Annotated in this window: 49 protein-coding genes and 4 tRNA genes (1 of these 53 cut by a window edge); 16 read left to right on the top strand and 37 right to left on the bottom strand. The window is 44.1% G+C overall.

Annotated features, from left to right (window positions below; all coding sequences use genetic code 11):
- Nucleotides 1–90: 90 nt before the first annotated feature.
- The 7 genes from ACED28_RS02135 to ACED28_RS02105 form a co-directional block, all read right to left on the bottom strand.
- Nucleotides 91–1689, bottom strand: coding sequence for a BCCT family transporter (locus tag ACED28_RS02135; protein ID WP_012604297.1), 1599 nt, complete (start codon nt 1687–1689; stop codon nt 91–93).
- A 169-nt stretch (nt 1690–1858) separates the two neighbouring features.
- Nucleotides 1859–2497, bottom strand: a complete 639-nt coding sequence (locus tag ACED28_RS02130; RefSeq protein WP_009847134.1) for a response regulator transcription factor — start codon at nt 2495–2497, stop codon at nt 1859–1861.
- A complete protein-coding gene (locus ACED28_RS02125; protein WP_371707881.1) occupies nt 2490–3845 on the bottom strand; it encodes a cache domain-containing protein in 1356 nt (451 codons plus the stop codon). Before ACED28_RS02125 ends, ACED28_RS02130 begins: the two co-directional genes overlap by 8 nt.
- 104 nt (nt 3846–3949) lie before the next feature.
- The gene (locus ACED28_RS02120; RefSeq protein WP_371709180.1) at nt 3950–5233 is read right to left on the bottom strand and encodes a TRAP transporter large permease subunit; all 1284 of its coding nucleotides are present in this window, start codon (nt 5231–5233) and stop codon (nt 3950–3952) included.
- A gap of 9 nt (nt 5234–5242) precedes the next feature.
- Nucleotides 5243–5815: a TRAP transporter small permease subunit gene (locus tag ACED28_RS02115; protein WP_371709188.1), complete on the bottom strand. Its 573-nt coding sequence runs from the start codon at nt 5813–5815 to the stop codon at nt 5243–5245.
- Nucleotides 5816–6012: 197 nt separating this feature from the next.
- Nucleotides 6013–7107 carry a TRAP transporter substrate-binding protein gene (locus ACED28_RS02110; protein ID WP_017060957.1) on the bottom strand — a complete coding sequence of 365 codons (1095 nt, stop codon included), beginning with the start codon at nt 7105–7107 and terminating at the stop codon, nt 6013–6015.
- A 606-nt stretch (nt 7108–7713) separates the two neighbouring features.
- Entirely contained in the window at nt 7714–8106 is a 393-nt protein-coding gene (locus ACED28_RS02105; RefSeq protein ID WP_012604302.1) for a hypothetical protein, read from the bottom strand.
- A 220-nt stretch (nt 8107–8326) separates the two neighbouring features.
- Between ACED28_RS02105 and ACED28_RS02100 the strand changes: the two genes are divergently transcribed.
- On the top strand, nt 8327–9127 hold the full coding sequence (locus ACED28_RS02100; protein ID WP_371709179.1) for a DUF2982 domain-containing protein: 801 nt from the start codon (nt 8327–8329) through the stop codon (nt 9125–9127).
- A gap of 106 nt (nt 9128–9233) precedes the next feature.
- On the opposite strand, the gene ACED28_RS02095 is transcribed toward ACED28_RS02100, so the two are convergent.
- The 15 genes from ACED28_RS02095 to nrfB all read right to left on the bottom strand — a co-directional run bounded on the left by ACED28_RS02095 (nt 9234) and on the right by nrfB (nt 24008).
- On the bottom strand, nt 9234–9887 hold the full coding sequence (locus tag ACED28_RS02095; RefSeq protein WP_029223976.1) for an MBL fold metallo-hydrolase: 654 nt from the start codon (nt 9885–9887) through the stop codon (nt 9234–9236).
- 99 nt (nt 9888–9986) lie between these two features.
- The gene (locus ACED28_RS02090) at nt 9987–10535 is read right to left on the bottom strand and encodes a DUF882 domain-containing protein (protein WP_371709178.1); all 549 of its coding nucleotides are present in this window, start codon (nt 10533–10535) and stop codon (nt 9987–9989) included.
- A gap of 198 nt (nt 10536–10733) precedes the next feature.
- Nucleotides 10734–12272: a murein L,D-transpeptidase gene (locus ACED28_RS02085; RefSeq protein WP_371709177.1), complete on the bottom strand. Its 1539-nt coding sequence runs from the start codon at nt 12270–12272 to the stop codon at nt 10734–10736.
- Nucleotides 12273–12353: 81 nt separating this feature from the next.
- Nucleotides 12354–13442 (bottom strand): DUF1513 domain-containing protein, encoded by a 1089-nt coding sequence (locus ACED28_RS02080; protein WP_371709176.1) that lies wholly within the window; start codon nt 13440–13442, stop codon nt 12354–12356.
- Complete coding sequence (locus ACED28_RS02075; RefSeq protein ID WP_269337391.1) at nt 13432–14493, bottom strand: imelysin family protein; 1062 nt, start codon at nt 14491–14493, stop codon at nt 13432–13434. The genes ACED28_RS02080 and ACED28_RS02075 overlap by 11 nt, the downstream gene beginning before the upstream one ends.
- A gap of 157 nt (nt 14494–14650) precedes the next feature.
- Nucleotides 14651–16039 (bottom strand): di-heme oxidoredictase family protein, encoded by a 1389-nt coding sequence (locus tag ACED28_RS02070; RefSeq protein ID WP_371709175.1) that lies wholly within the window; start codon nt 16037–16039, stop codon nt 14651–14653.
- Between the two features lie 112 nt (nt 16040–16151).
- Nucleotides 16152–17411, bottom strand: coding sequence for an imelysin family protein (locus tag ACED28_RS02065; protein ID WP_371709174.1), 1260 nt, complete (start codon nt 17409–17411; stop codon nt 16152–16154).
- A 177-nt stretch (nt 17412–17588) separates the two neighbouring features.
- On the bottom strand, nt 17589–18185 hold the full coding sequence (ribA, locus tag ACED28_RS02060) for a GTP cyclohydrolase II (RefSeq protein WP_009848836.1): 597 nt from the start codon (nt 18183–18185) through the stop codon (nt 17589–17591).
- Between the two features lie 249 nt (nt 18186–18434).
- Nucleotides 18435–18611: a hypothetical protein gene (locus ACED28_RS02055; protein ID WP_009848837.1), complete on the bottom strand. Its 177-nt coding sequence runs from the start codon at nt 18609–18611 to the stop codon at nt 18435–18437.
- An 89-nt stretch (nt 18612–18700) separates the two neighbouring features.
- Complete coding sequence (locus ACED28_RS02050) at nt 18701–19141, bottom strand: cytochrome c-type biogenesis protein CcmH (protein WP_065680452.1); 441 nt, start codon at nt 19139–19141, stop codon at nt 18701–18703.
- On the bottom strand, nt 19138–19725 hold the full coding sequence (locus tag ACED28_RS02045) for a DsbE family thiol:disulfide interchange protein (protein WP_371709173.1): 588 nt from the start codon (nt 19723–19725) through the stop codon (nt 19138–19140). Before ACED28_RS02045 ends, ACED28_RS02050 begins: the two co-directional genes overlap by 4 nt.
- Nucleotides 19706–21628, bottom strand: a complete 1923-nt coding sequence (locus ACED28_RS02040; RefSeq protein ID WP_371709172.1) for a heme lyase CcmF/NrfE family subunit — start codon at nt 21626–21628, stop codon at nt 19706–19708. Before ACED28_RS02040 ends, ACED28_RS02045 begins: the two co-directional genes overlap by 20 nt.
- Nucleotides 21629–21756: 128 nt before the next feature.
- On the bottom strand, nt 21757–22731 hold the full coding sequence (nrfD, locus tag ACED28_RS02035) for a cytochrome c nitrite reductase subunit NrfD (RefSeq protein ID WP_371709171.1): 975 nt from the start codon (nt 22729–22731) through the stop codon (nt 21757–21759).
- Between the two features lie 2 nt (nt 22732–22733).
- Nucleotides 22734–23420 (bottom strand): cytochrome c nitrite reductase Fe-S protein, encoded by a 687-nt coding sequence (nrfC, locus tag ACED28_RS02030; protein WP_012604317.1) that lies wholly within the window; start codon nt 23418–23420, stop codon nt 22734–22736.
- Between the two features lie 3 nt (nt 23421–23423).
- Nucleotides 23424–24008, bottom strand: a complete 585-nt coding sequence (nrfB, locus tag ACED28_RS02025; protein WP_009848843.1) for a cytochrome c nitrite reductase pentaheme subunit — start codon at nt 24006–24008, stop codon at nt 23424–23426.
- 481 nt (nt 24009–24489) lie between these two features.
- On the opposite strand from nrfB, the gene nrfA reads away from it, so the two are divergent.
- Together nrfA and ACED28_RS02015 are read left to right on the top strand one after the other, a co-directional pair.
- The gene (nrfA, locus tag ACED28_RS02020) at nt 24490–25920 is read left to right on the top strand and encodes an ammonia-forming nitrite reductase cytochrome c552 subunit (protein ID WP_371709170.1); all 1431 of its coding nucleotides are present in this window, start codon (nt 24490–24492) and stop codon (nt 25918–25920) included.
- Between the two features lie 126 nt (nt 25921–26046).
- Nucleotides 26047–26391 carry a rhodanese-like domain-containing protein gene (locus tag ACED28_RS02015; RefSeq protein ID WP_009848845.1) on the top strand — a complete coding sequence of 115 codons (345 nt, stop codon included), beginning with the start codon at nt 26047–26049 and terminating at the stop codon, nt 26389–26391.
- Between the two features lie 51 nt (nt 26392–26442).
- Here the strand turns inward: ACED28_RS02015 and ACED28_RS02010 are convergent, their stop codons facing one another.
- Complete coding sequence (locus tag ACED28_RS02010; RefSeq protein WP_371709169.1) at nt 26443–27072, bottom strand: hypothetical protein; 630 nt, start codon at nt 27070–27072, stop codon at nt 26443–26445.
- Between the two features lie 262 nt (nt 27073–27334).
- Nucleotides 27335–30007, bottom strand: coding sequence for a DNA topoisomerase (ATP-hydrolyzing) subunit A (gyrA, locus tag ACED28_RS02005; RefSeq protein ID WP_017106649.1), 2673 nt, complete (start codon nt 30005–30007; stop codon nt 27335–27337).
- Between the two features lie 258 nt (nt 30008–30265).
- Here gyrA and ubiG point away from each other — a divergent pair, with 258 nt between their 5' ends.
- From ubiG to yfaE, 4 genes are all read left to right on the top strand, one after another.
- Nucleotides 30266–31012: a bifunctional 2-polyprenyl-6-hydroxyphenol methylase/3-demethylubiquinol 3-O-methyltransferase UbiG gene (gene ubiG, locus ACED28_RS02000; RefSeq protein ID WP_371709168.1), complete on the top strand. Its 747-nt coding sequence runs from the start codon at nt 30266–30268 to the stop codon at nt 31010–31012.
- Between the two features lie 504 nt (nt 31013–31516).
- Entirely contained in the window at nt 31517–33799 is a 2283-nt protein-coding gene (nrdA, locus tag ACED28_RS01995; RefSeq protein ID WP_009848849.1) for a class 1a ribonucleoside-diphosphate reductase subunit alpha, read from the top strand.
- Nucleotides 33800–33902: 103 nt separating this feature from the next.
- Entirely contained in the window at nt 33903–35036 is a 1134-nt protein-coding gene (nrdB, locus tag ACED28_RS01990) for a class Ia ribonucleoside-diphosphate reductase subunit beta (protein ID WP_371709167.1), read from the top strand.
- Nucleotides 35036–35314: a class I ribonucleotide reductase maintenance protein YfaE gene (gene yfaE / locus ACED28_RS01985; protein WP_009848850.1), complete on the top strand. Its 279-nt coding sequence runs from the start codon at nt 35036–35038 to the stop codon at nt 35312–35314. The genes nrdB and yfaE overlap by 1 nt, the downstream gene beginning before the upstream one ends.
- Nucleotides 35315–35553: 239 nt before the next feature.
- Here yfaE and ACED28_RS01980 read toward each other — a convergent pair whose 3' ends face one another.
- Nucleotides 35554–36789, bottom strand: a complete 1236-nt coding sequence (locus tag ACED28_RS01980) for a CinA family nicotinamide mononucleotide deamidase-related protein (RefSeq protein ID WP_102250188.1) — start codon at nt 36787–36789, stop codon at nt 35554–35556.
- A 208-nt stretch (nt 36790–36997) separates the two neighbouring features.
- Here ACED28_RS01980 and ACED28_RS01975 point away from each other — a divergent pair, with 208 nt between their 5' ends.
- The 5 genes from ACED28_RS01975 to ACED28_RS01955 all read left to right on the top strand — a co-directional run bounded on the left by ACED28_RS01975 (nt 36998) and on the right by ACED28_RS01955 (nt 41030).
- A complete protein-coding gene (locus ACED28_RS01975; protein WP_009848852.1) occupies nt 36998–37909 on the top strand; it encodes a DUF3943 domain-containing protein in 912 nt (303 codons plus the stop codon).
- Nucleotides 37910–38161: 252 nt separating this feature from the next.
- Complete coding sequence (locus tag ACED28_RS01970; protein WP_009848853.1) at nt 38162–38674, top strand: glycine cleavage system protein R; 513 nt, start codon at nt 38162–38164, stop codon at nt 38672–38674.
- Nucleotides 38675–38866: 192 nt separating this feature from the next.
- A complete protein-coding gene (locus tag ACED28_RS01965; RefSeq protein WP_371709166.1) occupies nt 38867–40024 on the top strand; it encodes a DUF1566 domain-containing protein in 1158 nt (385 codons plus the stop codon).
- Nucleotides 39973–40488, top strand: a complete 516-nt coding sequence (locus ACED28_RS01960) for a DUF1566 domain-containing protein (RefSeq protein ID WP_371709165.1) — start codon at nt 39973–39975, stop codon at nt 40486–40488. The genes ACED28_RS01965 and ACED28_RS01960 overlap by 52 nt, the downstream gene beginning before the upstream one ends.
- Entirely contained in the window at nt 40488–41030 is a 543-nt protein-coding gene (locus ACED28_RS01955) for a DUF1566 domain-containing protein (RefSeq protein ID WP_371709164.1), read from the top strand. The genes ACED28_RS01960 and ACED28_RS01955 overlap by 1 nt, the downstream gene beginning before the upstream one ends.
- Nucleotides 41031–41104: 74 nt before the next feature.
- Here the strand turns inward: ACED28_RS01955 and nspC are convergent, their stop codons facing one another.
- The 10 genes from nspC to uvrY form a co-directional block, all read right to left on the bottom strand.
- Nucleotides 41105–42244, bottom strand: coding sequence for a carboxynorspermidine decarboxylase (nspC, locus tag ACED28_RS01950; protein WP_371709163.1), 1140 nt, complete (start codon nt 42242–42244; stop codon nt 41105–41107).
- A 199-nt stretch (nt 42245–42443) separates the two neighbouring features.
- Entirely contained in the window at nt 42444–43697 is a 1254-nt protein-coding gene (locus tag ACED28_RS01945) for a carboxynorspermidine synthase (protein ID WP_009848867.1), read from the bottom strand.
- A gap of 8 nt (nt 43698–43705) precedes the next feature.
- Nucleotides 43706–46645: a pyridoxal phosphate-dependent class III aminotransferase gene (locus tag ACED28_RS01940; RefSeq protein ID WP_371709162.1), complete on the bottom strand. Its 2940-nt coding sequence runs from the start codon at nt 46643–46645 to the stop codon at nt 43706–43708.
- Between the two features lie 870 nt (nt 46646–47515).
- A tRNA-Gly gene (locus ACED28_RS01935) sits at nt 47516–47591 on the bottom strand.
- A gap of 36 nt (nt 47592–47627) precedes the next feature.
- Nucleotides 47628–47714: transfer RNA gene (locus ACED28_RS01930), tRNA-Leu, on the bottom strand.
- A gap of 80 nt (nt 47715–47794) precedes the next feature.
- Nucleotides 47795–47870 (bottom strand) — tRNA-Gly (locus ACED28_RS01925).
- Between the two features lie 27 nt (nt 47871–47897).
- Nucleotides 47898–47971: transfer RNA gene (locus tag ACED28_RS01920), tRNA-Cys, on the bottom strand.
- A gap of 266 nt (nt 47972–48237) precedes the next feature.
- On the bottom strand, nt 48238–48795 hold the full coding sequence (gene pgsA, locus ACED28_RS01915; RefSeq protein ID WP_371709161.1) for a CDP-diacylglycerol--glycerol-3-phosphate 3-phosphatidyltransferase: 558 nt from the start codon (nt 48793–48795) through the stop codon (nt 48238–48240).
- 46 nt (nt 48796–48841) lie between these two features.
- A complete protein-coding gene (gene uvrC / locus ACED28_RS01910) occupies nt 48842–50674 on the bottom strand; it encodes an excinuclease ABC subunit UvrC (protein WP_371709160.1) in 1833 nt (610 codons plus the stop codon).
- A 15-nt stretch (nt 50675–50689) separates the two neighbouring features.
- Complete coding sequence (gene uvrY, locus ACED28_RS01905; RefSeq protein WP_004729778.1) at nt 50690–51334, bottom strand: UvrY/SirA/GacA family response regulator transcription factor; 645 nt, start codon at nt 51332–51334, stop codon at nt 50690–50692.
- 426 nt (nt 51335–51760) lie between these two features.
- On the opposite strand from uvrY, the gene ACED28_RS01900 reads away from it, so the two are divergent.
- On the top strand, nt 51761–54124 hold the full coding sequence (locus tag ACED28_RS01900) for a DNA polymerase II (RefSeq protein ID WP_371709159.1): 2364 nt from the start codon (nt 51761–51763) through the stop codon (nt 54122–54124).
- 132 nt (nt 54125–54256) lie between these two features.
- On the opposite strand, the gene ACED28_RS01895 is transcribed toward ACED28_RS01900, so the two are convergent.
- Complete coding sequence (locus ACED28_RS01895) at nt 54257–55024, bottom strand: nucleotidyltransferase domain-containing protein (protein WP_371709158.1); 768 nt, start codon at nt 55022–55024, stop codon at nt 54257–54259.
- A gap of 137 nt (nt 55025–55161) precedes the next feature.
- On the opposite strand from ACED28_RS01895, the gene yeiP reads away from it, so the two are divergent.
- The 3 genes from yeiP to ACED28_RS01880 all read left to right on the top strand — a co-directional run bounded on the left by yeiP (nt 55162) and on the right by ACED28_RS01880 (nt 56701).
- A complete protein-coding gene (gene yeiP / locus ACED28_RS01890) occupies nt 55162–55731 on the top strand; it encodes an elongation factor P-like protein YeiP (RefSeq protein ID WP_009848748.1) in 570 nt (189 codons plus the stop codon).
- A 10-nt stretch (nt 55732–55741) separates the two neighbouring features.
- On the top strand, nt 55742–56071 hold the full coding sequence (locus tag ACED28_RS01885) for an HI1450 family dsDNA-mimic protein (protein WP_012604336.1): 330 nt from the start codon (nt 55742–55744) through the stop codon (nt 56069–56071).
- Nucleotides 56072–56218: 147 nt separating this feature from the next.
- A complete protein-coding gene (locus ACED28_RS01880; RefSeq protein ID WP_017061495.1) occupies nt 56219–56701 on the top strand; it encodes an RNA methyltransferase in 483 nt (160 codons plus the stop codon).
- Nucleotides 56702–56921: 220 nt separating this feature from the next.
- Here ACED28_RS01880 and rluB read toward each other — a convergent pair whose 3' ends face one another.
- Nucleotides 56922–57671, bottom strand: the 3' portion of a protein-coding gene (rluB, locus tag ACED28_RS01875; protein ID WP_371709157.1) for a 23S rRNA pseudouridine(2605) synthase RluB. It continues 279 nt past the right edge of the window; the window shows 750 of its 1029 coding nt (coding positions 280–1029); its start codon lies beyond the right edge, outside the window — the gene reads right to left on this strand; the stop codon is at nt 56922–56924.

The following is a 57671-nucleotide window of genomic DNA, read 5'->3' as shown; positions in this document are numbered from 1 at the left end:
CGATGGATTTTCAAACAAAATATAGATAATCACTTATGTTTACGGCGAAAAAAAGGCCGACTAAGTCGGCCTCTATTTGAAAAAATACTTTTAGCTCAAAGCACTTTGCTGCTTAACCAATTGATTCTCTGTACGTAAACCAAGAAACAAACTTAGGCACATAAGCAATAATATGAAGGCAAATGGTAGTGCCATTGAGACTGTTCCAGCTTGTAATGCCTGAATAGATTCAGTACCACCAACCCACAGTAGAACCGCCGCAATCGCGCCGCCCATCAATGCCCAAAATACACGCTGTGGAACAGGTGCATCGACTTTTCCGCCAGAAGTAATGCTATCAATAACCAATGAACCTGAGTCTGATGAAGTGATGAAGAACACCATAATCAAACCAATCGATACCACTGAAAGCACTGAGCTCATTGGTAACGCATCATAAGTGTGGAATAGAGAAAGTGTAATATCTTGCAGACCATTTATACCAATCTCACCCACTTTATTCGCCACCTGGTCAATCGCAATACCACCGAAAATAGCCATCCAAATGATAATGACAGACGTCGGGATAAATAAGACTGCAACGATAAATTCACGAATTGTACGACCTTTAGAGATACGAGCGATGAACATGCCTACGAATGGTGACCATGAAATCCACCAAGCCCAGTAAAATACCGTCCAACCTTGCATCCATGTTTCATCATCACGACCATGAGGGTTGCTAAGAGGAATAAAGTTCTCAATGTAGCCCATTAGCGCGGTTGGTATCGCCTTAATACCCGCCATGCCACCCGCGATAGTTACGAAGATCAGCAAGCCTAATGCAACAACCATGTTGACGTTGCTGAGAACCTTAACACCACCGTTAATACCGCGAATCACCGACATTGTTGCCAACAGTGTTACCACTGCAATAACAATAAGCTGCATACCAATACCGCCATCGGTACCAAATACATGGTTAATACCGCTTGCGGCTTGCTGTGCACCTAGGCCAAGTGATGTTGCAAGGCCAAACAATGTTGCAAGTACTGCGACAATGTCAACGATATGACCAAACCACCCCCAAGTTCTGTCACCGAGTAGCGGGTAAAAGATTGAGCGAATAGAAAGCGGTAAGCCTTTATTGAAAGTAAAGAAGGCAAGAGACAAAGCAACAACGGCGTAGATTGCCCAACCGTGCAAGCCCCAGTTGTAGATGGTTGCACCGAGTGCCAACTTAGCCGCTTCGGGAGAATACGCTTCAACACCGAGCGGTGTTTCATACCAACCGGTAAAGTAAGCAACGGGCTCTGCCACACCCCAGAACATGAGGCCAATACCCATACCTGCGGCGAATAACATCGACATCCATGATAGATTAGAGTGCTCTGCTTTAGCATCATCGCCACCTATACGTATCTTGCCATACGGGGAGATAATGAGGACAAAACAGAAAAATACGAAAAGGTTCGCAGCCCACATAAAGAAACCATCAAAGTTACCGATGACTTTCCACTTAACGCCATCAAGTGCCGCTTTAGCTGTTTCAGGTTCTGCAACCAAAAGCGCAATCAGGAAAGCAATTATTGCCCCAGCGCTGATTCCAAATACAGGGTTATGAACATCAAAACCCCATTTCTGAACATTATCTTGTCCTACGGTATAATCAGTATTATCAATACTATACCTATCCTTTACAGGCTCCATGCATCCTCTCTAATTAGTAGCGCACAATTTGCAACATTGCATTTGGCACTTAAATTTCGAAAGGAAGAATAACAACTCGTCGCAAAAATACTAAAAAAACCATCAAAAAACGGGTGTAAACGGCACATTTGGTAATTAAATTACACATTCACTGTAATTTAGCGTAACATCACTCAACAAGCCCAGAGCTAACAGCATACTTGGCAAGCTCTGCCGTAGAGTGAATGTCGAGCTTATGCTTGATATTTTGTCTATGGGTTTCAACCGTTCGGTAACTGATATTTAATCCCTTCGCGATCTCTTTACTGCTCTCCCCTTTAGCCACTAATTTCAACACAGCTTCCTCACGCCTACTCAATGGGTTCTTCACAGATTGTGTGGGAGTAATAGGCTGAGTAAACAAGTTCTGAGTCACTTTTTCACAGAAATAGGTTGAGCCTTGATTGACCGTCTTGATTGCCTGCACCATTTTTTCAGCCGAAATTTCTTTCAACATATAGCCGACAGCACCCGATTGCATCACCTTCATGATGTATTCACGGTTGTTATGCATGGTCAGCATCAGCACCTTAGCTTGAGGATCTTCCTCTTTAATCAGGTGAGTGGCATCAATACCATTCATGATAGGCATGCTGATATCCATCAACACTACATCAGGGCGCAGGTCTTTAACCATTTCAACGGCTTCTAATCCATTGCTGGCTGTACCTATCACGCTAATATCAGGCTCGAGTTCTAATCTCGCCATAAAGCCATCCAGTACCACTTGGTGATCATCTGCAATCACAACTCGAATAACTTCACTCATTCACTAATCCCTCTAGTGTCAGTAACACTGTAATTTCCGTTCCAAAGCCAACCTCACTCATCAATTCAAAGTCACCACCGATGAACTCCACCCGTTCTCTCATGTTACGTAACCCAATACCTCGCTTTTCCATTGCTTTATAGGTATTGAAACCGACTCCATCGTCTTGGATGAGCAACTGCAACACATTTCCAATTTGCTGTGCGATAACCGTTACTTTGGTCGCTTGTGCGTGTTTCTCTATATTATTCAGTGACTCTTGCACCACTCGATATAAAGTCGTCGCAGCTTCTGATTTCAACTTTCCCGGCTGCGTATTAAACAAGGTTTCCACTTCAATGCTCGAGTGCGCCTGAAAGTCTAATAACAGCGAAGACAACGCCGCTTCTAAGCCGATATCATCCAATGAACTTGGTCGAAGTTGATGCGAAATATGCCTCACCTCTTCGATTGCCCGCATCAGTGAATGCTGAGACTTATTCAAATGCGCTTTAAGGTCTTCGCTTTGTAGCTTATTACCGAGCAGTTCTAAGTGACAGCGACTCGACACTAATAACTGGTTAATACCATCATGCAACTCACGCGCTAGATGCTTCTTTTCGTCCTCTTGAAACATCACCGTCTTATGAGCTAGTTCCTTCAAGTTGTTATCCGCTATCCGATGTTCATGCATGTTAATGGCCAACGTCAGTACAATGATGACCGCGACCGTCACACTCAGAATCACCACAATCGAAAAGAACGTGGTTTCAATATTCTTGTTAATTGCGGCCTGCATCGAGGCCACTTCTTGATGCACATCCTCAATATACAAGCCGGTGCCAATCATCCAGTCCCAGCGCTCTAACCAAGCGGCGTAACTCAGCTTCGATACCACCTCACCTGTCGAAGGTTTTTGCCACAAATATTGGTGAAATCCTCCGCCTGATTGTGCTTCTCTTAACAAGGCTTCTATCAGAAAGTCGCCATCTTCATCTTGCAGTTGAAGTAAGTTTTGCCCTATCAACTCTGGCTGGATTGGATGAACCAAATTGGTTCCGTGGCGATCATACGCAAAGAAGTAACCGTCAGAGCCATACCTTAGTTTAGACAATATGGTTCGAACTTCTCTTTTGGCTTGTGCTTCTTGGATATCGGGATCATTGTAGATATGTTCGATGGCATCAAATGCGAGATCAACAGTGTCTTTGAGGGCGTTTTCACGCGACTTAATTAAGCTGTCTCGGAAGATTTCGACCTCTTTCTCACCCAACGTCTTAGTTTGGTGTAACGAGATCCAACTAATGCTCGCCGTTACAATCAGCAACGGGAGTAGCGTCAGCAAAATCAGCTTAACTTTTAGAGGCATTCCTTTTCCTCACAAAAAACGGCTTATTGAACATCAATAAGCCGTTTTACTTTATCAATTTATGGATAGTCGTTGAAACATATCATTCACATTCTAGGCTTCACTCACATTCCATAGAAAGATGGGAAAGCGAGAAGTGATCCAAGTACGAGGATTTGAATCAAAATGAAAGGCATCACGCCTCGGTAGATATCCTTGGTAGTCACACCTTTTGGTGCCACCCCTTTTAGATAGAACAAACTGAAGCCAAACGGTGGCGTCAAGAATGAGGTTTGAAGGTTCATCGCGATAAGGATTGCGAACCAAGTCATGTTGATTCCCATCAGTTCAGCAACAGGCGCAATAATCGGCACAATGATGAAACAGATTTCTACGAAGTCGATGAAAAAACCCAGAATCAAAATCACCAACATGGTAATGATCAAGAAACCCCACTTCTCACCCGGCAACTGCAGCATCCACTCTTCAACCAGATCATCACCGCCAGTATAAGTAAACGCCATTGAGAATGCCGTTGCACCCAACAAGATAGCAAATACCATTGCCGTTACTTTGACCGTCTCTTTAGAGGCGTCATACACCATCGACCAACTAAACTGACCGTAGAGCAAAGCGAGTACCATCGCACCCGCACCACCCAGAGCAGCAGACTCTGTCGGCGTAGCAACACCCGCAAAGATAGAGCCCAATACGACAATAATCAGCGCGAGTGGCGGTATGATTGCTTTCAAAGCGTTGATGACTTCTTGTTTACGGCTGATGGAATCATCACGCTCAATTGGTTGAGCGGCTTCAGGGTTAAGCTTCGCGTATATTAAGATATAAACGATATAAGCCCCCACTAACATCACGCCCGGCCAAATCGCGGCTTGGAACAAGTCCCCTACCGGAACACCCAATACGTCCCCCAATAGAATCAAGACGATGGATGGCGGAATGATTTGCCCTAACGTACCAGACGCACAGATGGTGCCGCAGGCTAAGCCTTTGTCGTAGTTGTACTTGAGCATGACGGGCAACGAGATAAGCCCCATTGCAACCACAGAAGCGCCTACCACACCGGTTGAAGCGGCAAGCAGTGAACCTACGAGAACTGTCGAGATTGCGATACCACCTCGTACACCACCAAACAGTCGTCCCATAGACTCAAGTAACTGCTCAGCAAGCTTAGTCTTTTGTAGAACAAGTCCCATGAAAACAAACAATGGCACGGCCATCAGCACCGTATTTTCCATGATTGATTGAATTCGATATGGCATGAAGGCAAACATTTCGATGCCTTCCGCCCAAACACCAAAGATTAGCGCGATACCACCAAAGGTAAACGCCACCGGGAAGCCTAGTAAAAGTGCAAACAAGGCTACGAAAAACATTACTATTCCAATCATGTTCAGCCTCTACTTATTCTTTGTATGAATATTGTTTGCATGCGTGTTATTTGCATGGATGAGATGGGGATTAAAAATTTTGTTCAACGAGTGCAGGATCAAACCGACTCCGCTGAGTGCCATTAAGAAGAATGACAGCGGGATCATAGCTTTGATGATCCAGCGATATGGCAAGCCACCCGGGTCACCTGAGGTTTCGCCGAGGTTATAGCTCTCTTTGGCCACATCAATACCAAACCAAGCAACCAGCAAACAAAAAGGCATCAGAAAGATCAGTGTGCCGAGCAGGTCAATAATCGCTTGTGCCTTGAAGCTCAGTTGCTCATAGAACACATCCACTCGCACATGACCACCAGCCTTGATGGCATAAGGAACACCTAATAGGAAAACGGCTGAGAAGAGGTGCCACTCCATCTCTTGGAAAGCGATAGAGACATCGTTGAAGGCATATCTCATGACAACGTCATACACAACGTTCGCAACAAGAAGGATAAACAACATACTGGAAAGCCATCCCAGTGCATCACCGATACGATTAAATAGGCGTTCAATATAAATTAGACTTCGCATTCCCGACTCCATGGAATTTGAAAAGACATCGCGCAGCACAGCTAACCCAACTAAAAACAATTCAGTCTATAGATAGCAATAGGCACGACGTAGAAAGGGTTCTTGGGCATTTAATTATTATGTTTTAAATGAACCCTCAGCTTATTCACTCTTAAATACTCAATAAGAAAAGCTTTGGGTTCATTTAGCTTCAGTTCAAAAACTGTCGATTATTTCGCTTGGCTATTTAAATAAGCTCTGTGTGAAATATCCGTCCATGAGCGCACTTGCTCTAGGTAGCTTGCTTGTGAAGCTTGGATCTCTTTCGCCAGCTCATCTTTCTCAGCATGTGCAGCAAGTAGGCGATCGTTCGCTTCTTTCAGCGCCGACATTACTTCTGGCGGGAAATCTTTAACTTGTACGTCTGGGTATTCTGTTTTCATTGAAACCCAGTTCTTGCCACTTTCGTGCGTTGCTTGTGTGTACATGTCGTAAGCCGCTGTACGCATTGCAACACGCAAGATTTCTTGTAGGTCTTCAGGAAGCTTGTTCCATGTACGCTTGTTCACTAGAAATTGAAGCTCTGAACCCGGCTCATGCCAACCTGTGTAGTAGTAAGGCGCGATCTTGTGGAAGCCCATACGCAGATCAAGTGATGGGCCTACCCACTCTAGTGCATCGATTGTGCGACGCTCTAGAGACGTGTAAAGCTCACCTGGGGCAATATTGGTAGGTTTAGCGCCTAGCTCCGCTAGAATCTCACCAGCAAAGCCAGGGATACGCATTTTCAGACCTTGTAGGTCTTCCACACTGTTGATCTCTTTTTGAAACCAACCGCCCATCTGGATATCCGTATTACCACCTGGGAACGACATCAAATTATGTGGAGAGTAAACCTGCTCCATCAACTCCATACCACCACCGTGATAGAACCACGCATATTGTTCAGCAGGCGTCATACCGAAAGGCATAGAAGTGAAGTAAAGCGTGTTTGGAACTTTACCTTTCCAGTAGTAAGAGCCTGAGTGCCCCATGTCGTATTGACCAGACTTAACCATGTCAAAAACGCCAAGCGGTGCTTTGTGTTTGTTCGCAGAATCGATTCTGATTTGCAGTCGACCGTTCGACATTTTCTCAGCCATCGCAGCCATGTTCTTCGTCGCGTCACCGAATACAGGGAAGTTTGGTCCCCATGTTTCAGCAAGCTTCAAGCGATAAACCTTATCAGCAGCAGTTGCACCAGTAGCGACCAAAGCTAAACAAGCCGCTGCAGTAACTGCAACGTTTTTAAAAACTCGTGTGAGGGAGTTAGAAATGAGACTCATATTCACGTCCTTTGTTGGGTTAACACTCTTTCTATGAGCATTTTTTATGATTCAACATAAGAGTGCACCGTGATGTAGCAACAAGATATCAGGGAGAGCACGCACGACGGACTCACATAAACTGCGTATTAGACCAAAGGATTACGTAGAACTACGTAGGAGATAATTTAGCGATATCGATTTTAAAGGTTCTGGGAGATTCACTAGGGCAATTAGTATTGATAAATACCTAAGTAGTTATAGTGAAACTGCATTAACAATTGATTTCCATTTCGTGAGGAAGCTCTATTCTCGCCACACATCGAATACGCACTTAAATGCACTCATCCATATAAATCAAAGTTTCAGAGAATTAGACGTCCTACTTTGGTGCCTACTGATTCGAAACATGGGACACGCGAAAGACAGGTGAATAACGGAAGGGGCCAGCCGATTGGGAAAAGGCTTCTGGGGCTAGGTTTGAATATGCGTATGGGGCTAGGATTAGGGTTAGGGTTAGGGTTAGGGTTAGGGTTAGGGTTAGGGTTAGCATGATCCGCCAGATACAAAAAAGCCTCGATAATCGAGGCTTAAAAACTTTAACGAAGCGAATGTCATCCCGCGGGATTACATAGCTTTGTAGATAACCTTGTTACCTGCAAGTTGCTCTTTCGCTACTAGGTTTTCTTCAAGAAGTTTTTTCAATGCGCCTGTTGCCCATGAAGCTGCTTTCGCGTCTTCTTGACCAGCTGCTAGGCCGATACCTTTAGGGTTAATGCCTTCAGCATTGCTAACAACGATGTCTAGAACTTGTTGTTGCTTAGGAGTCAGTGCTACTGCAACTTCTTTAGTTGCTGCTACTGCTTTCTCTACCGCTGGTTTTGCTGCTACAGTTTTTTCTGCTACAACTTTCTCTGCGACAGGCTTCGCTTTTTTCGGCGTTGCCACTGCTTTAACTACAGCCGCTTTAGTGCGTTTCTGCAGTTTAGCCTGCACCTTACGCTTATGAGCAAGTCTCATTGAATATTTCTCCAGTTCACTGCTCTTTTCGCAGTGGTGAAAATTTGAAGCGCGATTTATACCAAAAAACCGGAGCTATTTGTAGAGTGAAGCGTCGAAAGTCGACGAAAAATACCGATATTGTCTACTAGCGTCTATTATTTAATCATCGACTTATCAATTCAGGGTCATATACACTGGTTATCCATCCAGACAAAAATATGAAAATTTGGTGTTGCCTATGGACACTCGTCACCTTACAAATTTCTCTTTGCCTTCATTCAAACGTTCGTATCGTATTCTCGCCATCATTTTAGGCTTCGTTTGCTTGATCGTTGCGCTCTACAGTGACAACCCAAAGTTACTGATCGTGGGTGCTTTTTGCATTATTGCCCTACTAGGAACTGGCTATTATTTAATGTTGCGCAGCAGAGTGATCTTCACCCTCACACCGACTCATTTTCAGCAGCATTTTTATAAAGGCGGGTGGGTTTTAAAATGGAATAACATCCAAAAGATTGGGCTTTGTACCTATGAGCAAGAGGGATGGCACCAACCTCTTCCTTGGATTGGTATCAAGGTTAAAGATTACTCGCCCTACCTCGATTCGATTTGCCCTAAAATCACTTGTGAATTACTGCTCAGCCAACGAGCACTTTTGTACTTGGGAGCGAAGCAAGCGGGTAAAGAATCGAACTTTGAAGATATGGTTTTAGACTCATCGCACTACCACACTCGTTGTACCGAAAACGGGTGTGTGGAATTAAGCCAATATAAAGAATCAAAGAATACCGACGAAGTGAGTTTCAGCACTCAACAAACGCAAATGGATGCGGATTCATCCGATAAAGCAAATAATCACAACGCGGTGATTAAAGATTATTCAGGATTACAGGCGATGCTTGCGAACAGGATGAAATATCAAAGAGGCTTCCACGGGTATGACATTTTCATATCAACCCATGATCTGAATATCAGTGGGGAGGAGTTTGTTGGACTGGCTCGACGCTACTTGGCGGCAGCCGAACGTCTTTCTGATTAAAATTAACTGGTTTAAAAGTAAAACCGCACGCAATAAAAAAGCTTAGCTTCCATAACAAAAGCTAAGCTTCATTTTCAATCGTTCTTATATTAAATCAAAGATTTAATTAATAAATAGGCATCTCGTCGGCAACGAATGGATTTGATGCGCGCTCACGGCCAAACGTTGACTCAGGACCATGACCCGGTACGAATGTTACATCACTGCCTAGCGGCCAAAGCTTAGTCTTGATTGAAGCAATTAGCGTGTTGAAATCGCCTTGCGGGAAATCCGTGCGACCAATAGCACCGTTAAATAAAACATCACCAACAAACGCCATACGCGCTTGCTCACTGAATAGCACGACGTGACCCGGAGTATGACCCGGCGTGTGAATCACATCGATAACTTGGTTACCAAAAGTCACTTTGTCGCCCTCTTCTAACCAAGTGTTTGGTTCAAAGGCTTTACACAGTGGGAAGCCGAACATCTGGCTTTGATTCTCTAGGCCTTGAAGCCAAAAGTTATCGGCTTTATGTGGGCCAACAATGTTCACGTTCAAGATTTCAGCAAGCGGTACTGTTCCGCCCACATGGTCTAGGTGACCGTGAGTCAATACCAAATTCACCACTTTAACACCTAACTCTTCGATGATAGCAGCCAGTTGCTGAACATCACCGCCCGGATCGACAACGATGCCTTCCATTGTCTCATCACACCACACAATTGAGCAGTTTTGAGAGAACGAGGTAACAGGGACAACTTGATACTTAAGAGACATATACAAACCTTAGAGGGCAAACTGAAATTTGGGCAAACTATGACATTGGATGTCTACTTTGACAAGTACCTAGCATTCGCTCGTAAATTCAGCTTAACGCTACCAACTGCGTGCTGGACCTGTATCAATATGGATAAAGTTGCTACGTGCATAATAACCGACACCACCCGCATTCAAGCTTTTAGCAACGTCTCTTAATTCTTTTAGGTTAACGCCATCAATACGGAAATCGATCGCTTTACCTAACATGTGGTAGCTCTTCTTGGCTACGCCACTCGACTTTGAGCGCAATGCTTCATTGGTCGCTGGAGAACGGTAACCAGAGATGATTTGAACTTCTTTTTGAATACCCAGTACATTTTGAATCTGAGTGATCTGATCAAACAGGTTCTTATCCATTGGATGAATCTCATTGCGGCGGAAGTCACGGCACAGTTTGCTAAGGCGTGCCATCTCGTCACCAACATAGTTAGTGCCATCGAAATAACAAGTCTCTAATCGTTCACCAGTGTGAAGATTGTTCATGCTAATCGTTCTTGGTTGATCCGGGTATGAAGCGAAAGCGATAGAAGGAGTAAGAGAGGCGACTACAGCAGTACCACCAGCGTAAGTCAGAAACTGACGGCGTGAAAATAAACTTTGAGACATACAGCAAAAAAACCAATTAGATCGAACGAAAAATGCACGATACATAATGGAATTTGCTGCGTCAACGTACAAAAACCGTGCAAAACGTTAGTATTTGTAACCTTTGCACGGTTAGTTATTGATACTCATTATAATTTTATCAATAGAAGCTTGGTTGTCATTTTTCAGTCAAGATCACCTTTCTTGACCATATTTCAATCAACCGCCCTCTTTATCATATTGGTAGATATCACCGCGGTATTGTATGCCTCCTTCTTCAAACAACACGGTTTGATAGATGATATGCACTGGAATTCGCTTCTTGAGACGAACCTTGGTATTCGGAGCAAGGTTGCTATTTTGGTTCGGTACCTTCCTTACCTTGGTCGCAAACAACAACTCAGCCAATTCCTCTGCATGTTCGACACGTATACAACCTGAACTGTAAGCACGGAAGTCATCATTAAACAGGCCTTTACTTGGCGTATCGTGCAGATAGATCGCTCGCTTGTTGGGCGTGTTGAACTTGTACAAACCTAATGCATTACGTGAGCCCGCCTGTTGACGCATTCGATATGGGAACGAATTGAAATTGATGGTCTGCCAATCAATATCTGTGGTGTCGACGGTTTCCATGGTGCGCCAACCATCAATCACTTGAAAGTTGTGTGTCTCTAGGTAGCTTTCGTCCGCTTTTACTTTAGGCAAGATGTCTTTGACCATGATTTTCCATGGCACGTTCCAAGTAGGATTTAAGATAACCGAATCTAGGTTTATCTCTAAAAGCGGTGTTTTTCGCGACTTTCTGCCCACGACCACTTTGGACTCAAAGACCTCTTCACCATCTTCCCAATACTTCATATCAAAACTAGGGACATTGACGACGATGAGAGAGTCTCTGTCTCTTGGCCACAAACGAACGCGTTCTGCATTCAGAGCCAAAGAACTCAACCGATCATCAAAGCCCATATTGATCCATTTGATCGTGTCTGGCCCGATGATCCCATCGTCTGTAAGGCCGTGCATTCGCTGAAAAGACTTAATCGCTGTTTGCAGATCTTGGTCAAATACAGGGAAATCGACCGCGATCATCGAGGTATCAACACCAACCAAAGCAATGCGCTCAATAAGAATAGTTTTGTCTGAAAGCTCATCACCTAAGCGTTTCAACCCTTTCTGTCTGTATCGCTCTATATTGAGTTCAGACGCAGTTTCTAGCACGGAGTAGGTCGCCTTGAATTGGTCAAAATCCCCAACAGGCGGCGCATAGGACAATACCATTTCTAATAAGTAATCGTTGGTGACACTGCTTTTCAATCTCATCAGGATATGTGGAGAAGGCGCAGGCAACTTGGAATGCAGCTTGCCCGAGAAATACCACTCTTTACCGGCAAGTGGCGCATTCTCAACGTAGCTTAGGTAATAAATAAAGGTATCGGTTAATAAGATGTCCAACTCTTGCCATTGCCCACGAGTTTGATAGTGGCGGATTTGCTTAAGTTGTCGTTCAAAAAGCGGGGCCATTTGCGCTTGTTCGAGAAGCGACAACTGGAATTCAAACGCCTTAACAAGTTCAGACGAATCCCACAAAATTGGAAGAGATGAGTCTTGATAAATACTTTGGGTAAGCTCTGGATAAATCAGCATAAAAGAGAGCTCTGAATCAGCCGGAATAAATCGGCTCTCGTCAGAACTCGTATAGCTCCATGCATGCACAGAAACTAACACCAATAATCCACAGAAGTATTTTGCTAACATGCTTAACCCCATCACCAATCATTTCGTAAGTATGGCAAAGAAATAGGAGTAAGCATGTTATTTTTTAAGGAGTTTTATGAACTAGATTGCACTCCAGTGGTTATCCCACTGGACCGATGATTGCTGGGTTGATTTCTCATAAGGCTTGTGTTGGCTCACCACACTGCCCGCTCCAGAGCTGAGTCGAAACTCACCATCAAGTAGCACTGCGCCAGAAGCATCAGACAACGCAGAGAGTTCCACTAACTCTTTAGTCTCTTTAGACCAAATACCATAACAGTTGCCTCTTGGCGAAGTCGCAATAATCCAATCATCTGACGCCGCAATACTGGCGATATAGTGATTGAACCTTGCCCACTGCTCTGGTTCCGCGTTCAGTGATTCAAACTGCCCGCCTTTAGTGTGCATCGCCAAAAGTGAAGGGTACTCATCTGGTTCACCTCGATATTGCTGACCACATAGTACGGTTTCAGCACCATCATGCGCTAAGTGTCGAATGCTCAGCTTCTTGTCTAGCAATTCAACCTGATCAAGCAGCGCACCTTCAGGTGAAACATAACTTAAACTCGGTTGCATTGAATTCAAGTTTTTCGGTGTTCTACCGTCAGTATGAACGCCGCCAACGCCAATCGCGAGATTACCATCCGGCATGATGATCACTTCATGAGGGCCAATACCAAAGCCAGTGAACTCCTCGACCTTACGATAGCCTTGTGCGACATCGTAAACACCTATCACACCTTGGCTGCTGTCCGTTTTCCCTTCCGTGGCATACAGTAACTTGCCATCTAATGAGTAAACGCCATGACCATAGAAGTGGCGATTGTTACCTTTCACGACCATCTTGATCTGCTGACCATTTTTATAGTCAAACACCATAAAATAGTCACCAGGACGACGAGCAAAAACCACCGCATGTGATGATGTTGGGCAAATCGCGACGCCATGCCCACGATCTGGGATCGGCAGCTGACTCAGCGGCATACCATATTCGTCAGCCACAACCGCTGAATATTGGCCACGACCATTCAGCGCACAACCGATCAGTTGAGGATCATTAGATGTGCTTGCGGCGCCAGAGCGACTAGCGCAGCCAAACGGAAGTACAGGTACAGCTGCACAACCCAGTGCAGCCTTGAGTAGCGTTCTTCGTGTAGTATCAGTCACCATCGGTAGCATTAAATCCTATTACCACGCCAAGCTCTATCGCCACTTCTTCATGAATCAAGTACTTCAAACGTTCTAGTTTGTTGTATTGAGTCAGCACATTTCGGTAGCCCTCTTTGCTCTGCAGCAACTCGAACAAACTTGAGTCTGTAGGCCAAGTATCTAACGTTAGCGTGAACTGGTCAGCAACACGGTCAGCAAGGTCATTTAAGCCCTTCTCTCTCAACAAGCCGTCTAAGCCATTGCCATCGGCAAGGTACAAATTCTGAAGTGCTGCTACATTCGCTTTTAGTTGAGTCATCGAAGTTTGTGCACGCCATGATTCTGAGAAGTAAGGACGCGGATGACCGATTTTAGCCATTGGGCGACTCAGCTTTTTCATGCTGTAATCAAGTTGGTTGGTCAATAAAGCGATGTATTCAGACTCCCAACGAGTCTCGTCTAACGCTAACCAAGGGTTAACCTGCCATGCCTGTGCAATCGAAGATGACTTAATCGCTAAGTTTTCAGTAATCGCTTGTGATGATTGGCAGCCTAGTGCTTTGTCTTGAAGCAGTGGCGATTGCTCGTCATAAAGCGACCATTCCAACGCGCCTAGCCCTTGAACGGTAACACTCTGCTGCGCGATTTCGTCTTGAGACCATGCTTTATCCTGCTGAGTCAATTGACGCATTTTAAGGCCGGTGGTGTTCTTCTTATCAGGCCAAAATTGAATATTCCAGCTCTCTTCAAGTGCCGCTGTTGGGCCCCTTTCTTGTCCTTGCAGTGCCATCCAACTGTTCATGGTGAGCTGCCACTGACTTTTCAAAGCATCTAACTCAACATCATTAGTTTGGCAGTAACCCTGCATCAAGACTTCTAGCTCGTTGGCTTGCTTGGCGAATAGGACGGCTGAATCAAACTCTTGTTGATAGACACTGCGACTGATGTGATCGGTCGTATCTGCTTGATAAGACACACCATTAACCTCAGATAAAGCAGCTTGTTCACCCGATGATTGGCAGCCTGCCATGATTAATACCGACAAAGGCATTAACAAAAATTTATGCGTCATGCTGTTACCTTACTTCCTAATTTTTCTTTTAATTATATGAGTTCATTAAATACCAAACGACCGCAGAACTCGTATTCCTACAAGTTCAGCGGTGCTAAGTGCTTTGATAGCGGCTTTCTAAGTCACTAGCCGTTAACTAAACTGAATTCAACTCAGCCTATAGCGAGTTTAAGAACGCCAATAGCGCTTCACGTTCGCTGCTACTAAGAGCTAAAACGTTTTGTTTCGCCATTTCTGCTTCACCACCATGCCAAAGTACCGCTTCCATAACGTTTCTTGCGCGACCGTCATGAAGCAGGAACGTATGACCATTCACTTCTTTGGTATAGCCTAATCCCCATAATGGCGTCGTACGCCACTCTTGGCCGTTGGCAAGATATTCAGGGCGATTGTCGGCTAAGCCTTCCCCCATATCGTGCAACAACATATCGGTATACGGGCTGATTAATTGCTTAGACAACGCAGGTAACCCTTCACGCTCTGCTGTGCGAATTTCGGCTTGGTGGCAACTCTGACAACCAACGTCTTTGAATAATTTTTTGCCTTGCACTACAGCAGGCTTATCGACGTTGCGACGAATAGGGACCGCTAAATGCTGCGAATAAAACTCAACGAAGTCTAATATATTATCACTGACTTCTGGCTCGCCACCATTTGGGAAATCATCACAGATTGATTGCGCTGATGTGCAGTTTTCATTCGGGAATAGGCGACTCGTTAAGCCCAAATCACCGTTAAACGCAGCCGCATTTTGCTGCATTAGGTTTGGCTGGCCAGCTTTCCAACCGAATCGACCCAACGCCATATCGTTAGTTTGAACATCAAGAACGTAGTTCGCTTTGCCTGAAACACCTTGCTTGTCGGCCAACTGCTGTTTAGCAAATCCGAGAATCGTTTCTTGCGGGATGCTTTCAAGTAAACCAAGGCCAATCATTGGCGGCGCAACACGAGCTGAAAACTCAGTTTTAGGATGCATCTCGCCAAAGGCAAGATCAGTAATCTTTAAAATTGGTTTACGCAAAGTAACGACTGTACCGTCTTTGAATTCAACAGGAACATCGGTGTAGCTGATGTTCACTTTGCCCTCGGGTTTTACACCTTGAAGCGCGAAATCTTGTAACTGGCCACCGTAAGTTGGTTCAGGAATACCACCATCACGAATGAAGGCTTGTCTCTGCTCTGGCGTTTCAGCAGGGATACTTAAGCGGACCAACAATGAAACCGCGTTCTGGTCATCTTTTTCAGGCGCATGACCACGACCATCTTTGATATGGCAGTTTTGACAACCGTTGGTATTGAACAATGGACCTAATCCATCACGCGCATCGGTTGATGACGGCGCAGGAACCCAAGGGTTTCTAAAGAAGCTGTTACCTACGCTGAAATCCAAACGTTTGCTCATTGGAAGGTTGGCTGCAGGAAGAGAAAAAGCGTTCGCGCCCTCTTTCTTTACTGTGGTTTTGCCACCAGAGTAGGTTTCATGGGCGTGCAATGGAGATAAGAAAAACAGTGCGGTTAATAGTGAGGCTGAGAGATACGACTTCATACATTGCCTTGCTGTGTTTTTGATTTTAGTTTTTATTAGGGAGTAACTTTTTTGAATAACAAACAATTAAGGGCTCAATGAGAGCCCTTATATTTGTGTTCGGCTCGGGTTCTTAGAACTCGTGATCCGCTGTGTCTGGGTTTAGGCTATCAATGCCAATAACACCAGCAGCACGCTCGATTGCAGCGGTTTGAGACACTAGCGCAACAATAGTTTTGTTTACTAATGCGTTACCCGCAGCATTATCAGCAGCAATTAGCTGATCGAAGTGCTGGTTATTTTTCTCTGCTGACACAACAAGTTGACCAACTTGTGCACGTGCTAGGTCAAACTGCTTTTGAATCTCTTTCGCCGCTTGCTCGTCTTTTTGCTCAACGAGGTCAAACAGGCTAGGACCAGAAAGTAGAGAACCATCTTCACGCTTGTACAAGCCAGTGTATACGTTGTAGATACCTTGCTCGTTGTAGTAGTGAGAGTTATGCGTGTTATCAGAGAAACAATCATGCTCGTCTTCAGTAGAGTTTGCTTCTAGTGCAACTTTCATACGCTCACCCGCTAGTTCACCTAGAGATAGTGAGCCCATACCAAATAGCATTTTACGTAGACCGTTCTCGCTAGATTCAGAAAGAAGCTCTTGACGGTAGTTGCCTTTCTCGCCTTCAGCCCACTGCTTTTCCATCCACTCTAGGTCTTGGATAAGTAGTTCAGCTGATGCTTTTAGGTATGCGCCACGACGGTCACAGTTACCATTAGTACACTCAGCACCAACAACGAAATCAGTGTAAGCACGCTCACCTGCACCGCTGTTAGTACCGTTTAAATCTTGGCCCCAAAGTAGGAATTCAATCGCGTGGTAGCCAGACGCTACGTTCGCTTCAGAACCACCGATCTCGTTCAGGCCTGCAATTAGCTCTGGAGTAATGTTAGTTGCGTCTACTGTTGTCTGACCAATTTGGAAAGTCTTATTTGCAACGATGTTTGCGCTAGCGCCTTCGTTACCAAGTTCATATTGGTAATCAGTCGAAACGTAATCGATAAGGCCTTCATCTAGCGGCCATGCATTTAATTGGCCTTCCCAATCATCTACAACAACGTTACCAAAGCGAAATACTTCAGACTGTTGGTAAGGTACACGAGAGTCTAGCCAAGCTTGCTTTACTTGTTCGAAATTGCCAGCAGAAGGAGAAGCTAAGAAGGTATCAATAGAAGAGTTCAACGCTTTTGCTGTAATTACTGAATCTGCAAACACTGCATGAGCAATATCGGCGTAATGTTCTACAACTTGATCTTGAGTTACTGCTGCAAAAGAAGAAGCAGAGGCAAAAATGAGTGACGAAGTTACGGCTTTTGTCACTAAAGATTTAATGGTCATGAAGCATCCTTGTTGAGCTTTGAATTATTATTCGTAGTAATAGTGCAAACCATTATCATTTACACTACAGATTTGAATAATACAAACTTACAATTTTATTGCAAGATAAATACAAAAAAACCTCACATTTGTGAGGTCTTTAAATACTTTTGTGCTATAGCAATAAAAGGAAGCTTATCAAATATCCAGATTATGCTTACCGTGTGAGACTTTCGCCTTCAGGTAACTCTCATTTCCCGACTTGATATGTGCAGAAGTATTCACCACTTCTTCAATCTCAATACCGAAAGATTTCAGCTCATTGATCTTCTTAGGGTTGTTAGTAACCAAGCGGATTTTTGTGGTTCCTAAAGCGCGAAGCATTTCTGCCGCTTCGGTAAAGTCGCGTAAATCATCACCAAAACCTAGGTGGTTATTCGCTTCATAGGTGTTCATGCCTTCGCTTTGCAGACGGTACGCATCGATTTTGTTATACAAACCAATACCACGACCTTCTTGGCGTAAGTAAAGAATCACTCCCCCCGTCTCACCCATAATTCTGATGGTTTCATCTAACTGCTCACCACAGTCACAGCGAGAAGAATGAAAAACATCACCAGTCAGGCACTCAGAGTGCATACGAACAAGAGGTATGTCTTGTGTCTTATCCGCTGATTTAAATATCACAGCAACATGCTCTTTATCTGTTTTCAATCCATGAAAAGACAGAAGTTCAGCATCAATACTGCTTGTTACCCCTACTTTGAAATCTATTCTGGCACGCACTTCCGCCATAGCTATACTCACTTGAAAATTCGATGTATTTAACAACACTACACTATATGTCTAGGCAATATTTTGTAGCTAACTATCTAATGATAGACACTATGAGGCTGTTAACAATTTTTTTCAAGGTCGACCACGTACAAATTGTTATATTATAACAATTAATTTTCTAGGTAACAAAAAACCCCACGTTGGGATGACCAACATGGGGTTATAAATCAATCAATTGCGGCTAAGACTACACTTTTTGCGGAACGATCAGCTTAGTTGAGTTTGCTTCCAGATAACAAGCTGCACCCAAGCATTTTCTAATTCACTTAACTCTTCTTGTGTCAGTGTAGAGATGCTCGACTTTGCACTGTATTTTTCTGCCCATTTATCAGAACGGACATGAGTATAGAACTCTTTTTTTAAATTTGAGATTACGTTATCCACAAACACATCCTTATATAACAGTGCTTAGCCTTTATAATCCGTTAATATTACAAAATACAGCTCAATTGGTAAACAGTAATACACAATTTTTATGAGTCATTCCTAACACTCGCTACTGATAAATATACAAACAAAAGAAATAATAGACTCGGTAACACCCAAAGTAATATGTTTGAAACACTCATTGCTGGCTTATAAAGCACAAATTCACCAAACCTTTCTGTCATGTACTGAGTGATTTCATTGTTGCTCTTCCCTGCTTTCACCATATTGAATACAACAAGGCGTAAATCTTTTGCTATGGGAGAGTTCGACTCAATCAGATTTTGATTCTGACATTGTGGGCAGCGCAGCGATTTTGCCAAACTAATAGCACGCTGTTGTTGATTAAGGCTTTCAAACTCAAATAACTCTACCTGAATGCTTGTATCTTTATCACTCGCCGTAAACAAATCCTCAGCTAATACAGGGAAGTTGACGACAATAGCAGCGCTAAGTATGAGCACTATGTTGAGCAGGAACTTCATCATCCATTTGTACCTTTAAAATAGTGAGCGAGTTCTTTGCGCCAAACCGATTCATTAATCACGCCTAGCAACTTCTTCACTATTTGGCCTTCAGCATCGACTAAATACGTCTCAGGAGTACCGATTACACCGAGTTCTAACGCCAACTTCCCTTGAGGATCGCTGATCACAGTTGCGTATGGGTTGCCGTCGTTGGACAATACATTGAGCGCAGCACCGGGGTTATCTCGATAATTGAGACCAACAATTGGAATACCTTCCTTTTGTAGTTCGAGTAAAAAAGCGTGCTCGGTTTTACATATTCCGCACCATGAAGCCCATACATTGACCAGTTGGTAAGGATGTTGAGTAATATCAGCGAGCGTAAGCTTAGCCGTTTCATAGCTTAATATTTCAGAACTTAATGCTTCAGAATCGAATGACTCATCAGTAACGAGTTTTTCTGCCGTAAATTCAGGGAAAGTCCTTTTTTGCTCTGAAACGCTGGTCGTTTGTTGCTTACTGTCGAGCGCATATGAAAATGCAACGACCAAAGCAACAGCCACTGAAAATAGAGCAATGAGTTTATTACGAACGCTGGTATGCATACTGTGCAGCCTTAACGGTTTTCTTTTTACGATTGGTCAGTGAAAGCACAGCACCTAGAATTGAGAACAGCCCACCAAGCCATATCCAACGAGCATACGCTTTGTACTGAACTCGAAATGCATAAGCGGTAGCGTCAACTTTCTCACCCATGGTGATATACACATCGCCATGCCAGAACCATTTCATTGCGGGCTCGCTCATGTTCATCACTCGAACTTGATAATGTCTTCTTTCCGGCGAAATAGAAAAACTTTGCTCGCCAGTATCTAGCTTAAGTATCGCCTTTTCAGCGGTAAAATTTGAGGCGACATAAAGCTCTGTATCTTCATGAGCAAGCGTCCAGCCCATAAACTCCACTTGTTCATCTGGGCTTAATTTATAACTGCGCTCAAACGAGTGGTAACTGTTCATTGCAGCGCCTACAGCTAAGACCGCGACACCGACATGGGCAAAGGTCATCACCCAGACTTTTCGTTGGAACTTGGAACTGTGCGTGACCGCTAAGCCATAAACATGAGTGAGTAAAACCCAAAATGCGAGTGACCATGTTATCAGAGCCATCACTTGTCGTTGGACTTGTTCCACTTGCCAAGAATAACAAACGTAACCCAATGCCAACGACACCAGAGCTAACAGTGAAATAACACCTTTGGTTGCTTGAGGTTTAACACTCAACAATGGGGCTAAGCCAACCACGCCAAGTGCGAGCAAAGCCAAAGGCGCAATCAACAGATTAAAGTATGGCGCACCCACCGATATGTTACCCAGCCCAAGCAGTTCAAAGATCATTGGATAAAATGTACCAAACACCACAACAGCGGTCGCTAATACAAAAATGAGCACCGCAACTAGGCTTAAAAAGCTCTTACTAGCGAAGCTAGTAATCGGGTTAGATTCAAAAGATTCACCTCTGACGATAAGCAGAGAAAATGAGCTCACCAGTACCAACACTAATATAAGTAGCAGTGCGATACCTTTGGTTGGGTCAACCGCAAACGCATGCACCGACGTTAATACGCCAGAACGAACAATAAAGGTGCCTAAGATACTCAAACAAAATGTAATGAAAGCAAGGCTTAGAGACCACTTCAGAAGCTGTTGTTTGCCCTTGGCAACACCTAAACAGTGCAGCAAGGCTGTCGAAGTGAGCCACGGCAACAAGCTGGCATTTTCAACAGGATCCCAGAACCACCAGCCGCCCCAGCCTAATTCGTAGTACGCCCACCAAGAGCCAAGAATGATCCCTGCGGTTAAAAAGATCCAAGCGACTAGACACCAACTGCGACAATGGGCAACCCAATCAAACTCAATAGGATCAACCAGCAAAGCGGCAACGGCAAATGCCAGCACCACAGAAAAACCGACATAGCCAAGGTAAAGTAATGGAGGGTGAAAGATCAGGCCGACATCTTGCAACATTGGGTTAAGGTCACGCCCTTCTAGCGGCAAGATCGAATTCATTTCAAATGGGTTTGATGCGAATAAGGTGAACCAAGCAAATATCGCGAGCAGTAGATTCATTACCCACAACACGCGGCTTTGGTATTCATTCGAATAGTGTTTTTGTAAGGCAATCACGCCAGACCAGACGCTGATCGTCAGTACCCAAAATAACAAGGAACCTTCATGGCCTGCCCATACAGCTGCTAGCTTAAAAAATGAGGGTAATTGAGTATTTGAATGTTCAGCGACATAGAGAATAGAGAAGTCATCACTGACAAAAGCATAGCCAAGCAATGCGACAGAAGTGAGAGAAAACAATGCACTTGAAAGAGAGAAACTACGGATTAAACTTATATTTTGCGTCCGTTTGTTTAGCATTTGATAAAACGAATGCACACCAATAATGCTACTGAGTACAGCAACCAACACTAAACTAAACAGCCCCAAAGAACCGACCATATCACCTCAATAAGGCTCCGCTAGAGCAGAGCCGATCTGAACACGCATCTCATGTTTACTAAAAGCATGTTCATTAATAAGCAGATGTTTAGTATCCGACATCTGCTCAATAATAAACTTGCGCGAAATTAAGCTATCGTTAACTGCCCTGCATAAAGGACAAAAGTTCGCAGCATTAATACGCCCATTAGGCTTAGCGAAGTCACGGAGAAAATATACACCGAGCTATGGCGAATTGAGGTTGGTGTAACGGCATTCAACAACAACGGTAAAACCATGCCGACACCGATGACGCCATACCAGAACCAACTCGCCCAGAAACCACTGCCAATTGCGTTCCATACTGCTTGTTCACTTTGACCGCCAGCGAAGATCAGCCCAGTAAAGAAAGTAACAAGAACAAACAACTCAAACATCACAACCGGGCGTTCAAAACCGTGGATCCATGAAATACTCGGGCTATGAGGTGACTCTTTAAAGACCAACACACCAAATAAAATACACGCCGCCGCACCCGAAGATAAACTCGAGAACAAGAACAAAATCGGCAGTACTGGGTTATTCAATAGTGGGAAGGTATTTAAAGCTGACAGCAAGAATCCGGTATAAGCGGCAAGCATCAAAGCAAGAACAGCTAGGAATATTTCCAGAGCATTCTCAAACACTTCTAATTTGCCAATCCAGTTCCCGACAAAGTCGAGTCGCCCTTTTAACCATGTTTGGTCATTCAAGAACACGACAATTTGATCTCTAAATATAATGCCGATCCAAAGGAACAAGATCACCATATACACTTGGAATAAGATCACACCCATCGACATCACAGACGTTGGATTATAGAAGATCATGATCTTCCAAAATGACAGTGGTTTTGTCAGATGGAAAACCAAGATCAGCAGGCCTGAAATGATCCCAAATGGCGCAAGAAAAGCTGTCGCCTTTAACACACCATTATGAGCAGGATCGCCTTCAATAACCTTGCGCTTAAGGTAAATGGAGATCATTACGGCACCCGCCGACATCCCCGCGAGAAATAGATAGATTGCTATAATCCAGTCCCATACCACGGTACCAGACTGAAAAGCTGCGTCCCATGCACTCATAATCAAATCTCCCCTTTTTGGTGTGGCACTTTATAGAGTTTTGGTTGAGTGCCTAGATAGGCTTTATCTCTGTAAACCACCTCGGATTGAAGTACTTGGTTTATCTCACTCTTAGGGTCATTCAAATCGCCGAATGTCAGCGCTTTGGTTGGGCAAGATTCGACACAAGCAGGCAACTTCCCTTGTGCTAGATTGGTATCACGACAGAAGTTACATTTATCGGCTGACTTGTTCTCTGGATGGAAAAAGCGCACTTGATATGGACACGCTAACAAACAGTAACCACAACCGACACACTTCTCTTGATGAACGTCGACAATGCCGGTTTTTTCATCTTTGTAGGCTGCACCTGTTGGGCAAACCATGACACACGGCGCGTTATCACAATGTTGGCAAGAGTTACGAGTAAAACGGTAATCAACATTTGGATATTCGCCTTGGGGTTCGCTCTTAATAATTTCTAAGCGCGACACGCCTTCAGGCACTTTATTCACTTCACGACATGCTTCTGTACAAGCAGTACAACCAATACACGCGGTTTCGTCATGAATCATTCCATAACGTTTAGCACCATCTTCTTGAACATTGGCTAACGTTTTACGACTTGTCACCGCCGCAGTTCCCGCGACACCCGTGGTAAAAATAACGGCACCAGCGCCTGCTAAAAAGTTTCTTCTTGAGCAGCTCATAGATTACTCCCCTTCTTTCTTCTGGTTGAAGTCTGAATGGCAATCCACACACAGCTTAATGGTTTGCTTTTTATCTAAGCCCAACACCTTTGCTTCAGTCGCATGAACATCATGACAGTTTGAACACGTTAAGTTTTGCGCGTGAACATCGTGAGTCCAGCTAGCTTCACGCAGATCATCAGGTTTGTGACAATCGATACATTGGCTATTGGCATCTAAAATTAAGCTAGGATCGAGGAAAACCTTTTCGGTTCCTGGTTGTGATTGAGCCGCGCGATACTTCACCACTTCAGGTGCACCTTCTCGGTGATCGGGGCTAATTGAACTATGACAATCGGTACAATTTACTTCACGGCCAAGTAAAGCGTGTGCACTTTCACCATGTGAACCCAATACCGTTTCTTTTGAATCTTTATGGCATTGAACACACTTGTAGTCTTTGTCGCGGATTAATTCGACTTCATGTCTTGTTGATTCTCCTACTGGCGTAACAGCAGGCTCAGCAACAGCATGAATGGAATAACCATAGAGGCAGAATGCTAGAAGGGATTTAAGCATTATGACTATGGCCAATTTAATATTGCCCATTTTATCCTTTCCTTATACCGGTATTATTTAACTCTCAACTAAATAATATTCCGGTTAAACAAAAGTACCCTTAAACGATATTATTACCGCTTAAATGATATCAATTCTTATTTTGGATAAGCCACAACGCTTTCTATAATCAGAATATACCTCTAATTAGGTAATGCGAAATTTCGATAGGTTAATCTGTGAACGCTATCACCCTATTTATATCATGGTCAATTTAGGTAATTGGTTGTTATATATGATAATAATTCTCAGTTAAATTCTAATTAAACTAACCATCAATACCACTTTAGGGGTATATAAACTTCAACGTGATTGAAGTCACTACCGTTAATTGATCTAAGACAAGCTATATCCAACACGTAACAAAATGTGTTTGTTTATGAATTAATATAAACAGGAATTCTCCAGTTCTTAATTTGAATAGCAAACTCACAACGCTTGGTATAAGAATCAGTATATTGGAGATATCACTGTGAAAAAGCATTGGATACGTAATTCGGTCACAGCACTATTAATGGTTAGCGCATCACTAGCAAGCGCGACCAGTTTTGCTGCGTCTGAAAAAAAAGAAATTGGCGACCCTCGTAACGACCAGTTCGAACAAAACCACCCAGATCAATATCACTCATGGAGACAGACTTCAGAAAGCGAAGTTATTGAAGACGCACTAAAAGAAGATCCAAACATGGTCATCATGTGGGCTGGCTACGGGTTCGCAAAGGATTACAACAAAGCACGCGGCCACTTTTATGCCATTGACGATGTAAGACAAACACTTCGTACTGGCGGCCCAACGGACGAAAGCTCTGGTCCAATGCCAATGGCGTGTTGGAGTTGTAAGAGCCCAGATGTCGCTCGTGTTATCGAAGAGCGTGGTGAAGATGGTTATTTTGAAGGTAAATGGGCGCGTCTTGGCAACGAGATCATTAACCCTATTGGCTGTTCAGACTGTCACGATACCCAAAGCGAAGGCTTTAAGAATGGTGAGCCAGCATTGAAGGTGACTCGTCCTTACGTTGAACGAGCATTTGAAACGATTGGTAAAAAGTTTGATGAACAAAGTCGTTTAGACCAACAAGCTTCTGTTTGTGCTCAGTGCCACGTGGAATACTACTTCACAGGGCCAACCAAAGGTGTGAAATTCCCTTGGGACCAAGGTACAACCGTTGGCGACATGGAACGCTACTATGATGCAATCAACTTTAAAGATTGGACGCATAAAGTATCGAAAGCACCCATGCTGAAAGCGCAACACCCAGGTTTCGAAACATGGCGCGAAGGTATTCACGGCAAAAACAAAGTTGTTTGTGCTGACTGTCATATGCCGAAAGTGACCAAAGAAGATGGCACCGTTTATACCGACCATAAAGTGGGTAACCCATTCGACCGCTTCGAAGATACGTGTGCAAACTGTCACACTCAATCGAAAGAAACTATGCGTAACATCGTTTCAAGCCGTAAAGCGCAAGTACTAAACATGAAGCTGACTGCTGAGAAACAAATCGTTGCTGCTCACTTTGAAGCAGGCGCAGCATGGGAAGCGGGTGCGACAGAGCAAGAGATGGAACCTATCTTACTCGATATCCGTCACGCTCAATGGCGTTGGGACTACGCTATCGCGTCTCACGGTATTCACATGCACGCACCTGAAATCGCTCTAGAAGTGCTAGGTACTGCCGTTGACCGCGCCGCGGATGCTCGTACTAAGATTGTTCGTCTACTGGCGAAGAAAGGCATCACCGATCCAATCGAGATTCCAGATATCTCGACAAAAGAAGCGGCTCAAAAAGCGCTTGGAATGGACATGGATAAGATGAACGCAGAGAAACAGCACTTCTTAGACACGGTTGTTCCTAAATGGGAAGAGCAAGCTGAAAAGCGTGAAGCCAACTACGAATACTAGTTTCTTCCATTAGACCATTAAGTAAAAACCAGTCACACTATTGTTGTGTGGCTGGTTTTTTAGGTTTTAGGGGAATACAGATCAATATCGAATCCCCGATCCACTCGCCAATTCAAGGAATAAACAATGAAAATCTTACTTTCGCTTTCGGCATTATGTATTGCACTACTCAGTTCAAGCGTTCACGCATCTGAGCGTGCTGAGACAGGGTGGGAATTAATAGAGAAAGGTGCATTAGTGGTTGATGTCAGAACACCTGCAGAGTTCGAACAAGGGCATCTAGACAACGCCATCAACTACCCTCTTTCTGAAGTGGCTACTCACTTTGCTAAGATAGATAAAGACCAACCCATCGTGTTGTACTGCCGCAGTGGCAATCGTTCAGGGCAAGCTTATCAATTCTTGCGCGCTCAAGGGTTTACTCAAATCCACAATGCTGGTGGCTTAATCGAAATGCAGGAAAACCAATAGTCTTCGAAATGAGATCTTAAGTAAGATCGCCTCTTTAGCAATTAGCCAAGCTTAACGGATCATCTGTTTGGCTTGGTTGATCGAATGGATAATAGAGACACTATCAATGCCCTTCTGATTGGAATCTAAGATTTGAGTCCACGCATCGATCGCTTGTTGATAGCGCATGCTGATGAAGTGATCGGTCGCAATCAACATCAATGCCGTACGATCATTGGGATCAAGCTGCATGGAGTGCTCCAACAACGCATTAACATCATCACTCATCGCTTGAGAGCTAAGATAATAAAGTGCTGTTGCTTTGGCAGCATAGAGGCCAGAAGGCGCTTGAGGATCTAAGCGAATCGCATAATCGTAGCAAGTGAATGCCGCATCAAACTCCGCTTTCTGCATGTACACACCACCAAGCTTAAACCACAAGTCGGATTGATTCGGGTCTTGCTCAAGGCTTTGCTGAAGCTCATCTTCGAAATCTGTTGCCGTGTAGTTATTGCTATCATCCAAAGGAAGTTGAGGTAACTCTTGTTTCAGTTGAGACCAGACCAGCACGCTCAAAGCCACCGCTGTAAGAGAAATCACCACATTGCCTTTTAGATGGCTGCCATTGTTGCTCGCGGCAATAACGACCGCGATCAAAAACAGACTCATTAGTACCAACGCAACCAACAACCAGATATCCATTCCACATCCCTTTTATTTAGATCTATCTCTACTCTATCGTTTTCGCACTGTCTCGTTATTGATCAAAGTTTAGCGTTCGAGATTTAGTATCAAACTTTTGCATAAAAGCGACGGGTTAAGGTTGGTGCTAAAACCTAAGCCATAAGCCATAAGCCATAAGCCAAATGAGAAGAGAAAAAGAGTGAAATGACAGGCAATAAAAAACCGAGCACTTAGGCTCGGTTTTTTCATTGGTAAGCTTAATTACTTAACGTAATCGAGATTACTCAGTGTCTTGCTCGCTATCACTTTCAGAGTCAGAAGCATCAGATGCTTGCTCTTCACTTGATTCAGAAACAACAGCCGTTTCAGCGTTTACTGCGTCAGCATTTGCTTCTTCAGTTTCTTCGCCTTCAACAATCTCAGCTTCTTCTACTTCGTCGATACGTTGTAGACCTACAACATTCTCGTCTTCAGCAGTACGAATCAGTGTTACACCTTGAGTGTTACGACCAACTTGGCTTACTTCCGCTACGCGAGTACGTACTAGTGTACCTGCGTCGGTGATCATCATCATTTCATCGCCTTCTTCAACCTGAACAGCACCAACTACTGGGCCATTACGATCAGAGACTTTGATAGATACTACACCTTGCGTTGCACGGCCTTTCGTTGGGTATTCAGCCAGCTCAGTACGCTTACCGTAACCGTTTTGAGTCACAGTTAGGATATCGCCTTCGTTTGAAGGAACAATCAGTGAAACCACTTGATCGTCTTCTGGAAGCTTCATACCACGAACACCAGAGGCAGTACGACCCATTGGACGTACTTTGTCCTCGTTAAAGCGAACAACTTTGCCCGACTTCGAGAACAGCATGATGTCGCTATTACCGTCAGTAATATCAACGCCAATCAGTGAATCATCGTCACGTAAGTTAACTGCGATTAGGCCGTTAGCACGTACGTTTGCGAATTGATCCAGTGATGTCTTCTTAACGGTACCGTCGCCTGTTGCCATGAAGATGAATTTCTCGTTAGAGAACTCAGAAACAGGCAGGATAGCCGTAATACGCTCACCTTCTTCTAGAGGAAGAATGTTAACGATAGGCTTACCACGAGCCGTGCGGCTTGCTTGAGGCAGTTGGTAAACTTTCAAGCGGTACGTTTTACCACGAGTAGAGAAACATAAGATGTTATCGTGAGTATTAGCAACAAGCAGACGCTCAATGTAATCCTCATCTTTCATCTTAGTTGCACTCTTACCTTTACCACCACGACGCTGAGCTTCGTAGTCGCTTAGGATTTGGTACTTAACGTAACCTGCGTTAGAAAGCGTTACTACCACGTCTTCTTGAGCAATTAGCTCTTCCATGTCGATGTCATGAACCGCTGCTGTGATTTCTGTACGACGTTCGTCGCCATAGATATCACGTACCGCTTCAAGTTCTTCACGGATCACTTCCATCAAACGCTCAGTGCTTGCAAGGATATGCATTAGCTCAGCGATCTCTTCTAGAAGTGCTTTGTATTCGTCTAGAATCTTCTCGTGCTCAAGGCCAGTTAAGCGGTGAAGACGAAGTTCTAGAATAGCTTGCGCTTGAGTTTCCGTTAGGAAGTATTGACCATCACGGATACCGTATTGGTCTTCAAGCCAATCTGGACGAGCTGCATCAGTACCAGCACGTTCAAGCATTGATGCAACGTTACCAAGATCCCAACCACGAGATACTAGACCAACTTTAGCTTCTGCTGGTGTTGGTGCGTTCTTGATCAGTTCAATGATTTCATCAATGTTTGCAAGCGCTAAAGATAGAGCTTCCAAGATATGTGCACGGTCGCGCGCTTTCTTCAATTCGAAGATAGTACGACGTGTCACAACTTCACGACGGTGATCAACAAAACACTTCAACATATCTTTAATGTTGAAAAGTTGTGGTTGGCCGTTGTTCAGAGCAACCATGTTGATGCCGAAAGTTGTTTGCAGTTGAGTTTGTGAGTAAAGGTTGTTTAGTACAACTTCACCGACAGCGTCACGCTTACATTCAATAACAATACGCATACCATCTTTATCAGATTCGTCACGCAGTGCACTGATGCCTTCAACTTTCTTGTCTTTTACAAGTTCTGCAATCTTCTCGATCAGACGAGCTTTGTTCACTTGATATGGAATTTCAGTAACGATAATTGTTTCTTTACCGTTCTTTTCCATTTCAATGTTCGCGCGCGAGCGCATGTAAACTTTGCCACGGCCAGTCTTATATGCATCGACAATGCCCTTACGGCCACTGATTAATGCTGCTGTCGGGAAGTCTGGACCCGGGATGTAGTCCATTAGCTCATCAATAGTGATGTCTTCATTATTGATAAATGCTAAACAGCCATCAACAACTTCGCCAAGGTTATGTGGCGGGATGTTGGTAGCCATACCTACTGCGATACCAGAAGCACCGTTAACCAATAGGTTTGGTATTTTTGTTGGTAAAACTGCTGGTATTTGCTCGGTTCCATCATAGTTAGGAACGAAGTCAACCGTATCTTTATCAAGATCCGTTAATAGCTCACCAGCTATTTTTGACATACGAACTTCGGTATAACGCATTGCCGCAGCTGAATCGCCGTCAACCGAACCAAAGTTACCTTGGCCATCGACTAACATATAGCGTAGTGAAAACGGCTGAGCCATACGAACAATTGACTCGTATACCGCACTATCACCGTGTGGGTGATATTTACCGATTACATCGCCTACTACACGAGCAGACTTTTTATATGCTTTGTTCCAATCATTACCTAATACATTCATCGCGAACAAAACGCGGCGGTGTACTGGTTTTAGGCCATCACGCACATCTGGAAGGGCACGACCAACGATGACGGACATCGCGTAGTCTAGGTATGAACCTCTAAGCTCATCTTCAATATTTACGGGCGTGATCTCTTTCGCTAGATCGCTCATAGAGCCATTTTCCCTCTATAGTCAGATCGTATTTTTGAATACGTATAAGACCGAAAAATATAACACAAATTTACCTACGGAGGCATCACTTTCCCTCTCCTTTTACCATCTTGTGACCCTTGTAGCCAATCTATTGATGAGAAATTGCACCTCAGCGTCATATCTTGCTGAAACATGGTCACTTTACACTCAATAAACTAGCAAAATTGTAGATCTTCTGGTCAGCAGGAAAAGGCAAGTTATAATGCCTGCAATTTCATGGATGCATTATTTAACTTGGAAATGCCGATTATGACTAAATCACAAAACGTAGACCCAGCAGAAATCAAAAAATTCGAAGACATGGCGTCGCGCTGGTGGGATCTAGAAGGCGAGTTTAAGCCACTACATCAAATCAACCCACTGCGCCTAAATTACGTTCTAGAGAAAACCGAAGGCCTATTTGGCAAGAAAGTTCTCGATGTTGGCTGCGGTGGCGGTATTTTGGCTGAGAGCATGGCCGTTGAAGGTGCGCTAGTCACTGGTTTAGATATGGGTAAAGAACCGCTAGAAGTCGCTCGTCTGCATGCATTAGAAACCGGCACCAAGCTTGATTACATTCAAAGCACCATTGAAGATCATGCTGAGCAAAACCCACAAACTTACGATGTGGTGACCTGCATGGAAATGCTAGAGCACGTACCAGACCCACAGTCGGTTATCTCGGCTTGTTCAAAGTTGGTTAAACCGGGCGGCCATGTGTTCTTCTCGACATTGAACCGTAACTTTAAGTCTTACCTATTCGCTATAGTAGGTGCAGAAAAGCTACTTAAGATTGTCCCAGAAGGTACTCACGACCACGAAAAGTTCATTCGCCCAGCGGAACTTATCAAGATGATAGACAACACTCCGCTGCAAGAATTGGGGATTACAGGACTGCACTACAACCCGTTAACGGACACTTATCGTTTGGGCGCGAATGTAGATGTTAACTACATAGTCCACACGCAAAATCTCACCCAATAACTATTAATATCCCCAGCTTAAAATCTTTTAGAAAAAGACGATTGAAAAGAGTTGTAATTAACATAACTTTACGACTTTTTTCAGTCTAAATTTCGTGCGCTCGCTTCCATTTTGACCACCTAGATTTAATTTTAATCATCCAAAATCCATTGCCCATTTTGCTCAAAGATCAAGGGATTTTTTTTTATGTGTGCGCAAAAATAAAGCAACCTTAAAAGGCTATTTTTATACAATCAAGTCACATCGAACCTCGTCAGTTAGTGGTCACTTACAGTTTTTTTTCAATCCACCACTTATCCACAAGCACTCCCATTTCTTTACCTTGAAAAATATAAGCTGTAGCACTATCTTGTAACCCAACAAACAAATGACCCCTATATGTTGTGTTTGAACTACAATGTATGGGTAGACCAAGATCACAAAGCCGAAACGTAATTTACAAAAATTACACAGAAATACACAAAAACACGGCTTTGTTCAGTTTTGTTAGGGAAATTAAGCAGAATGAACCAACAACTTACTGTTACCAAACGTAACGGGCGCAAAGAAACAATCGATTTAGAGAAAATCCATCGAGTGATCACTTGGGCAGCTGAAGGCTTGCACAATGTTTCTGTATCACAAGTAGAATTGAAAGCTCACATTCAGTTTTACGATGGCATCACCACCACTGACATCCATGAGACAATCATTAAGTCAGCAGCGGATTTAATCTCTGAAGAGACTCCTGATTACCAATATCTAGCAGCACGTCTGTCAGTATTCCACCTACGTAAAAAAGCGTACGGCGAGTACGAGCCACCGGCTCTATATGACCACGTTGCAAAACTGGTTGATATGGGTAAATACGATAGCCACCTAATGGAAGACTACACGAAAGCTGAGTTTGACGAGCTTGACGCGTACATCGACCACAAGCGTGACTTAGACTTCTCTTATGCAGCGGTCAAGCAGCTTGAAGGTAAATACTTCGTGCAAAACCGTGTAACAAAAGAAATTTACGAGAGTGCTCAGTTCCTTTACATCCTAGTTGCTGCTTGTTTATTCGGTAAATACCCGAAATCAACTCGTCTGGATTACATCAAACGTTTTTACGACGCCTCATCTACGTTTAAGATTTCTCTACCTACACCAATTATGTCTGGTGTACGTACGCCTACTCGTCAATTCAGTTCTTGCGTACTGATCGAGTGTGGTGACAGCCTTGATTCTATCAACGCAACAGCAAGCTCTATTGTTCGTTACGTATCTCAACGTGCTGGTATTGGTATCAACGCAGGTCGTATCCGTGCGCTTGGTTCTGAAATTCGTGGTGGTGAAGCGTTCCACACTGGCTGTATCCCTTTCTACAAATACTTCCAAACAGCAGTAAAATGTTGTTCTCAAGGTGGTGTTCGTGGCGGTGCAGCAACCGTGTTCTACCCACTATGGCACGGTGAAGTTCAGTCTCTATTAGTACTGAAAAACAACCGTGGTGTTGAAGAGAACCGTGTTCGTCACATGGACTACGGCGTACAGCTTAATAAGCTTATGTATTCTCGTCTTGTTCAAGGTGGCAACATCAGCCTGTTCTCCCCTTCAGATGTACCTGGACTTTACGATGCGTTCTTCGAAAACCAAGAGCGTTTTGAAGAGCTGTACGTTAAGTACGAAAACGATCCTTCAGTGAAACGTGAAACTGTGAAAGCGGTTGAACTGTTCTCTCTACTAATGCAAGAGCGTGCTTCTACTGGTCGTATCTACATTCAGAACGTTGACCACTGTAATACACACAGCCCGTTTGATTCTGAAGTAGCACCTGTTCGTCAATCGAACCTATGTCTAGAAATCGCGCTACCAACTAAGCCACTTTCTAACGTGGAAGATGACGAAGGTGAGATTGCACTGTGTACGCTTTCAGCGTTCAACCTTGGCGCAATCAATGAACTCGACGACTTAGCAGAGCTTTCTGAGTTGGTTGTTCGTGCACTTGATGCACTGCTTGATTACCAAGACTACCCGCTTCCAGCAGCATACAAATCGACAATGAATCGTCGTACTTTAGGTGTGGGTGTCATCAACTATGCATACTACCTGGCGAAGAATGGTGTTAAGTACTCTGACGGCAGCGCAAATGGCCTGACTCACCGTACTTTTGAAGCAATTCAATACCACTTACTAAAAGCGTCTGTTGAACTAGCGAAAGAACAAGGCCGTTGCCCATCTTTCCACGAGACCAACTACGCGAAAGGCCTACTGCCAATCGATACTTATAAAAAAGATATCGACTTAGTCTGTGAAGAGCCTCTGCACTACGATTGGGACACGCTACGTGAAGAGATCATGGAGCACGGTCTGCGTAACTCTACGCTAACAGCGCTTATGCCTTCTGAGACTTCGTCTCAAATCTCGAACGCGACTAACGGTATCGAGCCACCACGTGGTTATGTATCAGTGAAAGCGTCGAAAGACGGTATCCTGAAGCAAGTTGTTCCTGATTTCTTAAATCTTAAAAACAACTACGAGCTACTTTGGAACATTGGCAATAACGACGGTTACCTACACTTAGTGGGTATCATGCAAAAATTCGTTGACCAAGCTATCTCTGCAAACACTAACTATGATCCAAGTGTTTACGACAGCGGTAAGGTTCCAATGAAGCAGCTGCTTAAAGACCTACTAACTGCATACAAGTATGGTGTTAAAACGCTTTACTACCATAACACGCGTGATGGTGCTAAAGACGACCAAGGCGATGCAGTTCAAGTGCCGGAAGAAGATTGTGAAGGCGGCGGTTGTAAGATCTAAACCGCAATAAACATTAAGACCCCAGAGAAGAGTTATCTTCTCTGGGTTTAAAGCATTAACAGGGTCCGTTTTATTGCGGGTCTTTAAAGGATTTGAGGCATTTATGGCTTACAGTACTTTTTCTCAACAAAAAAATGACCAACTAAAAGAACCAATGTTCTTGGGTCAGTCGGTAAACGTTGCACGTTACGACCAACAAAAATTTGAAATCTTCGAAAAGCTTATCGAAAAGCAGCTTTCTTTCTTCTGGCGCCCAGAAGAGGTCGACGTGTCTAGTGACCGTATCGACTACAACAAGCTTCCTGAGCATGAAAAGCACATCTTCATCTCTAACTTGAAGTACCAAACGCTTCTAGATTCTATCCAAGGCCGCAGCCCTAACGTTGCCCTACTTCCATTGGTATCACTACCAGAAGTTGAAACTTGGATTGAGACATGGTCATTCTCTGAAACGATTCACTCTCGTTCTTACACGCACATCATCCGTAACATCGTAAATGATCCAGGCGTAGTATTCGACGACATCGTTGAAAACGAAGAGATCCTGAAGCGTGCTAAAGACATCGCATTTTACTACGACGATTTGATCAAGCTGACGGCTGACTACCACCGCTACGGTGAAGGCAACCACAACATCAACGGCGAAGACGTTAAAATTTCACTTCACGACCTGAAGAAGAAGCTTTACGTATGTCTAATGTCTGTAAACGCACTGGAAGCGATTCGTTTCTACGTGAGTTTTGCATGTTCATTCGCATTCGCTGAACGTGAGCTAATGGAAGGTAACGCGAAGATCATCAAGCTAATCGCTCGTGATGAAGCACTTCACCTTACTGGTACACAGCACCTGATCAACTTGCTGCGTAATGGCCAAGATGACTTCGAATTCATGCAGATCGCTGAAGAGTGTAAGCAAGAATGTTTCGACCTATTCAAAGAAGCAGCAGAGCAAGAGAAAGAGTGGGCAGAATACCTATTCAAAGATGGCTCTATGATTGGTCTAAACAAAGACATTCTTTGCCAATACGTTGAGTACATTACTAACATCCGTATGCAGGCTGTTGGTCTAGGTACCGCTTACCCAGAAGCAACGTCGAACCCAATTCCATGGATCAACGCTTGGTTGTCTTCAGATAACGTTCAAGTTGCTCCACAAGAAGCTGAAATCAGTTCTTACCTAGTTGGCCAAATCGACAACGAAGTAAAAGCTGACGACTTTGAAGGGTTTGAGCTGTAATGCCAACAATCAAAATCAACAAGCTGACTTCTATTGAATCTAACCCTTCAAATACTCTATTGGAAACAATGGAACAAGCAGGGTTAGAGCCAGAATACAACTGCCGAGATGGCCACTGTGGCGCTTGCCGCTGTACGTTGGATTCCGGTGAAGTTGAGTACGTTGGTTTTGCTATGGCTTACACGCAAGGTAATGAAATATTACCTTGTATCTGTAAAGCAAAAACAGAACTATCGCTGAGTAACGTTATTCACAGAAATAAGCAAAAAAGTGCTTAATACTTGTACTTAGATCTTATACTTAGCTACTTAGCGCGATTAGTACAATGTTGAATCGTTAACAGAAAAGCTTAAAAATTTAAGGGCCCGATAATCTTCATTATCAGGCCCTTTTTGTTTTTCATGTTGGCTCAATCAGACAACTCGCTTATTGCACCAACTCGGCTTTGTTGATGTATATGATTTATTACATATATAGCTTTATAGCTTTAACTTGGACTTTATAGCGTTAACTTGGTTTATAGTACCGCTTTAGGAATAAACATGTCTTTCAATCGCTTAACCGAAGAGTAAGTACCAAACATCGGTTTGTTGTCTAGATGCCTTCTCAGCATATCGGCGGCAACGGTCTTAATCACGTTGCGTTGGTCTTCGCGTGAGTACTGACGATAAAACTCAAGCACCTGTCCCCACTCTCCTGCTTCAGTCGACAATGCGACGCTAAATGTGTTGCCTTCTAATTTACCAGTCACCAAAGCCAATTCTGTACCGCACTTCTCTCTTGTAGCGCCAGCCAGTGCAAAAGTTGCGGCTAATGGATCACTCTTTTCAAGTTCGCTCTCTTTTGGCTCAGCCATGACCCATGAATGCCCAAAGCAGTCTTCAACCTGCTCATTCAATTGCAGCCACGCTGATAGGGCTCCTTTGGTCGACACTTCAGATACAGATAACGTCTTCTTTTTTTCCGCCATGATGTGTCCAATATGGTCAATCATTGGCTCATCAACGCTCACGACATTACTCTCTAGGAGCTTGTAAACCATTTGCAGAAGCTTAACGCGAGTTTCTAAGTCTGCCTTAGGACCAAACAGTTTGACCTCAATAAAAGGCAGATAAGAGCGGTAGCCAAGTTCATAGCCTGCTGGAAGCTTAAGCTGGTCTAACACATCCGAGATACCCGATTCAGACAAACCAAACGTAAACAATCGACTGCATTCAGAGGCAACCACTTGAGGGTAGGTACGCGACAAGTCAGGAAGAATCTCAAACGTAACCATACGTTTGAATTCACTCGGTACACCAGGAGTGAAATAGAAAGTAGCATCATTGATTTTCAGCTTGAAGCCGCAAGCCGTACCCACAGGATTATCAACAATCTCTGAACTCGCGGGCAATAAAGCTTGCTTAAGGTTACTGTCAGGCATCGGCATGCCACGTCCAGAGAACATCTCTTCCATACGAGTCAGCCACTCAGGGAACATGACAAGCTTTTGATCTGAGGCCGCAGCCGCAGCGGCCGCACTCATATCATCAGTTGTCGGCCCCAAACCACCATTGACGATAACCACATCATAGTTGAAGCTCAGCATCAGCAGTTCTTCAATCAGAGCGTTCATTTGGTCGCCCACAGTTGAACGCTTTGCCAAAGCAAAGCCGTGCTGATAAAACTCAGCAGACATCCAAGCTGCGTTTGTGTCGACAATGTCCCCATGAAGAACTTCTTCACCAGTGCTTAACATTGCGATTTTCGTCATATTTATATCCCTTGTGGCCATTAAAAGACACGGCATTATTTACAAACTAGTCTAAGGTTGAGTTTGAGTCATTCACCTTTTCACAAATATTACTAATGCTTAATCTAAGGTTTTCTTAGGAAAAGCAATAAATTATTAGTTCCCTAAACTAAGCATTTAATAGATAATTGTGACTCGGATCAATTATTAACTTCTCATGGAGACCCTTGTGGCCAAATCACCGTTACTAACGAAGGTTACTGCTGCATTTACAATGCTAATGTCAGTTAACTCGGTTGCAAGCCAATACGACTTCGACCAACCAATCAACCTTTCTTATTCGGATGAATGCGCTCAAGATTACTGTGTTAATGAAAGCTTGTACACCTATAAGCCTAGTAACAATTATGCGCTAAGCGAAACAAGCGACCAATATGATTTAACGATCGAAAAACAACCACTCTACCTTACCGTTAGCGATGGCAAAGATTGGGATTACCTCATGGGCCAAACTTATACCATTCTTGGTTTAAGTGTCGCAACCGTTGGCCTCATGACGCTTTTACCTGAAAGCATCACTAAGTGGGATGATGACCAGCGTGATATCAGTGCACTAGGTAAAAAATGGAAAGATAACGTTTCTGAAGGCCCAGTATGGGACCGTGATGAACACTTCCTAAACTACGTAATGCATCCGTATTTCGGTGGTGTTTACTACACCGCAGCTCGACATGCTGGTTATGACGAGTTTGAGTCTTTCTTATACTCTTGGACAATGTCGACATTTTTCTGGGAATACGGCGTAGAAGCGTTTGCTGAAGTACCGTCATGGCAAGATATATTTATTACACCATTCTTTGGGGCTGTTGTCGGTGAAATGATGCTAGAAGCAGAGCAAGACATTGTTGCTTCAGGTGGCGAAGTGATGGGCTCTCAAACCATGGGTGATGTTTCATTATTCTTCCTCAACCCTGTTGGCCATATCCACTACTGGGTAAGTGATGCATGGGGTGGTGACGCAGAAGTTAATCTGAATACTAACCCTTGGTGGGATAACAAAGACGCAGCCCGATTCGCCTACGATGCAGGGGCAACATATGACTCTCAGTTTGTTGGTATGAACTTTAAAGTAACGTTTTAAATCGGCTTCCAGTCTCTGAACTCTAAGTTACTGCATTTCAAATAAATGCGACAACTCTTCTAAAAGCGGCTCTCTAGCCGCTTTTTTTGTGCCCTACTCTTCATTCTCTTTTTTTGCATCACAGCTTAGTTTCAAAAATTGACACAGGTCAAACATTGTTCGATGTAACCTTCTACACTGAAATTAAAGAACTTTATCGCGTGATATCAAACATTTAATTAGCAACGAACAATTGAGACTTTGGGGGCTGATATGAACAGTACATTTATCGTAAACTTTATCGGACAAGCATCACCAGCAACAATCAAGCAACTTGCTGCGGTTACTCACGAAAACGACGGAAAATGGCTCATCAGTAAAGTTAACTTTATTGAAGATCAAGTTGCAGGCGTATTAAAGATTCAACTTCCTGCCATCAACGAATCAATTGTTAAGGATGCTTTCAGTGCCAATGCTGACTTGATCGTGCAGTTTGTTGATTCAGACCACACTCACAACGCACAAGACACAATACATCATTTACGACTCGACTCTAACGACCGAGCTGGCATCGTCAACGAAGTGACACATGTACTAGACAGACAAGGGATCAGCATTCTTGATATGGATTGCCACCGAGTCTTCATCGCTGGCGGCGGTGGTGTTAGCTCAAGCTTATTTACTTCCAAGATTGCCGTTAAGCTACCAATCGAAGTTTTGATTGATGACGTAGTGAATGAATTAGAAACGCTCAGTGAAGATACTCGAGTGATGATTGAAAGCTAACAAGCTAGCCTCCTGATGATAAATTCATCATTGGGAGGCTCCCCTCCAGACAGCCCCCTCCTCTTACATAACCTACAAAAACCCATATGGAAACATTCGAAATACATAACTTAACCATATGAATTCAGGCAGTCGTATAATATTTTTGTTACCATAGATTATCTTATACAATTTAATGGTTTAGGTTCAAACATGGAAAGAAACACGTCGAGTTGGCAGCTCAATACCATCTCAGTAATCCTTCTCATAACACTATTCAGTGGCTGTAAAAGCGGTCATGAGAATAATGGTAAAACAACGTCTACTTCGTCATCATCACAAATTAACGTTAGCATCCCGAAAAGTGTTTCATTTTCTGAACCACAATCAGGGTCGAAGACAGAGTCAATTACAGTTTCTTTTTCCAAAGCCTTAAGCCAAGAGCTCACTCTCACTATCGTCACCAGCGATATCACAACACGCTCTACTGGTATGTTTAAAAGCTACGATGCTATCTCTAGCCAAAACGTCAAGGTTTCGGCGGGTGCAACTAGTGCAGCTCTTCCTTTGAATCTTACCCATAATAATCTTTACGAAGGGAACAAGACCTTTCACTACACCATTGGTGTGGATAACAGTGCAAATTACACTCTGACCAACAAGCAAACCGAAGTAACCATTAATGATATTGACGCTCAGCCAACAGTCCGGTTTAGCAAAGACTTAAGTACCGTTGTTGAGGGTGACAGCGTTGTTCAGCAAGCGACTTTAAGCCACTACACCTCTAAAGAGGTTACGCTGACACTCGCTCAAACGGGCATCGCCACCGCTAAAGACTTCAGTGTTGATATCGCTGGTTCAAGTATCAAGATACCCGCAGAAACACTATCAACAAACATCAAATTTTCTGCGATTACCGACAGTTTCAATGAAGGCGGAGAATCCGTCATCTATACCATAGCTAGTGCAGGAAACGCGGCTATCGATGCTAAGAACAATTCTCTTTCGTTCTATATTCCCGGCCAAAAAAGCTTCAACGATACGGGTTATGTGACCTATTTCGATGGTACAGACTACGACAGTGTCACTCCACCAGCCTCGCACCCTAATCAAGATGCCGATTTTGGTTTAGATAAAACAGATGGAATTGAACACGCTGATGGGGAATATGGCTTCCGCTACACCAAGATCGATGCGAATTCTAACCCTGTCAGCTCATCAGCGTCGAGTTGGCGTTGTGTAAAAGATGGACGCACTGGGCTATACATCGAGAATAAACAACCAGCTAAAGCACTGCCTTCGACAGGTGTCATCGAAGATTGGGTGAAAAAACACAAGCTAGATGCGAACGCAACCCTTACCCTTGGGTAGATGAATCAAGCTCTTGGCGAAGTGCTTCATACACCTACACTTGGTATGACTCCGATGCGACCACCAATGGCGGTTATGCCGGTGCGCCTAACGACCTACTCTATAACGAAGGACCAATATCTTCTAAATGCGCTTACCCTGATGACAAGTCAGGTAACCGCTATTGCAATACCAGTAGCTATATTAATGCCCTAAACAGTTATGCCATCTGTGGTATTACCGATTGGCGTCTGCCTTCTCCTGCTGAGGCACGCTCATTTATAAGCTTTAATGTGGGTAACAAGCCATCAACTAGCGTGAACTTCTTCCCTCACTTAGGGAGCAAGATTTTTACAAAAACAAGCTCAGTAAAACAAAATGGTAGCGTGCGATGCGTTGATACGGCTACAGGAGAGCTCAAGCTTTGTAACAAAAACATTTTTGGCTCAGCAGGTATTGTCGCTGTAAGCGGAGGTTTAGATTAATGAAATTCCATATATGCTTAGGAGCACTGACCGCCTTACTATGCGGTAACGTATTCGCACAAACATGTGTAACGACGCAGCCAGCATCGATCAAAGACGGGCAGTTTATTGACCGTAAAGATGGTACATTACTGGACGTTACCACTAATTTACTTTGGTCTAAATGTAACGTAGGTGAAAGCTACAATTCGGCACAAGATAAATGTGAAGGAACAGCGCTGAAATACAAAAACTGGCAAGATGCACTCAATGCAACTAAAGATACAAGCCTAACTACCATTGCGAGTCAAACGGGCTTTCGCTTGCCAAATATTAAAGAGCTGAGTTCAATCGTAGAGTATCGCTGTACTAAACCTGCAATTAACCTGACCTATTTCCCAACAACAACCAATGAACCTTACTGGACGAACACGCCAGACGCACACAAAATTAATAGTGCCTATGATGGTTTGATCATTGATTTCGAAGACGCTCTGGAAACGATTACCGTTCCAAGTAACTTTCCTTCCCCTCTTATTAGATTAGTTAAACCATTTAACTAGTTTTGTTCGAAACTGGAAATAAAAAAGAGCAGCTCAATCGCTGCTCTTTTTATTTATATGAAGATACAATTCAGTTACTTAACCGACCATTGTGACAATGAGCGTTTAAAGTCTTGATAGCCGAATTCATTCAGCTTTTGAATGTCGCCATTACTGCGCTCGCAGTAAATTGATGGCATCTTCAAACCATTAAACCAGTTCAGCTTCACCATGGTGTAACCTGCACTGTCCAACAAATGAAGCTTTTGACCAATCTTCAACGGCTCATCAAAACTCGCTTCGCAAAACTGGTCGCCCGCCAGACATGAACACGAACCAATCACATAATCATGTTCGCCATTTTCAGAAGCTTCCAATACCGATGCTGGCTCATTGTAGATAAGCGTGTCTAAACGGTGTGCTTCGGTTGCTGAATCGACAATTGCTGTTTTCTTCACGTTCTCAACAATATCAACCACGGTCACAACTAGGTCGGTTGTTTTAGTGATGATCGCTTCACCCGGCTCAAGGTACATCTGCACGCCGTGCTTTTCAGAGAAGGCTTTTAGCGCAAGACCCAGTTTCTCGATGTCATAACCCGGCCATGTGAAGAACACACCACCGCCCATGCTCACCCAGTCCAACTTATCTAGGTGCTCACCAAACTGCTCTGAGATTGAATCAAGCAAACCGATAAATGCATCGACGTCTTTGTTCTCACAGTTCATGTGGAACATCACACCATTAATCTCATCGAAGATCTCTGGCTTGATGTGATCAGCTTGTACGCCCAAACGCGAGAATTGACGTGCTGGGTTTGCCAGATCTTGCCCTGCGTAGCTCACACCTGGATTTAAACGTAAACCCAGCGAAGCCTTACCTTCAACAATATGACGGTAAGCGGCAAGTTGGCTTTGTGAGTTGAAGATCATCTTGTCGCAGATGTCAGCAATTTCTTTCACGTCATCTTCGCTGTAACCCACACTGTAAGCGTGCGTCTCACCACCGAAGGTTTCGTGGCCAAGCTTCACTTCGTATGGACCAGAGCTTGTCGTGCCATCGAGGTAAGGTTTGATGATGTCAAACACACCCCATGTCGAAAAACACTTCAGTGCCAATACCAATTTCACACCTGAAATCTCTTTCAGTTGCTTGGCTTTCTCTAGATTCGCAATCAACTTGTCTTCGTTGATCATGAAATATGGGGTTTTTAGTTCTTCTTTCTTAAACGTCATTTTTGTAAACACTCAAGCAGTATCTATAGATGGAAAGGTAAATTAACAATTTTGGTGTGATTTATTTTGATTTTGTCCTGTCCGAGCGCAGTGAGTTACAAAATCAAAATAAATGATACCAAAGCTTCAAGGCTATCATCATCGAAAAGGGAACAATCCATGTCCCCTTTAATTAGCAATCAAAACAAGAAATCAGTTCTTATTTTTTCAGCTCTTGAATCACAGGAAGACCTTGGCCTGCATCAAGTTCTTGAACATGCCAATCTAGACCGATTTCCGGCATGGTTGCTAGGAACGGGTCTGGGTTTAGCTGTTCCATGTTGAACACGCCTTTATCAGCCCATTCGCCACGGAAGAACTGAAGTGCAGCAGTAATCGCAGGTACACCCGTAGTGTAAGAGATTGCTTGGTGTTCTACGTCTTCGTAAGCCACTTCGTGGTCTGCGTTATTGTAGATGAATACGCTGCGCTCTTTACCGTCTTTCTTACCTTGAACCCAAGTACCGATACACGTTAAACCAGTGTAACCCGGAGCCAGAGATGTTGGATCTGGTAGTAGTGCTTTAAGAACATGTAGAGGCTGAACCACAGTGCCGTCATGTAGCGTTAGTGGATCAGGGCTAAGAAGACCGATGTCACGCATGCAGTTGAAGTAGTTCAGGTATGCATCACCAAAGCCCATCCAGAATTCGATACGCTTAGCTGGGATGAACTCTTTCATTGAACGCACTTCATCGTGTGCCATTGAGTACACTTTGTGAGAGCCGCAGTTAGGGAATTCAAACTCAAGCATACGAGAGTGACAAGGTACTTGTTTCCACTCTTCATTTTCCCAGTAGAAAGAATCGCCTTGAATCTCAAGCATGTTGGTTTCTGGGTCAAAGTTCGTCGCAAACTTCTTGCCGTGGTCGCCAGCATTCACGTCCATTACATCAATTGAGTCAATCTCATCGAACAAGTGCTTAACCGCGTACGCAGCAAAGATTGATACCACACCTGGATCGAAACCAGCGCCAAGAATACCTGTGATGCCCGCTTCAGCGAACTTCTCACGGTAGCCCCACTGCCAATCGTAAGCTTGTGGTACTTGTTGACCTTCAGAACATAGGTCAACCGCTACCGATGTATCTAAGTAAGATACTTTAGATTGGTAACACGCTTCCATGATCGCCATGTTTACCCAAGGAGGACCAGCGTTGATCACTAGATCCGGCTTAACTTCTTTAATCAAAGCAACAAGCGCATCAACATCGTCAGCGTCTACTGAACGTGCTTCTAGTTTCTTAGTTGAATCTTTAAGGTTGTTTTTACCTTTGATCGATTCGATGATTTTTTCACATTTCGCGATTGTGCGCGAAGCGATTGTGATATCACCCAGTACTTCGTTATTTTGTGCTGCTTTGTGTGCAACAACCCAACCAACGCCGCCTGCACCAATTTGTAGAATAGCCATAGTTTTAATTACCCTTGTTGTTCTGCTAGCTCAATGGCTAGAGTTTGAATTTTGTTAATTAGAGATTTGAAATCTGATGTCGTTAAGCACGGATTCAAGATGGTGAATTTCAACGCGCTTTTACCATCAACGACCGTTTCGCCAAGTACTGCAACGCCACGAGTCAGCGCCTCCAGTCTTAACGTCTGATTCAGTTTGTCTAAATCTAGCTCACCGTTTGCTGACGGCTTAGATCGGAACAGCACTGTTGATAGTGAAGGCTCCGCGAGTAGCTCTAAGTCCGCTTGGTTTTGAATCAGGCCTGCCACTTCTAGCGCTTGCTCAAGAAGGTGGTCGTACATATTGCCCAGTTGCTTTGGACCGACACTTTGCATCGTCATGAAGACTTTCAACGCATCGAAACGCTTGGTGGTCGCGATAGACTTATCGACTAAGTTCGGTAGCTCATCGTGTTCGCGATTCAAATAGTCTGCGTGATGCAGTAGGTACTTAAAGTTCGCTTTGTCTTTCAGCAGCACAGCGCCACAGCTGATGGTTTGGAAGAACAACTTGTGGAAGTCGACACTCACTGAGTCCGCTTTTTCGATACCTTTTAAACGAGCTTTGTGGCTACTTAAGATAAGCGCGCCACCGTAAGCACTGTCGACATGGAACCAAAGATCTTGTTGGTTGGCGATGTCAGCAATCGCTTCAAGATCATCAATAGCACCGTGATCGGTTGTGCCCGCCGTACCAACCACAGCAAAAGGAATCAGACCTTGAGCTTTAAGTGCTTTCACTTCTGCGTCTAGCAAATCTGGCTTTATGGTGCCATTTGCATTGGTATCAACGCAGCACACTGCTGTTTCGCCTAACCCTAGTAGAGAAGCTGACTTTTGAACCGTGAAGTGAGATTTCTTTGAACATAAAATACGAAGCTTGCTTGCGTATTCTGGTAAGCCAAGCTTTTGGATTGAGTGGCCATTGTGCTTATCTGCAACCCAGTCTCTCGCAAGCAATAAGCCCATTAGGTTACTTTGCGTGCCACCGCTCGTGAAAACACCGTCAGCTTGTGCGCCAAGTTGGTATTTCTCACACATCCAATCAACCACTCGTTGTTCAACATAAGTCGCTGCAGATGCTTGGTCCCATGAATCCATTGATTGATTCAACGCTGCGATAATCGATTCCGCAGCTACCGAAGCCATAAGAGGTGGAGTGTGAAGGTGTGCAATGCAATCTGGGTGTTGCACGAAGATGGAGTTTGCAGCGACAAGGTCTGCCGTGCTATCTACAACATCAACCAAAGTGTGTTGATTGTTATCGAGGTCAACAGCATTGATAGCGGCTTCTAGCACTTTTGGATCTAAACCCGAATAAGGGGTTTCAACCTGTTCAAAAACGGCTTTCATTGCTTGAGTGGTTTGGTTCATCACGCTAGCAAATTCGTCGCTACCGCCTAAACCTGTCTGAATGAAATGCTTGTTCCATTCTTGGTTAGTTTGTTCGCTTGAAGCTGGGTCTTGTTGTAAACCACCACCCGCTACGATGATCGCTTCTTCCATGACGCGCAGTGCAAAGTCGATCTGCTCGAAAGAGATAATCATTGGCGGAAGGAAACGAATGACCGAGCCATCACGACCACCCTTTTCAACCATCAAGCCGCGCTCTAATGCTGCTCGTTGAATCGCTAACGTCAGTTCGCCGTCGGATTGCGGCTCTCCAAATTTGTTGAGCTCACCGTTTGGTTGCTTGATCTCAGCGCCAAGCATCAGGCCTTTACCACGAACTTCAGCAATACAGTTCACGCGTGCTTGAATTTTCTCGAGCCCGTGACGTAAGTATTGGCCGGCGATGTTCGCGTGCTCAACCAAACCATCACGTTCGATGATTTCCAACGCCTTAGCGCCAGATACCATTGCCAACTGATTACCACGGAATGTGCCAGTGTGCTCACCCGCTTTCCAAGTATCGATGCTCTTATCGAATACAAGCAGCGACATAGGCAGTCCGCCACCAATCGCTTTAGACAAACACAAGATATCAGGATTAACACCAGATTCTTCAAACGCAAAGCGGTGGCCGGTTTTACCCACACCACACTGAATTTCATCAAAAATCAGTAGGATGCCGTGCTCATCACAGATGCGACGTAGACCTTGTAGCCAAGACGCTGGAGCTGGAATCACACCGCCCTCACCTTGTACAGGCTCAACGATCATCGCGGCAGGTTTCATGATGCCAGATTCGTCGTCATTCAACATACGCTCGATATAACGAATGCTCGCGTTAGCACCCGCCTCACCACCAATGCCAAACGGGCAACGAAGGTTGTATGGGAAAGGCATGAAATGTACGTCAGACATTAAGCCACTACGACGTTCTTTAGTGCCAAGGTTGCCCATCATGCCCATGGTGCCGTTAGTCATGCCGTGGTAAGCACCACGAAAAGCAAACATGATGTTGCGACCTGTAGTTTGCTTAGCTAGCTTGATCGCGGCTTCCACAGCATCAGCGCCAGACGGGCCACAGAATTGAAGAACCGAGTTCGTTGAAAAGTCTTGAGGGAGAAAAGCTTTAACTCGCTTGATAAACGTCTCTTTTGCTTGAGTCGTAATATCAAGGGTCTGGTATGGCAAACCTGAATCGAGTTGGTCTTTAAGTGCTTGGTTAATCTCAGGGTGGTTGTAACCCAGAGAAAGTGTACCTGCACCGGCCAAGCAATCGAGAAAGAGTTGGCCACGAGTATCTTCAACTAAAACACCACATGCTCGTTTAATAGCAATCGGTAGGCGTCTTGGGTATGAACGAACATCCGATTCATGCTGTTCTTGCTCAAGCAAAATAGCGTCGGGTGTTAGGTCATAAGTTCCCTCTACGATAGGAACCATCGTTGAAAATGAATTTGCGATAGTATTAATATCGACTTCAAAGGCGGTAGTCATAAAAGTCCCCTTGAATGTGTTCATACTCACCTCCATCAGACGCAATTGCACACCGTCCCTCTATTGATTTAGAGAGAATTCATAGTGAAACACGCGTATTGTCTAGAAATGAGATATAGCTGTACGCTCGCATAAGTCAAATGACGAATACGAAATTAGGCCGTCTTAGGACAGCAAAAAAATTAGTTAGCGTGAGCTCAAGGTTCAGTAATGCTACTGTTTTGAAGAATTGGACATTTTTGCAGGATCGGGCAGCTATGAGGAGCTGGTCCCTTTGGAAATGCAGAGCTGATTAGCAATGTTGTTATTAGTGTGTTCAATGTTGGGTTTCCCATTAACATGACGAACTGCGCCATAAGTATCCCGTCTATCAGCTAAAGAATTAGCCGATACCTACCCTACGTAATGTCCCAATCAGCAAGAATGGTCACTACGCGTATCCCCCAGAAGCAATCGCTGCTCTTTTTGAGCATTGTTCATTCCGAGATTGCACGAAAAATAACATAAAGTGAAATGAACGATCAATAGTTTTTAATAATGACTTAAGAAATAAGAGTAACGATTAAGCAAGAGCTGCAAATATCGTCAACACTATCGTTTAGGAAAGAGATCCCCGGTTCGCTCGTTCCTCGCGCCCGAGGATGACGACATGGGTATATAAACGTTGTTAGTGAGGCTTTGAGATCCTGCATCCTTTCGTCACTTCTTAGTACAAAGAACCAGTTCATAGGGAATCTCGCTTTTAAAAGCTAAGTAATGTAAACGAACTTGATAGCAACATTTTGAGATAGAAAAGGAAGTTTGGGTGTGTTCAAACAGAAAGAGGAATAACGCATAAAAATCAGAACAGCAGAAACCAAAAAGCCCGAACATTTCTGTTCGGGCTTTTTAATTTGGAGCGATACATCGGGTTCGAACCGATGACCTCAACCTTGGCAAGGTTGCGCTCTACCAACTGAGCTAGTATCGCATTTGCTACATCTGTTAAGACGTAGACTTTAATAGATGGTGCCCCGGGCCGGACTTGAACCGGCACAGCGCGAACGCCGAGGGATTTTAAATCCCTTGTGTCTACCAATTCCACCACCAGGGCACGCAATTCTTTATTGCGATGCCGATTACTGAAAAGTAAAACACCATCTTAATGCTGACGCCAATCAACATTACAAATTTTGGAGCGATACATCGGGTTCGAACCGATGACCTCAACCTTGGCAAGGTTGCGCTCTACCAACTGAGCTAGTATCGCATATTCATTACTCTACGAAAGAGATAATGGAGGCGCCTCCCGGAGTCGAACCGAGGTCCACGGATTTGCAATCCGCTGCATAGCCACTCTGCCAAGGCGCCTTAGTAACTCCAATCGAATCGCTTATTGCCATCCTCTTGGGTACGGGATGCATTCTACGGATTCGAGCGTTTGAGTCAATATTATTTTTGTATTTTTAATTCGTTTGAATAGATTTTATACGAAACAGGCTAAATAGCTGACTTTGTGTGCAAAGCACTTTGTGGACAGGCTATTCAAAGGAGATCTATATCACATTAGATATCCACTATTGATAATTTAACCTTAGGTTAAAGATCAAAAAAGCGAGCCTCAGCTCGCTTCTTCATCAATGGTGTTTTTCGTCTAACAAATCATCTTTGGCGGCCATCAAGTATTGCGCCATTGACCAGTAAGTAAGAACGGTTGCAACATAGAGTGCAATGTAACCCACCCAAACCATCCAGTCGTCGTATCGCCAGATAAGTATCCAAAGAGCGAACATCTGAGAAACGGTTTTTACTTTACCAACCCAAGATACCGCAACGCTTGCACGTTTGCCGATTTCAGCCATCCATTCACGAAGCGCCGAGATGATAATTTCACGACCAATCATGGTCACAGCAGGAATAGTCACCCAGATCGAGTGATAATGCTCGGTAACTAAGATAAGAGCAGTAGCAACGAGCACTTTATCCGCCACTGGGTCAATAAAGGCACCAAAGCGAGACGTTTGTCCTAGTTTACGAGCCAGCATGCCATCTAGCCAGTCAGTAAAACCCGCTACCCAAAACACCATTGCAGCAGCAAAAGGAGCCCATTCATAAGGTAGGTAAAAAACAACAACGAATACTGGGATTAAAAATAGTCTCAGTAAGGACAAAATGTTAGGTATATTCAAACGCATATTATTAGGCTCTTATCAATTGCGCTTTAATGGTGCGGGATTTTTACTATTGTTTCAATGCTTGATAAATGTTTTCTGCCAAAGAATGACTAATGCCCGGCACTTTGGCTATTTCTTCGACAGTTGCACGCTTAAGTTCTTGTAAGCCACCCATATATTTCAACAAAGATTGACGACGCTTAGGCCCTACCCCTTCAATTCCTTCAAGTGCACTGGTTCTACGCGTTTTACCACGTTTTGCTCTGTGCCCGGCAATAGCATGATTATGGCTTTCGTCACGAATATGTTGGATAAGGTGTAGCGCTGGCGCATCACTGGGTAAATTGAACTCTTCGCCTTCAAGAGTCACCAAGGTTTCTAAACCCGGTTTACGCGTAACCCCTTTGGCTATACCCATCATTCTTGGTCGAAATGGCCAATCACCCCAATATTGAGAAATGATCTCATGAGCGCGGTTGAACTGACCTTTACCACCGTCGATAAAAATGATGTCTGGGATCTTATCGACATCAAGTTGCTTCGAGTAACGCCTCTCAAGCGCCTGAGCCATGGCCGCGTAATCATCACCACCGGTAATGCCAGTGATGTTGTAACGGCGGTATTCCGGCTTAACAGGGCCTTCCTGATTGAACACCACACAAGACGCTATCGTACTTTCACCCATGGTATGACTGATATCAAAACATTCCATCCGTTTAATCACATCCATCGACAACACTTCTTGAAGCTCTTTAAAGCGCTGGTTGATGGTCATCTTGTGATTAATTTTGGTGGTAATAGCCGTCAATGCATTGGTATTCGAGAGTTTAAGGTAACGACCTCGAGTACCTGAAGGGTAGGTATTGAAGTGAATCTTACGACCCGCCACTTCACACAAGGCTTCTTGAATCGGTGTGATATCTTCCATCAAATCGGCATTGAGAATCAAACGAGTTGGGATGGTTCTCGCTTCATTATGCGCAAGATAGTATTGGCTTAAAAAGCTCGAAAAAACCTCTTCTCGCACCGTATTGTTGGGAATTTTCGGGAAATGGCTTCTACTGCCTAAAACCTTGCCTTGGCGAATCATCAAGATATGAATACACGCTACGCCATTCTCTTGAGCAAAGCCCAACACGTCCATATCTTCCATTGAATCGTCGGATACATATTGTTGTTCTTGCACGCGTCGAATCGCTTGGATTTGGTCACGGAACGCGGCAGCTTGCTCAAAGCGAAGCTCTCGGCTTGCTGTGTCCATCTTTTCGATGAGCGTCTCAAGGACTAACCTGTCCTTCCCTTGCAAGAACAGACGAACGTAGTCGATAAGTTCACTGTACTCTTCATCAGAGATGATTGAGCTGACACATGGCGCAGCACAACGGCCAATCTGATACATCAAACACGGGCGCGTTCTGTTGGCATAAACCGTATCTTCACACTGGCGAGCAGGAAAGATTTTTTGTATTAGGTGCAACGTCTCACGCACAGCGCCGGAATCAGGGTAAGGACCAAAGTATTCGCCCTTTTTCTTTTTAGCACCACGATGCATCGACAAACGAGGATGCTTGTGACCGCTAATAAAAATATAAGGGTACGACTTATCATCACGCAAAAGTACGTTGTATTTAGGCAAGTACTGCTTGATGTAGTTATGCTCAAGGATGAGCGCTTCTGTTTCCGTGTGCGTTACAGTGACATCGATCTTGTCAATATTGCTGACTAAAGCGCGTGTTTTTTCACTGTCGACTTTTTTACGGAAATAACTGGAAAGGCGTTTTTTGAGGTTCTTAGCTTTACCGACGTAAATAACAACAGCCTCGGCGTTATACATTCGATAAACGCCGGGCTGCTCTGTTACTGTCTTGAGGAATGAGACTGAGTCAAACAAGTTGGTCACTATACGATCTCAGTGTTAAAGGGTCTCAGTGTCTAACATTCCATGTCTAATCGCTAAATGCGTCAGCTCTACATCGCCACTGATATCCAGCTTACTGAACAAGCGGTAGCGGTAACTGTTGACTGTTTTAGGACTTAGATTGAGTTGTTCTGAAATATCCGTCACTTTCTGACCTTTGGTAATCATCATCATGATTTGAAGTTCACGTTCAGATAAGTCTGCGAATGGATTTTCAGACGCAGGCGAGAATTGGCTCAAAGCCATCTGCTGCGCAATTTCTGGCGAAATGTATCGTTGGCCACTATTAACCACTCGAATTGCATTTACCATTTCATCCGGACCTGCCCCTTTAGTAAGGTAACCAGCAGCTCCAGCTTGCATCACTTTAGTTGGAAACGGATTTTCCGTATGAACAGTTAAAACGATGATTTTAACATCAGGGTTGAAACGCAAGATTTTCTTGGTTGCTTCTAAGCCACCAATACCAGGCATATTCATATCCATCAAAATAACGTCAGTATTGTTAGTACGACACCATTTTGCAGCATCTTCACCGCTTTCAGCTTCCCCTGCTACGTTCATTCCACGGACGTCTTCAATAATACGTCGTATCCCTGTGCGAACCAGCTCGTGATCATCTACAAGGAAAACATTTATCAAACTTGTATCTCCACACTATTAATTGGCTCTGCAACCACTGTGTCATTTCATCTGTTTGAAACAATTGAACAAAGGAACAGTGAATCGCAGCATTGAGTATATCTTAACTTAATTACTAAAAAAAAGCTCTGTTGAATATGTGCTGAAACACGAACTTTAGCAAGTACTTATTAACAAACAAGCCAACTAAAACAACAAGCTTTTTCTAAAAATCAACCAGTTAAAACAACACCCAATAAAATTACACAAGATAAAGATATTTTCAATACCATTGAATAGCCATTCGCGACAATTTCACTTATTTGCTTATAGAGTCCCGTTATTTGCCTCTGTTAACTAGAATTTAGTTAGTATTTTTGCTGCCGGTTATGCGCTGAGGGTCGCTAGGTGGTAGTATTCGATTCCCAATTTCAATAGGTTACTACATTGGATATTCAGCAAGGCTTTGTACTCACAAGACAAGCAAGAGACTTTTCAGGGCGCACACAAATCGACTTGTGGTTAAGCACCCCTCAAGGCCCTACTCTACTGACAATTCAAAATGAAAAGCCTGTCTTTTTTGTTGCTCAATCTGATATCGAAACGTGCCAATCTATTGCCGATAAAGAGGCCATAGATTGTCAGTTTAAGCCTTTAGAGTTGGCGACATTTGACCAAACCCCTCTCGCCGCTTGTTACACTTCCTTATCGAGAAGCAGCTTCGGGTTAGCTCAAGCCTTTAACGGTGAAGAAATCCAAACCTTTGAAAGCGATATTCGACTCGCCGATCGCTTCTTGATGGAACGCTTTATCAAGGGCAGTATCGAATTCACAGGCACTATCACTCCAAAAAGACAGCATCGCAGAGTATCGAACGCAAAATGCCGAGCTGGCGATTACTTGCCAAACTTGTCTGTGGTTTCGCTTGATATTGAGTGTTCGGAAAAAGGTGTGCTTTATTCCATCGGCCTAGACAGTCCAATGGATAGCCGAGTGATAATGATTGGCGATCTACAAGAAGCAGACACCAATATCCAATGGGTTACCAACGAGAAAGCGCTGCTTGAAGCTATGATTGCGTGGTTCTCCGAGTTTGACCCGGACATCATCATCGGTTGGAATGTCATTGATTTCGACTTTAGGCTGCTGCACAAGCGTTCGGAATGGAACGAAGTGAAACTCAGTATCGGTAGAGACAATCAACCAAGCTTTTTCCGTAGTTCTGCACAAAACCAGCAGGGCTTCATTACCATTCCTGGTCGCGTGGTTTTAGATGGCATCGACATGCTCAAGACAGCGACCTACCATTTCCGTTCTTGGTCTCTTGAGTCCGTCTCACAAGAGTTGCTGGGAGAAGGCAAAGACATTCATAATGTTCATGACCGCATGGATGAAATCAATCGAATGTTTAAGTTCGATAAACCTTCGCTTGCCAAGTACAACCTTCAAGACTGTGTGCTCGTAAACCGAATCTTCGAACACACTCACCTACTCGATTTTGCTATTGAACGTTCTCGCTTAACTGGTGTTGAACTTGATCGCGTTGGCGGCTCTGTCGCGGCTTTTACTAACTTATACATGCCTCAGATACACCGAGCGGGTTATGTCGCGCCGAACTTAGAACCCGAGAACTGGATCGCTAGCCCCGGTGGCTATGTGATGGATTCGATTCCCAACCTTTATGACTCGGTTTTGGTACTCGACTTTAAAAGCCTGTACCCATCGATAATTCGATCTTTCTTGATTGATCCTATGGGGTTAATTGAAGGGCTAAAGTTAGAGTTAGGCTCTGAAGAAGACCAAGCAGTAGCTGGGTTCCGTGGCGGTCAATTCCACCGTTCTAAGCACTTTCTACCAGAGATGATCGAAAACCTCTGGGCAGCGCGTGATGTCGCAAAGAAAAACAACGAGAAAGCTTTTTCTCAAGCGATTAAGATCATCATGAACTCTTTCTATGGCGTGCTGGGTTCTTCTGGTTGTCGTTTCTTTGATACTCGCTTAGCATCCTCTATCACCATGCGTGGGCATGAGATCATGAAGCAAACCAAGGTTCTGATAGAAGATAAAGGGTATCAAGTAATTTACGGAGATACCGATTCAACTTTCGTGTCTCTTAATGGCAGTTTTGAGCAAGAACAAGTAGACGAGATTGGTCACTCCCTTGTGGCTTACATCAACGACTGGTGGACGAATCACCTGAAAGAGGTCTACAACCTCACCTCGATACTTGAATTGGAATACGAGACCCATTACCGCAAGTTTCTAATGCCGACCATTCGAGGCTCTGAGACAGGATCGAAGAAACGTTATGCAGGTCTAATCAATCAAGGTGACCAAGAGAAGATCATTTTTAAAGGCCTTGAAAGTGCACGAACCGATTGGACGCCCCTTGCACAACAGTTCCAACAAACCTTGTATGAGATGGTCTTTCACGACCAAGATCCAAGTGATTATGTTAGACAGTTTGTCGATGAAACATCCGCGGGCAAACACGATGACCTACTGGTTTATCAGAAGCGCTTGCGCCGTAAGTTGCATGAATACCAGAAGAACATTCCGCCACAGGTTCGCGCTGCTAGATTAGCCGATGAAATCAATGCTCAGATCGGTCGCCCGCTTCAATACCAAAACAAAGGGCGTATTGAATATTTGATTACGCTGAGTGGCCCTGAGCCCAAGGAGTATTTGAAGAGTGGCATCGATTATCAACATTACATCGACAAGCAGATTAAACCGGTCGCAGAAGCGATTCTGCCATTTATAGGGTTAGATTTTGAAAGAGTCAGCGGCCAGCAGCTAGGTCTGTTCTAGATTGAATCCTCTTTTAGAGGCGACATTAAACTCGATATACCATTAAAACTCGAACCAGGCATCAAAACGAAAAAAGCAGAGGAGTGCTTAACTCGCTCTGCTTTTTCATATCAATGGATAGCTTACGACCCCCTACCCGATTCGAAACTCAGTTTTCTGATACTGCTTAACCAGCCATTCACCAAAGCCATCAAGAATACCTATTACTGAACGTTTAGGAATCGCTCGCCCAGATAGTAAAGTACCCAACCTTTGAATCTCAACTTCTTTCTCTGGATGATATCTCAAGAACTGTTGACCGCACTCAATAGGTGCGTCGAACCAATTCTTGTCTCGGTACATAACCAAAGAATAACTGGCTCGCAGAAGCTTCTTGGCAATAATCACTTGCGCGGCTACTTGCTGTTCTGGCGTTGTTGCTCGGGCTATCTTATTACGATAAACCGCTAACCAATTTTCCGCGTCCATATTCCAATGCTTAGCAATTTCCCAACTCGTTTCGAAATCACCATAGCAATCAGATAAGTCTTCACCATGCACACACACAGCTAAATGCTTGAGCATAAAGCCCCACGTAAAGATATTGTCGAAATCAACTATCTCGCTCACCAAGGTAGTTTTGATCGCCACTTGAGTGACCTGAGGGAAGCTCTTTTGGAAGCGCCATTTGATGGTATTCAGCAGCGTGGTTCGTTGGTCTGGGAAAGAACGATGAGTAACCACAACCACATCTAGATTCGAGCGACCGACAACGGCTTGCTTGCGTGCCACACTGCCATAAACATAGACACTGTGCAGATTAGAACCTAACCCACCTTTTAGAAAGGTAATCAGATCGTTAACCACAGGTTGAAATTCAGGTTGAAATGGCTGTGTTGGGTCAATAACAGGTAGCTGCATAGGTCGTTTCGGTAAATAAAATAATGATTTAACTGTCTCTCTATGATCGCTTAGGTGACTTTATGATTCAAGCTATTCCTATTTATAGCGTCTACGAGATATAATCACCGGATAGACCCAATAAGGACAAACACAAAATGCCTAGAGCAAGTGAGATTAAAAAAGGTTTTGCGATCAATGTTGATGGCAAAACAGTACTAGTTAAAGATATCGAAGTAACAACACCAGGTGGCCGTGGCGGTCAAAAGATTTACCGCTTCCGTGGTCACGATGTAGCAACTGGCGTTAAAACAGAAGTTCGCCACAAGGCTGACGAAATCGTTGAAACGATCGACGTAACTAAGCGTGCGGTGATGTTCTCTTACGTTGATGGCAACGAGTACATCTTCATGGATAACGAAGATTACACACAATTCATCTTCAACGGTGAAATGATCGAAGACGAACTGCTGTTCATCAACGAAGATACGCAAGGTATGTACGCGATTCTTATCGACGGTACTGCGGCGACTCTTGAGCTACCAACTTCAGTTGAGCTAGTAATCGAAGAGACAGACCCTTCAATCAAAGGTGCATCTGCTTCAGCTCGTACTAAACCAGCTCGTCTGTCTACAGGCCTTACTGTTCAAGTTCCTGAGTACATTGCAACTGGCGACAAAGTTGTTGTGAACACAGCTGAACGTAAATACATGAACCGCGCAAGCTAAGATACTGATTATGACCGAAGCTAACGACCTAATGTCTTACGACGATGCAATTGACACTGCATACGACATCTTTCTAGAGATGGCTGCTGATAACCTTGAACCTGCAGACGTGATCTTATTCACGGCTCAGTTTGAAGATCGTGGCGCTGCAGAACTTGTTGAAACTGGTGACGATTGGGTTGAACATGTTGGCTTTGAAGTCGACAAAGAGATCTACGCTGAAGTACGCATTGGTCTTGTAAATGAAGCTGATGATGTCTTAGATGACGTATTCGCTCGTCTACTGATCAGCCGTGACCCTGAACACAAGTTCTGTCACATGCTGTGGAAACGCGACTAATACCGCTGTTGACGCTCATCTGCATGAGTAAACAAGTATTCATGTAAACGAGTTAAAAGTTAGCCGAGCCGATTGCTCGGCTATTTTTATCACGCCATTTCTCATCGTGATTACTCACTTTCATCATCAACTTTAGATTCACTGATTATGACCAAAGCAAAAACAGACACACAATCAAAAGGCTATGCCTGCATTGGCCTAGTTAACCCAAAGACGCCTGAAAACGTTGGCTCTGTGATGCGAGCTGCTGGCTGCTACGGCGCCAACTCTGTGTTTTACACTGGCACACGCTACGACCATGCGCGAAAATTCCATACCGACACCAAAGAAAAACACCTAGCCCTACCTTTAATTGGTGTTGAAGAGCTGAAAGATATTATTCCAGTAGGTTGCGTGCCGGTTGCTGTTGATCTGATTGAAGGTGCTAAGCCTCTACCTGATTACAAGCACCCACCACGCGCGTTTTACATTTTTGGCCCAGAAGATGGCACGCTAAAGAAAGAGATCACAGATTTCTGTCGTGAGACGATTTACGTTCCGACTAACGGCTGCATGAACCTAGCGGCATCAGTGAATGTTGTGCTTTACGACCGATTGGCGAAAGGCGATAACTTCTCGAATCATAAGTAAATAGAACGAGATACGAAAAGATTTATAGATACGCGTAAACGAGATAAGAGATGCGAAGAGCATGCTTACTGCCGATTGTGGCAGTATGTTTTCGATACTCGATTACTAGCATCCCACATCTTTTATTTCTTTTAGACGTAAAAAAACCTGCTCAATGAGCAGGTTTTTTAGTATTCAGTGCTTTCAGCTAATGAAGCTTTACGCGCAAGAACTTACGTAATTACTGACGTGATCTTGGCTTAGCCGGTTTAGCCGGGCGTCCGTTGTTCAGTTTAGGCTTTTTGGTAGCCTGAGGTTTGCCATTGGTCGCTGGAGCACTACGGCCTGAATCAGGTGTTGTAGTACCGCGAGTTGCAGGCTTCTTACGCTTAGTCTGGTTGCTACGGCCTTTAGGAGCATTTGCACGCTCTTCGTGACGCTTAACAGCGCGACGAATTTTTTGGCTACGAGAACGCTCACGCTTACGAGAAGTGTTTGCAGGATCAAGATCCAACAGTGTCTCTTTTTCTGGCTGAAGTTCAACAAGCTCTCGCAAGTAGTTTACTTCTTGAAGATCTAGCTCTTTCCAACCGCCACGAGGCAGTTTCTTATCAAGGTAGATATCACCGTAACGTACACGTTTCAGACGGCTTACTGTTGTTTCTTGTGATTCCCAAAGACGACGAACCTCACGGTTACGACCTTCGTTAATTGCTACGTAGAAAGTATGGTTCATACCTTCACCGCCAGCGTAAACCACATCTTCGAAACGAGCCATACCATCTTCAAGTTGAACGCCACGAGTCACGTTCTTAACTTTTTGCTCGGTTACTTCACCAAATACACGTACTAGGTACTCACGCTCAACCTGACGGCTTGGGTGCATTAGGCGGTTTGCTAGTTCACCATCGGTTGTGAACAACAGTAGGCCAGATGTGTTTGCATCAAGACGACCAACTGAAATCCAACGAGAACCACGGATCTTAGGTAG

Source organism: Vibrio sp. 1F253, from assembly GCF_041439295.1.
GTDB classification, from domain to species: domain Bacteria; phylum Pseudomonadota; class Gammaproteobacteria; order Enterobacterales; family Vibrionaceae; genus Vibrio; species Vibrio tasmaniensis_A.
The sequence above is the reverse complement of the archived record's forward strand: the minus strand, read 5'-3'. Positions and strand labels throughout refer to the sequence as shown.

Bases quoted from the DNA above. Each gene is read 5' to 3' on its own strand.
- ACED28_RS02085 (WP_371709177.1), bottom strand. From the start codon at position 12,272: ATGTTAGCAAAATACTTCTGTGGATTATTGGTGTTAGTTTCTGTGCAT.
- nrfD (WP_371709171.1), bottom strand. From the start codon at position 22,731: ATGAGTGCATGGGACGCAGCTTTTCAGTCTGGTACCGTGGTATGGGAC.
- ACED28_RS02065 (WP_371709174.1), bottom strand. From the start codon at position 17,411: ATGACCATTAAATCTTTAGTGACAAAAGCCGTAACTTCGTCACTCATT.
- ACED28_RS01980 (WP_102250188.1), bottom strand. From the start codon at position 36,789: ATGACGAAAATCGCAATGTTAAGCACTGGTGAAGAAGTTCTTCATGGG.
- ACED28_RS02090 (WP_371709178.1), bottom strand. From the start codon at position 10,535: ATGTCTCAAAGTTTATTTTCACGCCGTCAGTTTCTGACTTACGCTGGT.
- yfaE (WP_009848850.1), top strand. From the start codon at position 35,036: ATGCCAACAATCAAAATCAACAAGCTGACTTCTATTGAATCTAACCCT.
- ACED28_RS01970 (WP_009848853.1), top strand. From the start codon at position 38,162: ATGAACAGTACATTTATCGTAAACTTTATCGGACAAGCATCACCAGCA.
- ACED28_RS02015 (WP_009848845.1), top strand. From the start codon at position 26,047: ATGAAAATCTTACTTTCGCTTTCGGCATTATGTATTGCACTACTCAGT.
- ACED28_RS02095 (WP_029223976.1), bottom strand. From the start codon at position 9,887: ATGTCTCTTAAGTATCAAGTTGTCCCTGTTACCTCGTTCTCTCAAAAC.
- ACED28_RS02080 (WP_371709176.1), bottom strand. From the start codon at position 13,442: ATGGTGACTGATACTACACGAAGAACGCTACTCAAGGCTGCACTGGGT.
- ACED28_RS02010 (WP_371709169.1), bottom strand. From the start codon at position 27,072: ATGGATATCTGGTTGTTGGTTGCGTTGGTACTAATGAGTCTGTTTTTG.
- ACED28_RS02040 (WP_371709172.1), bottom strand. From the start codon at position 21,628: ATGGTCGGTTCTTTGGGGCTGTTTAGTTTAGTGTTGGTTGCTGTACTC.
- ACED28_RS02115 (WP_371709188.1), bottom strand. From the start codon at position 5,815: ATGGAGTCGGGAATGCGAAGTCTAATTTATATTGAACGCCTATTTAAT.
- ACED28_RS02045 (WP_371709173.1), bottom strand. From the start codon at position 19,725: ATGCATACCAGCGTTCGTAATAAACTCATTGCTCTATTTTCAGTGGCT.
- ACED28_RS02100 (WP_371709179.1), top strand. From the start codon at position 8,327: ATGGACACTCGTCACCTTACAAATTTCTCTTTGCCTTCATTCAAACGT.
- ACED28_RS02120 (WP_371709180.1), bottom strand. From the start codon at position 5,233: ATGATTGGAATAGTAATGTTTTTCGTAGCCTTGTTTGCACTTTTACTA.
- pgsA (WP_371709161.1), bottom strand. From the start codon at position 48,795: ATGCGTTTGAATATACCTAACATTTTGTCCTTACTGAGACTATTTTTA.
- ACED28_RS02135 (WP_012604297.1), bottom strand. From the start codon at position 1,689: ATGGAGCCTGTAAAGGATAGGTATAGTATTGATAATACTGATTATACC.
- ACED28_RS01945 (WP_009848867.1), bottom strand. From the start codon at position 43,697: ATGGCTATTCTACAAATTGGTGCAGGCGGCGTTGGTTGGGTTGTTGCA.
- ACED28_RS01940 (WP_371709162.1), bottom strand. From the start codon at position 46,645: ATGAACACATTCAAGGGGACTTTTATGACTACCGCCTTTGAAGTCGAT.
- nrfC (WP_012604317.1), bottom strand. From the start codon at position 23,420: ATGAGCTGCTCAAGAAGAAACTTTTTAGCAGGCGCTGGTGCCGTTATT.
- ACED28_RS02130 (WP_009847134.1), bottom strand. From the start codon at position 2,497: ATGAGTGAAGTTATTCGAGTTGTGATTGCAGATGATCACCAAGTGGTA.
- ACED28_RS01955 (WP_371709164.1), top strand. From the start codon at position 40,488: ATGAAATTCCATATATGCTTAGGAGCACTGACCGCCTTACTATGCGGT.
- ACED28_RS01880 (WP_017061495.1), top strand. From the start codon at position 56,219: ATGACCAAAGCAAAAACAGACACACAATCAAAAGGCTATGCCTGCATT.
- ubiG (WP_371709168.1), top strand. From the start codon at position 30,266: ATGGATGCATTATTTAACTTGGAAATGCCGATTATGACTAAATCACAA.
- yeiP (WP_009848748.1), top strand. From the start codon at position 55,162: ATGCCTAGAGCAAGTGAGATTAAAAAAGGTTTTGCGATCAATGTTGAT.
- ribA (WP_009848836.1), bottom strand. From the start codon at position 18,185: ATGGCGGAAGTGCGTGCCAGAATAGATTTCAAAGTAGGGGTAACAAGC.
- ACED28_RS02070 (WP_371709175.1), bottom strand. From the start codon at position 16,039: ATGAAGTCGTATCTCTCAGCCTCACTATTAACCGCACTGTTTTTCTTA.
- ACED28_RS02105 (WP_012604302.1), bottom strand. From the start codon at position 8,106: ATGAGACTTGCTCATAAGCGTAAGGTGCAGGCTAAACTGCAGAAACGC.
- gyrA (WP_017106649.1), bottom strand. From the start codon at position 30,007: ATGAGCGATCTAGCGAAAGAGATCACGCCCGTAAATATTGAAGATGAG.
- nrfB (WP_009848843.1), bottom strand. From the start codon at position 24,008: ATGGGCAATATTAAATTGGCCATAGTCATAATGCTTAAATCCCTTCTA.
- ACED28_RS02125 (WP_371707881.1), bottom strand. From the start codon at position 3,845: ATGCCTCTAAAAGTTAAGCTGATTTTGCTGACGCTACTCCCGTTGCTG.
- nrdB (WP_371709167.1), top strand. From the start codon at position 33,903: ATGGCTTACAGTACTTTTTCTCAACAAAAAAATGACCAACTAAAAGAA.
- ACED28_RS02075 (WP_269337391.1), bottom strand. From the start codon at position 14,493: ATGACGCATAAATTTTTGTTAATGCCTTTGTCGGTATTAATCATGGCA.
- nrdA (WP_009848849.1), top strand. From the start codon at position 31,517: ATGAACCAACAACTTACTGTTACCAAACGTAACGGGCGCAAAGAAACA.
- ACED28_RS01965 (WP_371709166.1), top strand. From the start codon at position 38,867: ATGGAAAGAAACACGTCGAGTTGGCAGCTCAATACCATCTCAGTAATC.
- nspC (WP_371709163.1), bottom strand. From the start codon at position 42,244: ATGACGTTTAAGAAAGAAGAACTAAAAACCCCATATTTCATGATCAAC.
- ACED28_RS02050 (WP_065680452.1), bottom strand. From the start codon at position 19,141: ATGATGAAGTTCCTGCTCAACATAGTGCTCATACTTAGCGCTGCTATT.
- ACED28_RS01885 (WP_012604336.1), top strand. From the start codon at position 55,742: ATGACCGAAGCTAACGACCTAATGTCTTACGACGATGCAATTGACACT.
- ACED28_RS01895 (WP_371709158.1), bottom strand. From the start codon at position 55,024: ATGCAGCTACCTGTTATTGACCCAACACAGCCATTTCAACCTGAATTT.
- ACED28_RS02110 (WP_017060957.1), bottom strand. From the start codon at position 7,107: ATGAGTCTCATTTCTAACTCCCTCACACGAGTTTTTAAAAACGTTGCA.